Annotated in this window: 46 protein-coding genes (2 of these 46 running past the window's edge); 34 read left to right on the top strand and 12 right to left on the bottom strand. The window is 64.0% G+C overall.

Annotated elements, in window-relative coordinates; all coding sequences use genetic code 11:
• The 5 genes in view from sufC to ACYVNQ_RS14160 are tightly spaced (each overlapping or abutting the next) and all read left to right on the top strand, a layout consistent with a single transcriptional unit that may run on beyond the window.
• Nucleotides 1-44, top strand: partial view of a Fe-S cluster assembly ATPase SufC gene (gene sufC, locus ACYVNQ_RS14180; protein ID WP_460903125.1) — the 3' end only. It extends 739 nt beyond the left edge of the window; the window shows 44 of its 783 coding nt (coding positions 740-783); its start codon lies off the left edge, out of view; the stop codon is at nucleotides 42-44.
• Nucleotides 41-1,363, top strand: a complete 1,323-nt coding sequence (sufD, locus tag ACYVNQ_RS14175) for a Fe-S cluster assembly protein SufD (protein ID WP_460903124.1) — start codon at nucleotides 41-43, stop codon at nucleotides 1,361-1,363. The genes sufC and sufD overlap by 4 nt, the downstream gene beginning before the upstream one ends.
• The gene (locus ACYVNQ_RS14170; RefSeq protein ID WP_460903123.1) at nucleotides 1,360-2,604 is read left to right on the top strand and encodes a SufS family cysteine desulfurase; all 1,245 of its coding nucleotides are present in this window, start codon (nucleotides 1,360-1,362) and stop codon (nucleotides 2,602-2,604) included. The genes sufD and ACYVNQ_RS14170 overlap by 4 nt, the downstream gene beginning before the upstream one ends.
• A complete protein-coding gene (sufU, locus tag ACYVNQ_RS14165) occupies nucleotides 2,601-3,047 on the top strand; it encodes a Fe-S cluster assembly sulfur transfer protein SufU (protein ID WP_460903122.1) in 447 nt (148 codons plus the stop codon). The genes ACYVNQ_RS14170 and sufU overlap by 4 nt, the downstream gene beginning before the upstream one ends.
• Nucleotides 3,044-3,391 (top strand): SUF system Fe-S cluster assembly protein, encoded by a 348-nt coding sequence (locus ACYVNQ_RS14160; protein WP_460903121.1) that lies wholly within the window; start codon nucleotides 3,044-3,046, stop codon nucleotides 3,389-3,391. The genes sufU and ACYVNQ_RS14160 overlap by 4 nt, the downstream gene beginning before the upstream one ends.
• A 42-nt stretch (nucleotides 3,392-3,433) precedes the next feature.
• On the opposite strand, the gene hemH is transcribed toward ACYVNQ_RS14160, so the two are convergent.
• Nucleotides 3,434-4,519, bottom strand: a complete 1,086-nt coding sequence (gene hemH, locus ACYVNQ_RS14155; RefSeq protein ID WP_460903120.1) for a ferrochelatase — start codon at nucleotides 4,517-4,519, stop codon at nucleotides 3,434-3,436.
• Between the two features lie 538 nt (nucleotides 4,520-5,057).
• Here hemH and ACYVNQ_RS14150 point away from each other — a divergent pair.
• On the top strand, nucleotides 5,058-5,744 hold the full coding sequence (locus tag ACYVNQ_RS14150; protein WP_460903119.1) for an HD domain-containing protein: 687 nt from the start codon (nucleotides 5,058-5,060) through the stop codon (nucleotides 5,742-5,744).
• A gap of 68 nt (nucleotides 5,745-5,812) precedes the next feature.
• Here the strand turns inward: ACYVNQ_RS14150 and ACYVNQ_RS14145 are convergent, their stop codons facing one another.
• Complete coding sequence (locus tag ACYVNQ_RS14145; protein WP_460903118.1) at nucleotides 5,813-6,829, bottom strand: 1-aminocyclopropane-1-carboxylate deaminase; 1,017 nt, start codon at nucleotides 6,827-6,829, stop codon at nucleotides 5,813-5,815.
• A gap of 158 nt (nucleotides 6,830-6,987) precedes the next feature.
• On the opposite strand from ACYVNQ_RS14145, the gene ACYVNQ_RS14140 reads away from it, so the two are divergent.
• Both ACYVNQ_RS14140 and ACYVNQ_RS14135 read left to right on the top strand, forming a co-directional pair.
• Nucleotides 6,988-7,497 (top strand): Lrp/AsnC family transcriptional regulator, encoded by a 510-nt coding sequence (locus tag ACYVNQ_RS14140; protein ID WP_460903588.1) that lies wholly within the window; start codon nucleotides 6,988-6,990, stop codon nucleotides 7,495-7,497.
• Nucleotides 7,498-7,502: 5 nt separating this feature from the next.
• Nucleotides 7,503-8,399 (top strand): DMT family transporter, encoded by an 897-nt coding sequence (locus ACYVNQ_RS14135; RefSeq protein WP_460903117.1) that lies wholly within the window; start codon nucleotides 7,503-7,505, stop codon nucleotides 8,397-8,399.
• An 81-nt stretch (nucleotides 8,400-8,480) separates the two neighbouring features.
• Here ACYVNQ_RS14135 and ACYVNQ_RS14130 read toward each other — a convergent pair whose 3' ends face one another.
• Entirely contained in the window at nucleotides 8,481-9,212 is a 732-nt protein-coding gene (locus tag ACYVNQ_RS14130) for a GntR family transcriptional regulator (RefSeq protein WP_460903116.1), read from the bottom strand.
• Between the two features lie 390 nt (nucleotides 9,213-9,602).
• Here ACYVNQ_RS14130 and ACYVNQ_RS14125 point away from each other — a divergent pair, with 390 nt between their 5' ends.
• The 7 genes from ACYVNQ_RS14125 to ACYVNQ_RS14095 all read left to right on the top strand — a co-directional run bounded on the left by ACYVNQ_RS14125 (nucleotide 9,603) and on the right by ACYVNQ_RS14095 (nucleotide 17,601).
• Complete coding sequence (locus tag ACYVNQ_RS14125) at nucleotides 9,603-10,919, top strand: Rieske 2Fe-2S domain-containing protein (protein ID WP_460903115.1); 1,317 nt, start codon at nucleotides 9,603-9,605, stop codon at nucleotides 10,917-10,919.
• A gap of 95 nt (nucleotides 10,920-11,014) precedes the next feature.
• Entirely contained in the window at nucleotides 11,015-12,475 is a 1,461-nt protein-coding gene (locus tag ACYVNQ_RS14120) for a glutamine synthetase family protein (RefSeq protein WP_460903114.1), read from the top strand.
• Nucleotides 12,476-12,521: 46 nt separating this feature from the next.
• Nucleotides 12,522-12,845 (top strand): 2Fe-2S iron-sulfur cluster-binding protein, encoded by a 324-nt coding sequence (locus ACYVNQ_RS14115; protein ID WP_460903113.1) that lies wholly within the window; start codon nucleotides 12,522-12,524, stop codon nucleotides 12,843-12,845.
• A 4-nt stretch (nucleotides 12,846-12,849) separates the two neighbouring features.
• Nucleotides 12,850-14,103 (top strand): NAD(P)/FAD-dependent oxidoreductase, encoded by a 1,254-nt coding sequence (locus ACYVNQ_RS14110; RefSeq protein WP_460903587.1) that lies wholly within the window; start codon nucleotides 12,850-12,852, stop codon nucleotides 14,101-14,103.
• Between the two features lie 15 nt (nucleotides 14,104-14,118).
• On the top strand, nucleotides 14,119-15,093 hold the full coding sequence (locus tag ACYVNQ_RS14105; RefSeq protein WP_460903112.1) for a LysR family transcriptional regulator: 975 nt from the start codon (nucleotides 14,119-14,121) through the stop codon (nucleotides 15,091-15,093).
• A gap of 289 nt (nucleotides 15,094-15,382) precedes the next feature.
• Complete coding sequence (locus ACYVNQ_RS14100) at nucleotides 15,383-16,771, top strand: MFS transporter (RefSeq protein WP_460903111.1); 1,389 nt, start codon at nucleotides 15,383-15,385, stop codon at nucleotides 16,769-16,771.
• Nucleotides 16,772-16,854: 83 nt separating this feature from the next.
• Entirely contained in the window at nucleotides 16,855-17,601 is a 747-nt protein-coding gene (locus ACYVNQ_RS14095) for a nitroreductase (protein ID WP_460903110.1), read from the top strand.
• 176 nt (nucleotides 17,602-17,777) lie between these two features.
• Here the strand turns inward: ACYVNQ_RS14095 and ACYVNQ_RS14090 are convergent, their stop codons facing one another.
• A complete protein-coding gene (locus tag ACYVNQ_RS14090) occupies nucleotides 17,778-18,362 on the bottom strand; it encodes a 4-hydroxylaminobenzoate lyase (RefSeq protein WP_460903109.1) in 585 nt (194 codons plus the stop codon).
• Between the two features lie 533 nt (nucleotides 18,363-18,895).
• On the opposite strand from ACYVNQ_RS14090, the gene ACYVNQ_RS14085 reads away from it, so the two are divergent.
• Nucleotides 18,896-20,020 (top strand): porin, encoded by a 1,125-nt coding sequence (locus tag ACYVNQ_RS14085; RefSeq protein WP_460903108.1) that lies wholly within the window; start codon nucleotides 18,896-18,898, stop codon nucleotides 20,018-20,020.
• 305 nt (nucleotides 20,021-20,325) lie between these two features.
• On the opposite strand, the gene ACYVNQ_RS14080 is transcribed toward ACYVNQ_RS14085, so the two are convergent.
• Complete coding sequence (locus ACYVNQ_RS14080) at nucleotides 20,326-20,907, bottom strand: NADPH-dependent FMN reductase (RefSeq protein WP_460903107.1); 582 nt, start codon at nucleotides 20,905-20,907, stop codon at nucleotides 20,326-20,328.
• 161 nt (nucleotides 20,908-21,068) lie between these two features.
• Between ACYVNQ_RS14080 and ACYVNQ_RS14075 the strand changes: the two genes are divergently transcribed.
• From ACYVNQ_RS14075 to ACYVNQ_RS14060, 4 genes are all read left to right on the top strand, one after another.
• Entirely contained in the window at nucleotides 21,069-21,941 is an 873-nt protein-coding gene (locus ACYVNQ_RS14075) for a MarR family winged helix-turn-helix transcriptional regulator (protein ID WP_460903106.1), read from the top strand.
• Between the two features lie 383 nt (nucleotides 21,942-22,324).
• Entirely contained in the window at nucleotides 22,325-22,585 is a 261-nt protein-coding gene (locus ACYVNQ_RS14070) for a DUF3331 domain-containing protein (RefSeq protein WP_460903105.1), read from the top strand.
• 182 nt (nucleotides 22,586-22,767) lie between these two features.
• Nucleotides 22,768-23,691, top strand: coding sequence for a non-homologous end joining protein Ku (ku, locus tag ACYVNQ_RS14065; RefSeq protein ID WP_460903104.1), 924 nt, complete (start codon nucleotides 22,768-22,770; stop codon nucleotides 23,689-23,691).
• Nucleotides 23,688-24,536 (top strand): tetratricopeptide repeat protein, encoded by an 849-nt coding sequence (locus tag ACYVNQ_RS14060; RefSeq protein ID WP_460903103.1) that lies wholly within the window; start codon nucleotides 23,688-23,690, stop codon nucleotides 24,534-24,536. The genes ku and ACYVNQ_RS14060 overlap by 4 nt, the downstream gene beginning before the upstream one ends.
• 103 nt (nucleotides 24,537-24,639) lie before the next feature.
• On the opposite strand, the gene ACYVNQ_RS14055 is transcribed toward ACYVNQ_RS14060, so the two are convergent.
• Nucleotides 24,640-26,031 (bottom strand): lyase family protein, encoded by a 1,392-nt coding sequence (locus ACYVNQ_RS14055; RefSeq protein WP_460903102.1) that lies wholly within the window; start codon nucleotides 26,029-26,031, stop codon nucleotides 24,640-24,642.
• Nucleotides 26,032-26,058: 27 nt separating this feature from the next.
• Nucleotides 26,059-27,417, bottom strand: coding sequence for an MFS transporter (locus ACYVNQ_RS14050; protein ID WP_460903101.1), 1,359 nt, complete (start codon nucleotides 27,415-27,417; stop codon nucleotides 26,059-26,061).
• Between the two features lie 180 nt (nucleotides 27,418-27,597).
• On the opposite strand from ACYVNQ_RS14050, the gene ACYVNQ_RS14045 reads away from it, so the two are divergent.
• From ACYVNQ_RS14045 to ACYVNQ_RS14030, 4 genes are all read left to right on the top strand, one after another.
• Nucleotides 27,598-28,590: a LysR family transcriptional regulator gene (locus ACYVNQ_RS14045; RefSeq protein WP_460903100.1), complete on the top strand. Its 993-nt coding sequence runs from the start codon at nucleotides 27,598-27,600 to the stop codon at nucleotides 28,588-28,590.
• Nucleotides 28,591-28,723: 133 nt separating this feature from the next.
• Nucleotides 28,724-29,101, top strand: coding sequence for a DUF2946 domain-containing protein (locus ACYVNQ_RS14040; protein ID WP_460903099.1), 378 nt, complete (start codon nucleotides 28,724-28,726; stop codon nucleotides 29,099-29,101).
• A 116-nt stretch (nucleotides 29,102-29,217) separates the two neighbouring features.
• A complete protein-coding gene (locus ACYVNQ_RS14035) occupies nucleotides 29,218-31,686 on the top strand; it encodes a TonB-dependent receptor (RefSeq protein ID WP_460903098.1) in 2,469 nt (822 codons plus the stop codon).
• An 88-nt stretch (nucleotides 31,687-31,774) separates the two neighbouring features.
• Nucleotides 31,775-32,140 carry a copper resistance protein CopC gene (locus tag ACYVNQ_RS14030; RefSeq protein ID WP_460903586.1) on the top strand — a complete coding sequence of 122 codons (366 nt, stop codon included), beginning with the start codon at nucleotides 31,775-31,777 and terminating at the stop codon, nucleotides 32,138-32,140.
• A 115-nt stretch (nucleotides 32,141-32,255) separates the two neighbouring features.
• On the opposite strand, the gene cfa is transcribed toward ACYVNQ_RS14030, so the two are convergent.
• The 3 genes from cfa to ACYVNQ_RS14015 all read right to left on the bottom strand — a co-directional run bounded on the left by cfa (nucleotide 32,256) and on the right by ACYVNQ_RS14015 (nucleotide 36,655).
• Nucleotides 32,256-33,467: a cyclopropane fatty acyl phospholipid synthase gene (gene cfa, locus ACYVNQ_RS14025; RefSeq protein ID WP_460903097.1), complete on the bottom strand. Its 1,212-nt coding sequence runs from the start codon at nucleotides 33,465-33,467 to the stop codon at nucleotides 32,256-32,258.
• Nucleotides 33,468-33,848: 381 nt separating this feature from the next.
• Nucleotides 33,849-35,216: a DUF2252 domain-containing protein gene (locus tag ACYVNQ_RS14020; RefSeq protein WP_460903096.1), complete on the bottom strand. Its 1,368-nt coding sequence runs from the start codon at nucleotides 35,214-35,216 to the stop codon at nucleotides 33,849-33,851.
• A gap of 137 nt (nucleotides 35,217-35,353) precedes the next feature.
• Nucleotides 35,354-36,655 carry an aspartate aminotransferase family protein gene (locus ACYVNQ_RS14015; RefSeq protein WP_460903095.1) on the bottom strand — a complete coding sequence of 434 codons (1,302 nt, stop codon included), beginning with the start codon at nucleotides 36,653-36,655 and terminating at the stop codon, nucleotides 35,354-35,356.
• 76 nt (nucleotides 36,656-36,731) lie between these two features.
• Here ACYVNQ_RS14015 and ACYVNQ_RS14010 point away from each other — a divergent pair, with 76 nt between their 5' ends.
• From ACYVNQ_RS14010 to ACYVNQ_RS13965, 10 genes are all read left to right on the top strand, one after another.
• Complete coding sequence (locus tag ACYVNQ_RS14010; protein WP_460903094.1) at nucleotides 36,732-37,649, top strand: LysR family transcriptional regulator; 918 nt, start codon at nucleotides 36,732-36,734, stop codon at nucleotides 37,647-37,649.
• 369 nt (nucleotides 37,650-38,018) lie between these two features.
• Entirely contained in the window at nucleotides 38,019-40,412 is a 2,394-nt protein-coding gene (locus ACYVNQ_RS14005; protein ID WP_460903093.1) for a phosphoketolase family protein, read from the top strand.
• A 332-nt stretch (nucleotides 40,413-40,744) separates the two neighbouring features.
• Complete coding sequence (locus ACYVNQ_RS14000) at nucleotides 40,745-41,308, top strand: GNAT family N-acetyltransferase (protein WP_460903092.1); 564 nt, start codon at nucleotides 40,745-40,747, stop codon at nucleotides 41,306-41,308.
• Between the two features lie 108 nt (nucleotides 41,309-41,416).
• Nucleotides 41,417-41,758: a DUF6916 family protein gene (locus ACYVNQ_RS13995; protein ID WP_460903091.1), complete on the top strand. Its 342-nt coding sequence runs from the start codon at nucleotides 41,417-41,419 to the stop codon at nucleotides 41,756-41,758.
• Nucleotides 41,759-41,793: 35 nt separating this feature from the next.
• Nucleotides 41,794-42,414 (top strand): phage tail protein, encoded by a 621-nt coding sequence (locus tag ACYVNQ_RS13990; RefSeq protein ID WP_460903090.1) that lies wholly within the window; start codon nucleotides 41,794-41,796, stop codon nucleotides 42,412-42,414.
• 69 nt (nucleotides 42,415-42,483) lie between these two features.
• Entirely contained in the window at nucleotides 42,484-49,911 is a 7,428-nt protein-coding gene (locus ACYVNQ_RS13985) for a DUF4347 domain-containing protein (protein WP_460903089.1), read from the top strand.
• A gap of 53 nt (nucleotides 49,912-49,964) precedes the next feature.
• Complete coding sequence (locus ACYVNQ_RS13980) at nucleotides 49,965-51,719, top strand: TolC family protein (RefSeq protein ID WP_460903088.1); 1,755 nt, start codon at nucleotides 49,965-49,967, stop codon at nucleotides 51,717-51,719.
• A gap of 32 nt (nucleotides 51,720-51,751) precedes the next feature.
• On the top strand, nucleotides 51,752-52,615 hold the full coding sequence (locus tag ACYVNQ_RS13975; protein ID WP_460903087.1) for an efflux RND transporter periplasmic adaptor subunit: 864 nt from the start codon (nucleotides 51,752-51,754) through the stop codon (nucleotides 52,613-52,615).
• 4 nt (nucleotides 52,616-52,619) lie between these two features.
• The gene (locus tag ACYVNQ_RS13970) at nucleotides 52,620-54,263 is read left to right on the top strand and encodes an efflux RND transporter periplasmic adaptor subunit (protein ID WP_460903086.1); all 1,644 of its coding nucleotides are present in this window, start codon (nucleotides 52,620-52,622) and stop codon (nucleotides 54,261-54,263) included.
• Nucleotides 54,264-54,370: 107 nt separating this feature from the next.
• Entirely contained in the window at nucleotides 54,371-56,575 is a 2,205-nt protein-coding gene (locus ACYVNQ_RS13965) for an HlyD family efflux transporter periplasmic adaptor subunit (protein WP_460903085.1), read from the top strand.
• Nucleotides 56,576-56,627: 52 nt separating this feature from the next.
• On the opposite strand, the gene ACYVNQ_RS13960 is transcribed toward ACYVNQ_RS13965, so the two are convergent.
• Both ACYVNQ_RS13960 and ACYVNQ_RS13955 read right to left on the bottom strand, forming a co-directional pair.
• Nucleotides 56,628-57,149 (bottom strand): VOC family protein, encoded by a 522-nt coding sequence (locus ACYVNQ_RS13960; protein ID WP_460903084.1) that lies wholly within the window; start codon nucleotides 57,147-57,149, stop codon nucleotides 56,628-56,630.
• Between the two features lie 408 nt (nucleotides 57,150-57,557).
• Nucleotides 57,558-57,671, bottom strand: the end of a protein-coding gene (locus ACYVNQ_RS13955; protein WP_460903083.1) for an RES family NAD+ phosphorylase. Its footprint extends 399 nt past the window's final position; 114 of the gene's 513 nt are visible here — the last part of the coding sequence; its start codon lies off the right edge, out of view; it ends in the stop codon at nucleotides 57,558-57,560.

The raw sequence follows: 57,671 nt of genomic DNA, 5'->3' as shown, positions 1-57,671 counted from the left end.
CCCCGGGGCGCGCACATTCGGCCGGCGCACAGGTGGCCGTATGAAAAACGAAGCGCTCGACCATTTGACTCAGGTGTTTCGCTCGCTGGCTCCCGCCTTGCCGGGCAGCCAGCTGGCCTGGATGGACGCGCTGCGTTTGCGTGCCTTCGAGCAGTTCCGTGTGATGGGGTTTCCGACCCGCGCGGATGAAGCGTGGAAGTACACGAGCCTCGCTGCGCTGAACCAACGGCTGCTGCGCTTCGTGCCGGCTAGCGACCATCTGGAGGAAGCGCGGCGCACTGTCCGCGCGCAACAGCTCGACGACGTGCATCGGCTCGTGTTCGTGGACGGCGTGTTCGTGCCGGAGCTTTCGGATATCGGTGCGCTTCCATCTGGCGTTTTCGTCGGCAGTCTTGCCGAGGCGCTCGACACGATGCCTGAGCGCGTGCGGGCACAACTCGACGGCGTGGCCTTTGCCGATGGTCTCACGGCTCTCAATACCGCGTTCGCACGCGACGGCTATGTGGTCTTCGTGCCGCCGGGGGTAACAATCGACAAGCCGGTTCATGCACTGTTCGTGGCTGGCGAAGAGGGCCTCGCGGTGCAGCCGCTGAATCTGCTGGTGGCAGCCAACGATGCGCACTGCACGGTAATCGAGCAATTTTCCGGAAGCGACGACGCGTGGTACTACACCAATGCGATGACGCACGTAGCGGCTGACGAGCGCGCCGACGTGCGCCATTACCGTTTGCAGCAGGAAGGTCTGCACGCGCTGCACACCGCGACGCTGGCTGCCACACAGCAGCGCAACAGCCGCTTTGCGTCGTACGCGTTTTCGTTCGGCGCGGCGCTTGCGCGCGCAACCATCGTAACAAGGCTCGCAGGCCCGCAAACGTCGACGACGCTCGATGGCCTGTACGTCGGCAGCGGCAAGCAGCACCTCGATCACTACACGATGATCGACCATGCGCAGCCGCAATGCACCAGCCGCGAAACGTACCGCGGCATTCTCGACGGCGCAGCACATGGCGTGTTCAACGGGCGGGTGATCGTGCGCCAGGATGCGCAGAAAACCGACGCCGACCAGGCCAACCACAACCTGCTGCTGTCGCGCAACGCGGAGATCGACACCAAACCGCAGCTCGAAATTTTCGCGGACGACGTGCGCTGCACGCACGGCACGACGGTCGGCCAGCTTGACGAACAGCAACTTTTCTATCTGCGGGCGCGCGGCATCGACGAGCGTACGGCACGCGCGCTGTTGACCACCGCGTTCGCCCGCGACGTGATCGACCGGGTCGAGATTGCGCCGTTGCGGGCGCGGCTGGAAGCGGCCTTGCTCGGCAAAATGGCCGGCGGTGCCAACACAGGGAGCACGCGATGAAACGCATCGAGCTCGAGCACGAAGACCGGATCCGGCTGTGGCGCGCCGATTTTCCGATTCTCGGCACGCAACCGGGCGGCAAGCCGCTCGTCTATCTGGACAATGCCGCGACCACGCAAAAACCGTGGCACGTAATCGAGGCCGAGGCCGACTATTACCGCACGACCAATGCCAACGTGCACCGCGGCGTCCACTGGCTGGCGGAGCGCGCGACCGATGCGTACGAGCGCTCGCGCGCAACGGTGGCTCGCTTGATCAACGCGGAGCGGGCCTCCGAGATCGTGTTCGTGCGCGGCACGACCGAGGCGATCAATCTCGTCGCGAACAGCTTCGCGCGACCGCGGCTCAGGCAAGGCGACGAAATCGTCGTGACCACGATGGAGCATCACTCGAACATCGTGCCGTGGCAGCTGGTTTGCGAGCAGACGGGGGCGGCGCTGAAAGTGGTGCCGCTCGACGATACCGGTACGCTCGACCTCGACGCTTATGAACAGCTTCTGACGCCGCGCACCAGACTGGTCGCGCTCGCCCATGTTTCGAACGCGTTGGGCACCATCAACCCGGTCGCACAGATGATTCGCACCGCACACGCGCACGGCGTGCCGGTGCTGCTCGATGGCGCGCAGGCCGTCGCGCATACGGCGGTCGACGTACGTGCGCTCGATTGCGACTTCTATGCGTTTTCCGGGCACAAGCTGTACGGGCCCACCGGCATCGGCGCACTGTACGGCAAGGCGGCGCTGCTCGATGCGATGCCGCCGTGGCAGGGCGGCGGCGACATGATTCGCACGGTGTCGTTCGAAAAGTCCGAGTACAACGACGTGCCGTCGCGCTTCGAAGCGGGCACGCCGAATATCGCCGGCGCCATCGCGCTTGCCGCGGCGATCGACTACGTAACGGGCCTCGGCATCGGTGCGATCGAGCAGCATGAACAGCAACTGCTCGAATACGCGACCGCCACATTACAGCAGATCGACGGTGTACGCCTGATCGGCACGGCAGCGCACAAGGCCGGCATTCTGTCGTTTGTCGTCGACGGTATTCATCCACACGATGTCGGCAGCATTCTGGGCGACGCCGGTGTCGCGGTGCGTGCCGGACATCATTGCGCGATGCCGGTCATGACACGCTTCGAGATACCGGCCACGGTGCGTGCGTCGCTCGCGTTGTACAACACGCGGGCGGAAATCGACGCGCTGGTGCACGGCCTTGCCGCCGTGAAGGAGATGTTCGGATCATGAGCGATATTCGCGATCTCTATCAGCAGGTGATCTTCGATCACTATCGCCGCCCTCACAATCGCCACGACGTTGCGCATGCGAGCCACGCGGCACATGGCCACAATCCGCTGTGCGGCGACCGCATCCAGCTCGCGCTGCGGGTCGAAAACGGCGTGGTGACCGAGGTCGGGTTCGAAGGCGAGGGTTGCGCGATTGCCACCGCGTCGGCGTCGATGATGACGGACCTGATCAAGGGCAAGACGCCCGACGAAGCGCAACAACTGATCGACCGCTTCCAGCGTATGGTGACGAGCGGCGACGAGCCGGCGCCGGCCGACACCGAAGGCCTTGGCAAGACGGCGGTGCTGGCGGGCGTGCGCGAGTTTCCGGCGCGCGTCAAATGTGCGACGCTCGCGTGGCATACGTTGTCGGAAGCGCTGCACCACGAAACGGAGCCGCAATGATGGACCCGACCGATGATGGCGCAAGCGTGCCGACTATGCAGACGCTCAGGCAGCGCGTGATCGACGCGTTGCGCACGTTATACGATCCCGAGTTGCCGGTGAATATCTACGATCTCGGCTTGATCTACGGGCTCGATGTCGACGAACCGGAAGGGCGGGTCACGGTACGGATGACGCTGACGGCACCCGCCTGTCCGGTCGCCGAGGAATTTCCGCGGGTGGTGGAGGACGAAGTGTTCTCGCTGGCTGGTGTGCGCGATGTGCGCGTCGAACTGGTGTGGGAGCCGCCGTGGAGTAAAGAGCGGATGACGGAGGCCGCGCGGCTCGAACTAGGCATGTGGTGAGGCTTCGGGCCAAGGCGTCGCACATCGCGACGCCTAACCATCTCACGCAGCCGCGAACGCGCTGTCCTCGTTGCTCGGCGCATGGATCGAGTTCGGCCAGCCGGTCAGATTTTCAAGTGCAATTTCGCCCAGCATGTCGATAAACGCGGGCGCTTCATTCACGCATTCGATGCGGTGAAATTCCTTGCCGCCGTATTCGAGAAAAATATCGCGCACTTCCATGCCGATTTCCTCGATCGTCTCGATGCAATCGGCGGTGAAGCCGGGGCAAAACACATCGACACGTGCCGTACCCATCGCGCCGAGTTGGCCGACCGTTTCCGCGGTGTGCGGTTCGAGCCACTTCTGATAACCGAATTGCGACTGGAACGTCACGCGAAAGTGGCTGGCAGCAAGGCCCAGCGCCTCCGCAAGCAGCATGCCGGTCTGCATGCAATGCTTGTAGTATGGGTCGCCGAGTTCTGCCGAGCGTGACGGCAAGCCGTGAAAACTGAACAGCACCTTGTCGCCGGCGCCGAAGTCGGGCCGTTGATTGACGTCCCAATACTGCTGCACCTGGCGCCGCAGCGCCTCGATGTAGCGTGCGTCCGCATGGTAATGGCTGACAAAGCGGATGGCAGGCTGATTGCGGATCTGCCGCAGCGCCAGCGCGGTCTGGTCGAACGCGGTTGCGGTAGTGGACGCTGCGTATTGCGGATACATCGGCAGCACCAGGATGCGCCGCGCGCCGTTTGCGCGCAGCCGCGTCAGCGCATCGGCGATCGACGGGTTGCCGTAGCGCATGCCGTACTCGACTGCGACGTGCCTGCCGCGCGCATCGAACCACGATTGCAGATCGCGCGCCTGCTTTTCTGTATGCACTCTGAGCGGTGAGCCTTCGGGCAGCCACACCTGTTCGTATTTCTTTGCCGACGCGCGGCTGCGCAGCGGCAGGACCACGCCGTGCAGTACCGGTTGCCACAGCCACGCAGGCAGTTCGACCACACGCGGATCGGACAGAAACTCGGCCAGATAGCGGCGCACATCGCGTGGTGCCGGCGTGTCGGGCGTGCCGAGGTTGATCAGCAGCACGGCGGTGTCGGGCTTCGATGTGTCAATGGCTGGGGCAGATCGATCGGCGTGGCGCATGGGTTGACTCCTGCAAGAAGGCCTGATTCGGCTAGTCGCGTGGTCGACAAAGGATGAACGGACCCGAATTACAAGTCCAACATCGATTTCCAACCAGCACGATTTAGCAAAGCTATGGAGAAAGCAGTCATGCCGCGATCTGGCTGTTTGCGCCGGTTGCGCGCTCGCATGCGTCATCCAATGCGTCGAGTGTTGCACCGCTCGCGGGTGGCTTCAACGGCTACGCGCCGTGCACTGGAGCCAAACGTACTTCGTTTTCTGCCAACGCGTCGATGGCCGTGGCGACCTGCGGCGGCGATTGCGGACGACATGTTGCAAAAGCCCCGATGCTATTGCGATTAGGCAATTTACCGTTCGAATGATAAAAATTAGTGACCCTTGCGAAGACGACAATGCGAGCTGCGGCCATGTCGATTACAAAAAAGCCGCTACGCCATCGAGCCGGCTGCGCGTCGCCAGAATTCTGGACACGTGTGCCTAAAACCGGTTCCTTGGAGTCGCTATCGCACCAACTCATACTCTTCAAAGGAGTGCATCGATGAGCAACGTCATTGCAGGGATCAAGATTCCGGACAGCAAGCTGGCGCGGGAGGCCACCGAACTGGTTCGGGATACGGAGAACGATCTGCTGTTTCATCACTCGACGCGCGTGTTTCTGTTCGGCGCGCTGACCGGCGAGCGCAAGAAGCTCAAGTACGATCCGGAACTGCTCTATATCGGCGGCATGTTCCACGATATGGGGCTGACCGAGCGCTTTCGCACGTCGCAGAACCGCTTCGAAGTGGATAGCGCCAACACGGCGGCCGAGTTTCTGCGCCAGCATGGCATCGACGAGCAGGACGTTGATCTGGTGTGGGATGCAATCGCATTGCACACCACGCCGGGTATTCCGCCGTTCAAGAAGCCGGTCGTGCAACTGGTGACCGCCGGCGTCGAGATGGATGTGCTCGGCTTCGCGTACGACGAATTCAGCGAAGCGCAGCGTGAGCAGGTGGTAGCCGCTCACCCGCGCGCGTCCAATTTCAAGGAGCAGATTATCAGCGCGTTCAACGACGGGATGAAGCATCGGCCCGATTCGACGTTCGGCACCGTCAACGACGATGTGCTGGCGCTGCATGATCCGAAGTTCAAGCGGCTGAACTTCTGTAGCCTCATTCTCGGCAATGCATGGGTGGACGATCGTCACGGTCATAGCTGCAACGATCCTACGCACAAGCACGCGTAACGCGCGTTGCGTTGCTGCGCCGCGTGCTGGTTCTGTTTGGGGTAGTCGGCACGCGGTGCGGCGGCTTGCTAGCCGTTGCGAAAAATAAAGCTATAGGCGCTGAGCGCCGGGACGCCGCCCAGGTGCGCATACAGCACCTTCGAGCCGGGCGGAAATTCACCGCGGCGTACCTTGTCGATCATGCCGTGCATCGATTTTCCTTCGTAGACCGGATCGGTCAGCATGCCTTCCAGACGCGCGCATAAGCGGATCGCTTCGAGCGTGCCTTCGTTCGGCAGGCCGTATTCGGGGCCGCCGTAACGCGTATCGAGCACGACGTCCGCGTCGGCGATCGCGCGTCCGAGATCGATCTTGTCGGCGGTGCTGCGCGCAATGCGCAGAATCTGCTCGCGGGTCTGTTCGGGTTTGGCCGACGCATCGATACCGATCACCTGTGCGGCGCGGCCGTCCGCGGCGAAACCGGCCACCATGCCCGCCTGCGTGCTGCCGGTCACCGAGCACACGACGATATAGTCGAAGCGAAACCCGAGTTCCTGTTCCTGCTGCCTGACCTCCTCCGCAAAGCCGACGAAGCCGAGCCCGCCGAGCGGATGATCGGAACAGCCGGCCGGAATCGCATACGGCTTGCCGCCTCGCTGACGCACGCTTTCGATCGCTTCTTCCCAGCTCTTGCGAAAGCCGATGTCGAAGCCGTCCGGCACGAGCCGCACGTCGGCGCCCAGGATGCGCGACATTTCGATGTTGCCGACCCGGTCATACACCGCATCGTAGTAGTTGACCCAGTTTTCCTGCACCAGCACACACTTCATGCCCAGATGCGCGGCGACCGCCGCCACCTGACGCGTCTGGTTCGACTGGGTGCCGCCGATCGAAACCAGCGTGTCGCAACCTTGTGCGAGCGCTTCGGGAATCAGGTACTCGAGCTTGCGGGTCTTGTTGCCGCCAAATGCGAGGCCGCTATTGCAGTCTTCGCGCTTCGCATAGAGTTCGACCTTGCCGCCCAGATGCGCTGACAGGCGCCGTAACGGTTGGATCGGCGTCGGGCCGAACGTCAGTGGATAGCGCGGAAATCGTTGCAGGTTCATGGTTCGCTCCGGGAGGGATGGTGTGCCGCTTGGCAACGAAGCCATGATAGGGAAGAGCGCACGAAACAGGCTTGCGAAATAAAATACGCTAAGTTGGTTAATCGCCGATAATTACGTTTGCCGCTTAATTTCAAGTCATGTAGCAGGCATCGGAGTTAATAAAATTGCGCAAGCCAGTTTCTTCTGCCACGGCGCAGAGCCCAGCGGCGCCCTTGCCCGATCGCATCGACCGCGCCATCCTCAAGCAATTGCAGCGTGATGCGTCGATTTCGAACGTCAGCCTTGCCGCGAAGATCAAGCTAAGTGCGCCGGCCTGCCTGCGCCGCGTCGAACGCCTGAAAGAGATGGGATTGATCCGCGGCGTAGTGGCGTTGCTCGATCCCGCGGCAGCGGGCGCCGGCATGCTGGTGTTGATCGGCATCGTGCTCGACCGCTCTACGCCGGAGGTATTCGCCGAGTTCGAAAAGGCCGCGCAGAAGGTGTCCGGTTGCATGGAGTGCCATCTGGTGACCGGCGAGTTCGACTACTTCATGCTGGTGCGAACGCGCGACAGCGAAAGCTTCAACCGTCTGCATGCGGAACAGCTGCTGTATTTGCCGGGCGTACGGCAGATCCGCTCATTCATGGGCCTCAAGCAGATCGTTTCGACCACGCAGTTTCCTTTGTGACGCGCATGTCCCTCTCCAACCGATCCCCGCGTCTTTCCGGTCTTCTGTTTCTTCTCACCACCGCAGTCGGCTGGGCTCTCAACTGGCCGGCGATGAAGGTGCTGCTGCGCGAATGGCCACCGCTGTTTTCGCGCGGTGTGGCCGGCCTTGCCGCCGCGCTGCTGCTGTTCGCGCTTGCCGTCGGCCGTGGCGAAGCGATTCGGGTGCCGCGCGCATGGGTGCCGCGGCTGTTGCTTGCGGCTGCCACCAATGTGCTTGCGTGGATGGGCCTGTCGACGATGGCGATGCAATGGCTGCCGGTCAACGAAGCAGCGTTGCTCGTCTATACGATGCCGCTGTGGGCGATGCTGTTCGCATGGCCGATGCTGTCGCGGCGGCCGTCGGCGAGCGGCTTCTGCGCGTTGTTGCTGGGGCTTGCCGGCGTGGCGGTGCTGCTCGGCGGCCACGGCATTTCGTTCGACGCGGGGCGGCGCGCCGGCATTGCCTGCGCGCTCGGCGCAGCGGTGCTGTTTGCGTTCGGCACGGTCGCCAATCGCAAGCCGCTGCCGGTTGCGCCGTTGACGCTGGTCGCATGGCAAGTCGCGATAGGCTGCTTACCGATGGTGGTGTTCGGGCTGGCGGTGGAGGCGCCGCGCCTCGAAGCATTGCACGCGGACGGTTGGGCCGTGCTCGTTTATATGGCGTTGGTGCCGATGGGCGTGTGCTATCTCGCGTGGTTCGAGACGCTGCGCCGCCTACCCGCCGAAGTGGCGTCGATCGGCATGCTGCTGGTGCCGATTCTCGGGATTGCCGCCGCGGCGCTTTCGCTCGGTGAACCGCTGGGTGCGCGCACCGGCATCGCGATGACGCTGACCTTGAGCGGCGTCGCGCTGGCGCTGCGGCAACAGCGCAGCGATAGTTGACGATTGCGTCAAATATGGCCGGCCTGGTGTGTGTCCTGGAGATAGCGCGCGTTAGTCTGAAACCTCAGGCGAGCGCGAGGCCTATAAAACCGCGTCGGCCACCAGCTTGAAGGCCGGCGGCAGCTTCGTCGAAAGCTCGGGCCGCTCCAGCGCATAACTCAGATTCATCTGCGCGATCTGCACATGCTCCGCTGCCAGCGCTTGCGCACGTGCCCCTTCGCCGCGTTCCATCGCCTGCACGAGGCTGTGATGCTGACGGTGCGCGATGCACAGCCACAGACGTCCTTCCTCGAGTGTCGACTGCATCGGCAGCATTGCGCTGGCCGCGGCGAACGGCAGCCGGTTGTTCATTTCGATCGCGCGTATCAGCGCTGCATTGCCCGATCCTTCGACGAACAACTGGTGGAAGCGGTTGTTCATATCCGTGTAGGCGGCGTAGTCGTCGAGCGTCAGTTCGGGCTTGTCGAGTAGCCGGTCGCCGGTGCGCAGGCACTCGTTGAGCGTGTTCGACAGCTGACGCGGCACACCGTGTTCGGCGACGAGGCGCGCCGCCATGCCTTCCAGATGCCCGCGAACCGCAATCGCATCGGCGATTTCCGCGGCGGTGATGCGCCGCATCACGTAGCCGCCACCACTGGACGGTTCGACGAGACCTTCCTGCTCCAGCGTGGCAAGCGCGAGCCGCACGGGCGTGCGCGACGCTTTCAGCCGGTCTGCCAGCGCCACTTCCGCGAGCCGCTCGCCGGGCGCGAATTCCCCTTTGAGCACCATGTCGCGCAACTGCACCAGAACGCGTTCTTGCAGGGATTCCATTGAGTTCTCCGGGGTCGTTGGCAGGTGCTGAGGCACTTCGTATGAGCGATGAATTGTAGCTCACGGTCGACGCGGGGCGAGAGTCCGATTGCATGAGATGCATGTTGTATGTTCTTGAATGTATGCAGAGTCGGCATTGCTTGGTCCAAATCTCGCAAAAAATGTCACTAGGGTAAACACGCTTATATATAAATATTCTCTATAAAAAACAGCAATATAAAAGAGAAATTTAGTGTTTAACATGAGATATTTTTGGCCGTTACTGAATGAACGGTTGCATACAGCGCTTGCGTACATGAATTCCAAAACATAGACTCCGCATTCATCAGCATCGCTTCGGCATGCAATTTCCGCCATCCCGCATTCAGTGCCACGACAGGAGACAAGCCCATGATGAGTTCGCAGCAAAACGACCTGATGACCCGCGTCGGACGAGGCGCGCCAGCCGGCCGGCTGCTGAGAAACTACTGGCAACCGGTCGCGTTGCTCGATGAGTTGCCCGACGAGCGCCCGGTGCGCGCGGTGCGACTGATGGGCCAGGACTTCGTGGTATTCCGTGACGAACAGGGCCGCTACGGCATGCTCGACCGCGATTGCCCGCATCGCGGCGCGGATCTGGCGGCGGGGCGTCTCGAAGCAGGCGGCCTGCGCTGCGCCTTTCACGGCTGGCTGTTCGATGTAAACGGCAAGTGCGTCGCGACGCCCGGCGAGCCCGCCGGCAGCACGTTGTGCAACCGTGTCAAACAAGGCGCGTATCCGGTGGTCGAGAAAAGCGGCATCCTGTTCGCGTACCTCGGCAGCGGCGAGCCGCCGGCGTTCGCGAATTTCGACTGCTTCGCCGCGCCGGGCGCCTACACGTTCGCGTTCAAAGGCCTGTTCGAATGCAACTGGCTGCAGGCGCTCGAAGTGGGCATCGACCCGGCACATGCGTCGTTCCTGCATCGCTTCTTCGAAGACGAAGACACCAGCGCAAGCTACGGCAAGCAGTTCCGCGGCGCGTCGGCCGATTCGGACATGCCGATCACGCAAGTGCTGCGCGAATACGAATCGCCGGAGATCCTGGTGAGCCCAGCCGACTACGGGCTGCGACTGATCGCAAAGCGCCGTTTGAGCGACGTGCATACGCACGTGCGCGTCACCAATGTGGTGTTCCCGCAGGCTTTCGTGATTCCGATGAGTGCGGAAATGACGATCACGCAATGGCACGTGCCGGTCGACGACGAAAACTGCTACTGGTACGCGATATTCACGAGCTTCGGCGAGCCGGTCGACAAGGCGCAGATGCGCGAGCAGCGTCTCGATCTCTATGAGTTGCCGGACTACACGTCGCGCCGCAACAAACGCAACCAGTACGGCTTCGACCTTCAGGAACAGCAGCGCGCCACGTATACCGGCATGGGCTTCGATATCAACGTGCACGACCAGTGGGCGGTGGAGTCGCAAGGCCCGATTCAGGACCGCACGCGCGAGCATCTGGGCACGACCGACAAGGGCATCATCGCGTACCGGCGCTTGCTGCTCGAAGCGATCGAGCGCGCCGCGAGCGGCGAGCGCGCGCTGATGATGCTGGATGAACGGCAGGCCGCTGCGATGACCGGCCCCGTGTCGATCGACGGGATCGGTCCCGCAGACCGTTGGGACGAGTACTGGAAAGAAGCGGACGTGAAGCGCCGAAGTGCCGCGCGCTGGCCCGCACCGAGGGTTTGACCGGCACGGTACGAAAACCCGCGATGACCCCGCGTTAAACCCACGTACGGAGAAACGCGCGACCCGCGCCAGGCGAGGTTCGCGCGAAATCGATCATGTCATTCATAGACACACACGGTTTGTGGAACGCCGCGCAACACGATGCGTTTGCCGCATTGCTCGAGCGCCTGAAGCGCCGCGACGTCGAGGTGGTGCGTTTTTCGTTTCCCGACCAGCACGGGCTATTGCGCGGCAAGACGCTCGTCGTCGACGAAGCCATCAAGGCATTCAGAAACGGCGTCACGCTAACCAGCACGCTGTTCGCCAAGGACACCTCGCATCGCACGGTGTTTCCAGTGTTTTCCGCGGGCGGCGGCTTCGGGCTGCGTGAAATGCAGGGCGCCGGGGATACGCTGCTGATCGCCGATCCCCAGACGTTCCGGGTGTTGCCGTGGGCACCGCACACCGGCTGGGTGCTGTGCGACGTGCATTTCGCAAGCGGCGCGCCGGTGCCGTTCGCTACGCGCCATCTGTTCCGGCGCGCACTCGATACGCTCGCCGCGCGCGGCTATCACTTCATGTCCGGTCTCGAAGTGGAATTTCACGTCTTCAAGGTGACCGACCCGCGCATGAGGCCGGAACACGCAGGCCAGCCGGGCCAGCCGCCCGAGGTCGATCTGCTGACGCACGGCTATCAGTATCTGACCGAGTTGCGCTACGACGCGGTCGACCATGTGATGGAAATACTGCGTCACGGTATCGACGGGCTCGATCTGCCGGTGCGCTCGCTCGAAATCGAATATGGACCCAGCCAGTTCGAATTCACGTTCGCGCCGACGATCGGCATCAAAAGTGCGGACGACATGGTGTTGTTTCGCAGCGCTGTCAAACAGATATGCCAGCGCAACGGCTATCACGCGACCTTCATGTGCAGGCCGCGCATTCCTAACGTCGTATCTAGCGGCTGGCATCTGCATCAGTCGCTGGTCAGCGTGGCCGACGGCAGTAATGCGTTCATGCCGGGAAAAATGCTGGACAACCCGCTGGACAACTCACAAGGGCCGCTGTCGGAACTCGGCCGCCGCTATCTTGCCGGGTTGCTCGCACATGCGCCTGGCGCGACCGCCTTATCGACGCCGACTATCAATGGCTACAAACGCTACCGTCCGTATTCGAATGCGCCGGACCGCGCCAACTGGGGGCGCGACAACCGCGGCGTGATGGCGCGCGTGCTCGGCGGCCCTGGCGACCCGGCCACGCGTGTGGAGAATCGCGTCGGCGAGCCGACCGCCAATCCGTATCTGTATTTCGGCTCACAGGTGTTGTCGGGGCTCGACGGCATCGCGCGCGGCATCGAGTTGCCGCCGTCGGCCGATATGCCGTACGAAACGCAGGCGCCGGCGTTGCCGCGCACGCTGGCCGATGCAATCGACGCGTTGCGAACCGACGAATGTCTGCGCGAGGGCTTCGGCTCAGCGTTCATCGATTACTTCTGCACGCTGAAAGAAGCGGAAATCAACCGGTTCAACCTGGAAGTGACCGAGTGGGAACACCACGAATACTTCGACATGTTCTGACGCAGACGGCCTGACCGTTGCGCGTTCCCACTCGAAAGGAGAAAGCATGCCCATCGTTACCTATCTGATGCGCGACGGCGCCCGGCGCGAGATCGACGTGCCGGCCGGCACGAGCGTGATGCAAGCCGCGATTCACCATAATCTGCGCGGCATCGACGCGGAGTGCGGCGGCTGTCTGTCGTGCGCGACCTGCCACGTGTACATCGATGCGTCGTCGCGCGCCACGCTGCCGGCAGCCGATGCCGACGAACTCGCGCTGCTCGAAGGCGCGGCCGCCGAGCGCCGGCCCGAGAGCCGCCTCGCGTGCCAGATCGTGGTCGGTGCAGCGCACGATGGGCTCGTCGTGCGCATTCCGGACCGTCAGGGCTGACATGATGAAACCGGTTCTGGTGATCGTCGGTGCGTCGTATGCGGGCACCCAGCTTGCCGCATCCGCACGCGAACTCGGCTACGAAGGGCACATCGTGATGCTTGGCGACGAGCTCGATCTGCCGTATCAGCGTCCGCCGTTGTCGAAAGGCTTTCTGACCGGCAGCGTTGCCGAGGCGCGTCTGCCGCTGCGTTCGGCCGCGTTTTTCGACGGCGGCCAGATCGACTGGATGCCGTCGACGCGCGCGGTACGCATCGATCGCGATGCGCGCGAAGTCGAGTTGCACGACGGCCGGCGTATTGCCTATGACAAGCTTGCGCTGACCACCGGCGCGCGAGTACGCAAACTCGATTGCCCGGGTGCGCATGCGCAGGGCGTGCACTACCTGCGCGATCTGCGCGATGCGCGCGCGTTGGCTGCCGCACTGCGCGTCGCGCACCAGGCGGTGGTGATCGGCGGCGGCTATATTGGCCTGGAGGCGGCGGCATCGCTGCGTCAGCGCGGGCTCGACGTGAGTGTGGTCGAAGCCGAAACGCGGCTGCTCGCGCGCGTCGCTTCGCCGCTGATCTCGCAGTTCATGCTCGATACGCATGCGGCGCACGGCGTGCAGTGTCATCTCGGCCGCAAGGTGGTTGCGCTGCACGAAACGGACGGACATGTGTCGGCCGTCGAACTCGACGACGGCACACAGCTGCGTTGCGATCTGGTGCTGGTCGGCATCGGCGTGGTGCCGAACGCGGAACTCGCGCGCGACTGTGGGTTGACGGTGGAGGGTGGCATCGCGGTCGATGAGTGTGCACGTACCGCCGATCCCGATATCGTCGCAGCCGGCGATTGCGCGTCGTTCGTCAGCGCGTGGTTGCCGGCGGGCGCGGCCGCAGGCCGGATCGAGTCGGTGCAAAACGCCAACGACATGGCACGTGCCGCGGCGGCGGCACTGGTCGCAGATCCGCAGCCGTATCGCGCGCTGCCATGGTTCTGGTCGGATCAGTACGACCTGAAGCTGCAGATGGCTGGCCTCCATACCGGCTGGACAGAATACGCGCTGCGTGGTGCGCTCGAAGAGCGTAAATTTTCGCTCTACTACTTCCGCGACAACCACCTCGTGGCGGTCGACAGCATCAATCGCCCGCAGGACCATATGCTCGCGCGCAAGCTGCTCGCCAATCGCATCGCGGTCAGTGCGCAGCAGGTTGCTGACCCGAGCTTCGATCTGAAAACACTGCTCGTGCCGAATGCGCCGCACGTCACCCCGTAACCGCAGGCCGAAATCATGAAGCCGGAACGGATGGATCTGAATCTGCTGCGCGTGTTCGACGCGATCTTCGAAGACCGCAACCTCGCGCTGGCGGGCCGACGGCTCAACCTGAGCCAATCGGCGATCAGTCATGCGCTCGGACGCATGCGCGACGTGCTCGGCGACGATCTGTTCGTGCGCACCGCGCGAGGCATGGAGCCGACTACGCGCGCGATCGCGATGGCTGCGCAGATTCGCGGCGCGCTGCAGCAGATCAACGCGGCACTCGGCATGAACGCTTTCGAGCCGCGCGTCGCCGAGCGCCAGTTCGTGGTTGCGGCCAACGACTACGTGACCTACCTGGTGCTAGGACGGTTGAGCCAACGCCTGAGCGCGGATGCGCCGCTCGTCGACCTCGTGATCCGGCCCGCGACGCGGCTCGATCTGGCCGGGCAGATCGACATCGGCCGCATCGATCTCGCGATCGGCATCTTCGCCGACATCCCGGCGCGCTTTCAGGCCATGCAGCTTTGGGAGCAGACCGAGGCGCTGCTGGTGCATCGCGATCATCCGCTTGCCGGGCGCGACGTGCTGCGCGAAGACCTGACGCGTTATCCGCTCGTTGCGATATCGCAAGGCGGCGAAGAGGAGGGCGCGGTCAGCGGCTTTATCGTCGAGCGGGGACTTGCGCGTCAATCGGAAATGTTCGACCGCAAAGCGCTGGAAGAGGCTTTTGCCGGCAGCGCGGAAGTACCGCGGCTGCGCATTTCGGTTGCGCATTCTCTGGCCATTCCCGCGCTGCTGCGCCATAGCGAGATGATGGCGCTGGTGCCGTCGCCGCTCGGCCGCGAGATCGAGCGGCTCGGTGAATTCCGTATGCGCGCGATGCCGTACGTGGCGCCGCGCGCGACGATGCGCGCGGTCTGGCACAAGCGCAACGATGGCGAGCCGGCGCTGCAATGGTTGCGTCAGCAACTGGCGGACGTTGCGCGACAGGTGCGCTGCGGGTGACGCAGCGGTGTTGCACGGCCTTCACGTTGTGCATGAATACATTTCACCGCGCGGCTGCGATAAGCGATGCGCACAGCAAGCTGCTGCCCGATCACGCGATTTTGGTGGGAACGTCGCGAAATGCGCGGTTTCTTCGCTTAAATTGCCAGCGTTGACCGCGCATGTCTGCTGCCGGACAACACCGCATCGGGACCGGTTGGAGGTTCCCCCGGATTGCCCAGGTCATTCAAACATCCTAACCTTTTGCTCGTTCGACACACTGACTTTCCCACAGACGAGGGTGTATCCGATGAACGATAAAACGGTGGTCGATGTCCAGAGGTTCATCGACGAGCAACGCTTTGGCGGCTTCCAATGGCTGATCTTCGCGATGTGTTTCACGATCGTGCTGCTCGATGGCTTCGATACGGCTGCGATCGGTTTCGTCGCGCCGTCGCTGCTGGTTGAATGGCAACTCGGCAAGGCTGCGCTTGCGCCGGTGCTGAGCGCCGCGCTGTTTGGCCTCGCATGTGGTGCGCTGGTGTCGGGGCCGTTGTCCGACCGTTGGGGGCGACGCAAGGTACTGGTGACGTCGGTGGTGCTGTTCGGCGTGGCGTGCGTCGCCTCCGCCTCGTCGGCGAGCCTTGGCTCGCTGACCGTGTTTCGCTTTGCGACGGGCATCGGTCTCGGTGCCGCGATGCCCAATGCGGTGACGCTGATGAGCGAGTTCTGCCCGCAGCGGCGGCGCGCGACGATCGTCAATCTGATGTTCTGCGGTTTTCCGCTTGGCGCCGCATTGGGTGGATTTCTTGCGGCGTGGATGATTCCGCAATTCGGCTGGCGCAGCGTGCTGCTGTTGGGTGGCGTCGTGCCGTTGCTGCTTGGCGTTGTGTTGCTGTGGCGCTTGCCCGAATCGGTACGGTTTATGGTGGTCAAGCGGCAACCTGCCGACGCGGTACGCGCAGTGCTCGCTCGCATCTCGCGCGGCGCGCACGATGCGCAAGCATTCGTGGTCGGCGAAGCGGCGCCGCAAGGCGCTGCCACCGGCAGCGGTAACAGCAGCGGCGGCAAGAGCGGCGCCCGTCTCGTGCTGTCGCGCCCGTACCGGCTCGGCTCGCTGATGCTGTGGCTCACGTATTTCATGGGCCTCGTGATTTTCTATGGGCTGGTCAACTGGATGCCCGTGCTGCTGAGGGACGCAGGTCTCGCCGCCAGACAGGCCGCGCTGGTCTCGGCGCTGTTCCCGCTCGGCGGTGCGGGTGCGGTGCTGTGCGGCATGTTGATGGACCGCTTCGAAGCGAATCGGGTCGTCGCGCTGTGCTATGGGCTCGGTGCGCTCGGTGTCTACGCGATCGGTCAGGCGCTCGGCAACTTCGGTCTGCTGGTCGTGGCGATCTTTGTCACGGGGGTGTTGATGAATACCGCGCAGGCATCGATGCCCGTGCTCGCGGCTACGTTCTATCCGACCGAAGGACGCGGCACGGGCGTTGCATGGATGCTGGGTGTCGGCCGGTTCGGCGGGATTGCCGGGTCGTTTCTGGTTGCCGAGCTTGCACGGCGTCAGATCAGTTTGACGGGCATTTTTTCGGTGGTGGCCGTGGCGGGTGCCGTCGCGTGCATCGCGTTGCTGATCAAACAGGTGAGCCACGGCAATGCGGCGGCGGTGCGCGTGTCGGGTGGTGAGCCGGTCGGACATTAGCTGCGGTGCTTGGATGCGGGGTGCGTGCGAATTGAGCGCACCCGCTGGCAGATTCCATGTCGCCCTCAATAGAACGTCAGGATATGAATACCGTCTACCAGATCGATCCGGCGGCTGATGCGGCCGTTGATGAAAGCAGGCATGAAACCGCGCATGCGGTCGACACCGCGATTCGTTCGCGCAAGGCTATGCGCGCATTTCTGCCGCGTCCTGTGCGCCGCAGCGACATCGTCGAGATTCTCGACGTCGCGCGTTCGGCGCCGAGCAATTCGAACCTGCAGCCTTGGCAAGTACACGTGCTGAGCGGTGCGCCGAAGCGCGCGTTGAGCACCGCGCTCGGCGCTGCCCATGCAGCGGCGGATCACCCCCCGCTGCAGTATCTGCCGGAGCCGATGCCGGACCACTATCGCGCGCGGCAACAGACGTTCGGTGCACGCTTTTATGGCGTGCAAGGCATCGATCGCAACGATCGTGCGGCGCGTGCCCGCGCAAGCGGGCGCAACTTCGATTTCTTCGGCGCGCCAGTCGGGCTGATCTTTACGATCGACGCGTGCATGACCCGCTATAACTGGCTCGACTATGGGTTGTTCATGCAATCGGTGATGATTGCTGCGCGCTCGCGCGGCCTCGACACCTGTCCGCAAGTGGCGTTTGCGCAATATCAGGCGCTCATCGCGGAACATCTGAACCTTCCGGCGGGGCGCGAAGTGGTGTGCGGGATGTCGCTTGGCTATGCCGACCGCAGCGCAGCGTTGAACAGGCTCGATATGCCGCGCGAGCCGGTCGAGCATTTTGCGCACTTCGCCGGCTTTGACGATTGCGGTGCCTGACTACCGACTACGCATGATTCGGCATTGCGCGTTGCGGAGTGATCGAAGCGCTGCACTCGTAACGCAGACCAGGCGGTCCAGAATGAACATGCCGCAGCCACCATGCGGTGTGCTGCAGCAATTCAGCTGGGCGAGCGCGTTACGCGACGTTTTTACGTCCGACGCCTTTCCCCCCTTTATTTTGTCGCGGACGATGCGGCAGAGGCTTCCACACCCGGCGGCGTGACGTTATACGAAATGCGCCCAGCAGGCAGGAAGAACAACGCAATGACCGCGCCGCCCTTGGTCTCCGGATAGTGGCGGCTACCGGGCCCAGGCGCAGTCCAGCCGCCATAGCACCAGCCGTTCGGCCCGGCGAGCGCGGCGCCCTCGTTCAACGGGATCACCATGTTGAACTCGCCATAAGGATGCGCGTGGAAGTCGCCGCGCATCGCGTCCTCCGGGTTTTGCTGCAGGTTGCCGCTGCTATCCATATAGACCGACGTGATGCTGAAGCCGAAGCTTGCGTCGGTTGGCGCGACCAGCCGCGCGCGGCGATACTGCGGCCCGTTTACTTCGACGTCCGCGGCCCAGCCTTCCTCCACCACGCCGATCGTGATCAGGCGCGCGAGGGTCTGGTACAGCTCGCTGTCGGGTCCGTACTTGCTGTTGAGCCACTGTTCGACTTCGGTCCCCGGAGTCATGTCTTTGACTTCTTCGAGGAACGGCAGGCAGCGTGCGATCAGTGCTTCCTTGTTGCTTGAGACATTGGTGTTGGACATTTCGGCATCTCCATGATTTTCGATCCGGTATTCGCTTGCAATGGATGCTTGCACCTTGATGCAGCCGCGGCGAAAGCATCGCTGCGACCGAGGCAACCGTATTTGGCGACGAAGCCCGGTGAAGTAACGATGCCATAGCGCCGCAGCTGAAAGAAGCGATCTGTCTGCAAGATGGAATTGCACGCCGTTCAAGTTGCGCGCCACGAAAATGAATATTTCGGGGCGGGCCTGTGATCAGTGCCGTTCAAGAACCTCTTGAACAGATTTCCTGTGGCCAAACGGCGTGCCTTGCATCACCGGACCGGTCGCGGATGAGGACAATTGTTCTTCCAGATTGAGTCCGCCTTACTGGCATCTCGCGCTTTCGCTGCGACAACGAGAAAAAATTCCCCGCGTGCGTCGACAGCCGCCTGATTGCGCTCAGGTTCATTCGGTGTTTGCCCGGTTGTTGATCCATTTGGGCGACCCTAAGCTTCGCGACGATGTTGTTTCATTCGCAATCCAAATATTCAATGCATCGTCGAGGAGACTTCATGAAGGCTGGAAAGGTCGCGGTGTTGCTTGCCGGTCTGGCGAGTGCGCCGGCATTCGCGCAAAGCAGTGTCACGTTGTATGGCGTGTTGGACACCGGTGTCGAATACGTATCGCATGCGAGTGCTACCGGTGGCTCGGTGGTGCGTATGCCGGGCGTTACCGGCGAACTGCCGTCGCGTTGGGGCCTGCGCGGCTCGGAGGATCTGGGCGGCGGCCTGAAAGCGGTGTTTGCGCTGGAGAGCGGGTTTAACCTGCGCGGCGGCGATCTCGGGCAAGGCGGCAGGCTGTTCGGACGACAGGCGTGGGTGGGCCTGGAAGGCAACTGGGGCACGCTGAGCTTCGGCCGTCAGTACACGATGATCTACTGGGCATTGTGGGATGCGGATATTCTTGGGCCGGACATTCACGGCATCGGCACGCTCGACAGCTATCTGCCGAATGCGCGCAGCGACAACACGATCGCCTACAAGGGCACCTTCAAGGGCCTCACGGTCGGTGCGACGTATTCGTTCGGGCGCGACGGAGCCGGTACCGGCAATTCGCCGGGACAAGGCACATGCGCCGGACAGGTTGCCGGCGATTCGCAACAGTGCCGCGAATGGAGTGCACTGCTGAAATACGACGCAGCGTCGTTCGGCGTTGCTGCCGCGTACGACGAACAGCGCGGCGGCACCAACGCAGCGGCCAGCTTCTTCGATGGCGTCGCGCCGTTTCCGCTTACATCGAGCGTGAACAAGGATGCGCGCGTCGAAGCGAATGGCTACGTGAAACTCGGTGGCCTGAAGATCGGCGCGGGTTGGGTGGGGCGACGCGTGCAGTCGAACCTGCAAAACGTGCACTCCGATCTGGTTTTCCTCGGCGCGCAATACTTCGTCACGCCGGCGCTGGCTGTCGACGGCGAAGCGTACCGGATCGTCGTCAACGATCAGGATGCGCGCGCGACGCTCGCCAGCGTGCGTGCGACTTACTGGCTGTCGAAAGCGACTGCGGTTTATGCGAAGACCGCTTATCTGTGGAACAGCGCGCATGCGCGGTTCTCGGTCAGTGCCGGCGGCGGAGGTACGACGCCTGGCGCAGGCGTGGGCCAGCTTGGCGCGATGGTCGGGATTCGCCACCTGTTCTGATTGGGTCGCGCAGCAGTTTGTCTGGCCATGCGCAGCGATGAAACACACGCTGCGTATCGTGCCCAAAGCGCGCGAGCCAATGGCCAGGCCGCTTGGCGGCCGAGCCCGATGCAGCTTTCGCATAGACGTTACCATCTGCTTTCAGACAGGTTCGCCGTCGCCGCGATGCCGTCCGGGCAGCCGCGCCGGGCCGATAGCGGAAGCCGGGGCGCCGGTCGAAGCGGGGCCGGGCGCCTCGCCTGCACTGCCGGCGTGCATCGCAGCACGCCTCGCGCACTGCCGGCAGTGTCGTGCGCGAGCGCGGTTCAGGCCGCCGTGAGCTTGCGTGCGGTTTGCACCAGCGCCGCGCCGACCAGGCGTACACCGGCCTGTGCGCCGGCGTCTTTCAATTGATGATCTTCGTTGAATGCCTGATGAGCGACGCCAAGCGCGAACGACTGCGGAATCACGATCATGCCGAGCTTGTTGAGCACGCTGTGAATCGCGAGCTGGCTACGGGTGCCGCCCATCGGCCCAGGCGATGCGCAGACGATCGCGGCGGCCTTGTTCGCGATCAGCGCGAGGCCTGCGCGGCCGGTGCGATCCGGCCGGCTGATCCAGTCGAGGGTGTTCTTCAGCAATGCCGTGTAGCCGCCGTTATACTCCGGCGACGCAATCAGCAGCGCATCGTGTTCCGCGACCAGCTTTTGCAGCGCCTCGGCATTCGCGGGCAGGCCGGACTGGCTTTCGAGGTCGGCATCGTAGATCGGCAGCGGATAGTCGCCGAGGCTGATGTGCGTGATATTGGCGCCTGCTTCGGCGGCACCGTGTGCCGCAATGTTGAGCAGCTTCTGATTAAACGAATTGCGCCGCGTGCTACCTGAAAAGGCAAGAATCCTGATGGTCATAAGTCTCACTCAAAGAGTTCAGACGGTTTTGACAAGGCAATGCTCATCGATGTCTGAAGGTTATTGGCCTGCCATTATTGCGCAGCTTGCCAGTCGATGCAGGCATGGGTGAGTTGGGTAAATCGTCCGAACTGTCGATGGCTTGAATTGAGGCATAGCGCATGATGAGCAGCAGACGCACGGCGCACGACATCGTCGACGCCGCAAGCGAAGATCGCTGGCTGGCCACGCCGGATGCGCGCGCCGCGTTGCCGGTGCGGCGCAAGCCGTATTGGCATCCGCTCGATACGGGCCGCCACCTTGGCTACTACAAGGGCGCGCGTTCGGGCACCTGGCATGCGCGCATTTTCATCGGCGACGGCCGCTACGAGGAGACGCGCCTGGGCAAGGCGGACGACGGCCTTGACGCCGACGGCGTCGCGGTCCTCGACTACGAGCAGGCGGTCGCGCGCTCGCGCGACTGGTGCAATGGCAAGGCCCGTAGTGCGCCGCGCCGTGCCGCGGGCCGGCGCGCGGCGCGCAATCCGGGCCGCCTGCGCCTGCGCTCAGATCAGGTCGACGAAATCACGCGTGCGTGGCAGCGCGAGCGGCCCGATCTCGATTTGAGTCTGGTCGGCTTTTTCATACGCGTGCAACACGTTTTCCATATGCACGAACGCCGGCTTGCGGCGATTGCGGATGCGCTCGACGTCAACGTCGGCGAACTTCATGTGGTGCTCGCGCTCCGCCGCATCGGTGCGCCGTACGCAATGCGTCCGACCGATCTGTTCACGGCACTGCTCGTGAGTTCGGGTGCGATCAGCAAGCGCATCGACCGGCTCGAAGGCATGGGTATCGTGACGCGCATGAGCGGCGACGACGATCTGCGCTCATGGCAGATCGTGCTGACGCGGCGCGGCGTCGCGCTAGCCGATGCCGCCATGACGCGTATCGCAGAAGGGCTCGCCGCGGTGCGCGCCGCGAGCGAGCTGACGGTAGAAGAGTTTGCGGCCGCCGACTCCTGGCTGCGTCTGCTGGTCGGCAAGCTCTCCTAGATTGTTGACGGTCTTGTCATGAATGCACGGGTATCGGATAGGTAGATTTATATAATCGCCTCGTCCTCTTGACTTAACTGTCTTCTCAAGAAGATACTTGTGTGCCAGCACAGTAGCCGCTGCTGGCACGTCTCAAGCCTTACACCTTGCAAGATTATCGTGGACCAATCGGTCCTCAACCTGTTTATGTGAAGGCTGATATTGAGCGGCGTTTGTCCGCATCGGAGACGTAATCCAAAGCATGACGGAGGTTTAACTTGTGCCTGAACGATCCTTGGCTCGGGATACTCTGCGAACTGGACGAATCAGGCACTGCGCTCGAGCAGGCCCGTCGCAACAGTGGCGGGTCCCGGTCGAGCGCTATACGCGACGGACAACCATGCATGTCGTCGGACGGTCTGATCATCAGCCGGATCGAATGGCAGACGAGTTGCACGATACTTGTTTCGTGGAGCGATCCAACCCGCGGCCGGTATGTCGACCAGATCTGGCGGATGGGATTCGCGCGCCGCTCCGGCATATGCCTGCTGACCAGCACGCCGGTGCAGCGCGGCGATCCGGTGTTTCGTCCGCTGTATCGCAAAGGCGCTGAACCGCCGAACGCGCGCGACATGATCCTCGCCGCGACCTTGCCCGTCGCGTAACGCAGCGCCCGATGCCGGGGCGCCGGTGTCCGGTACGTCGCACACCGCTCGATTCGTGGCATGCGCAATGCTATGCTTTGCGAGTCCGCCCCGCACATTGGGGCCGAATCGCGGCCGGCCACCCCAGGCGCCGGCCTTTGCCCAGAGCCGGTGCGCTCGTACCGGCTTGCGAGGAGAAGCACATGCCCGCACGATCGATCGCATCGCTGTCTCTTTCTTTCGGCCTTGTTTCCATCCCGGTCAAGCTCTACTCCGCGACCGAAAGCGCGGCGGATGTGCGCTTCAATCTGCTCGCACCCGACGGTTCGCGGGTTCGGCAGCAGTACGTGTCCGACGCGACCGGCGAGGTAGTCGAGCGCAGCGCGATGCAAAAAGGCTACGAGTTCGAGAAAGACCGCTTTGTCGTTTTTACTGCAGACGAACTGAAGACGCTCGAAGACAGCGCGAGCCATATGGTCGAAATCGTCGCATTTATCCCTGAGAAATCGGTGGATCCGCTGTACTACGACAAAACCTACTTCATCGCGCCTGACAAGCGCGGCGCGAAACCGTACAGTCTGTTGCAGCAGGCGCTGCTCGATAGCCAGCGCGGCGCGCTGGCCAAATGGGCGTCGAAGGGCAGGACCCATATCGTGCTGATCCGTCCGGCGCCGGAAGGCCTGATTTTCCAGCAACTGCTGTATGCCGACGAAGTACGTTCGCTTGCCGATCTGCATATCGAACACGCGCCTGTTTCCGCGGCCGAACTCAAGCTTGCACTACAGATCATCGAGCAGGGTACGGAAGACGCGTACGATCCTTCGGCATACGAGAACGAAGAGAAAAAGCGCATTCTCGCCGCGATCGACCGGAAGATCGAAGGCAAGGAAGTCGTCACGCACGAGCCGCAGGATAGCGAATCCGGCGGCCAGGTGATCGATCTGATGGAAGCGCTGCGCGCCAGCCTGTCGAAGAGCGGCGCAAAACCGAAGAGTGCGGCGCGCAAGCCCAGAGAAGCGGCCGCCGAGGTTGCCGAGATATCGGCGCCGCGCGCGAGAAAGCCCGCACAGCGCGCAGAAAAGGCCGTAGCGCCGGCACCGGCGGCAAAGGTACGCGCGCGCAAGTGAAAGGCGCAAGCGGCCACCGCGACATTCCGGTACGCAAGCTCCAGTCGTTGCTGGGCGTATCGCGGCGCGTGCTGTCCGGTCTGATCGATGCGGGCTTCGTCACGCCTGCGCGCGGGCCGCGCAACGAATTGCGCTTTACGTTTCAGGACGTCGTGCTGCTGCGCACTGCATTCCAGCTGCAGTCGGCACGCATTCCGACGCGCCGGATCCTGCAGGCGTTAGCGCGGCTGCGCAAGCAGTTGCCGGATGAGTTGCCGCTTTCCGGCATTCGCGTGACAGCGCTGGGCAACACGATCGCGGTGCGCACCGGGCCTTCGCAATGGGATGCGAATACCGGGCAGCTGTTCCTCGATTTCGAAGTGGCCGATATCAAGGGCGACGTGGTGTTTCTGGACAACGCGCCGGCGCAGAAAGACGCACTCAAAGAGGCGCAAGAGTGGGACGCGTTAGGCGACCAGCTGGCCGCATCCGACGCGCGCGGCGCGGAGCTCGCGTATCGCAAGGCAATCGAACTGTCGCCGCAACCGTTCTATCACGCGTACGTGAACCTCGGCGCATTGTTGTGCGACGACGAGGCGCGCGCAGCCGACGCGTTGGCAATATTCGACGCGGCGCTCGAACATTTTCCGCGCGACCCGGTATTGCACTTCAATCGTGCGGTGGCATTCGAACTGGGCGGCCGGCTGGCCGAGGCTATCCAGAGCTACCTGCGCTGTCTGGAACTCGATCCGGACTACGCCGACGCACATCACAATCTTGCGCTGATCAAAGAGCAGCTAGGCGACCGGCAAGGGCTTGTGCGGCATCTGAACGCGTATCGCCGGCTTGGCGGCAGCGATACGTGAGCGCAGTTGCATTGATGCCGCACTTCTTCTGACGGGAGGATGGCGTATCTGCCGGCGGCTGCCTGCTGTGTGCCGCTTGCCATCGCCGGTCGGACGCCATGCATCAATCGGGTTGAGCGGCACTTTGCCGTAGCAGTTCGAGCACACGCTCGCGTGACATTGCACCGCTTTCGACCACGACATCGAGCAGGCTGCGCTGCGTATCGACCGCAGTCTTCACCAGTGCCGCCGCGCTTTCATACCCGACCTGTGCCTTCAGCGCCGGCGCAATCGCGGTCGATTCCAGCAGATTGCGCTCGTTTGCCGCGCGGTCGGCCGCGAGCGGCTGAATGCAGTGTTCGTCGAATGCCGAAATCGCGCGCGTCGCGCTCGAGATCGCATTGAATAGCGACATGGCGATCAGCGGCATGTAGTTGTTGGTTTCGAGCTGCCCGCCGGCGGCCGCCAGCATCACGCTCTGATCCGTGCCGGCCACGAAGTACGCGATTTGCGTGAGCCCCATCGCATGCACCGGATTGACCTTGCCGGGCATCATCGACGAACCGGCCTGACGCGGCGCCAGTTGCAGTTCGCCGATGCCGCCGCGCGGCCCTGAACTGAGCAGCACCAGATCGTTCGCCACTTTCGCGAGCGCCAGCAGCGACTGTTTGACGGTTGCTGAAAGCGCGGCGAATTCATCCATATTCTGCACAGCGTCGAACAGATCGGCACTTTGCGTAAGCGGCCGCCCGGCAAGCTCCGATACCGCCGCGGTGACCGCTTCGCGATAGCCGGCGTACGTGCCGAGCCCGGTGCCCACCGCGGTGGCGCCGAGCGAAATCGCGCACAGCGCCGGGTGGTGCGCGCGTAGCGCGGCTGCCATGCGCTCGGCCAGCGAGGCGTAGCCGCCGAACGCCTGGCCAAGCCGCATCGGCAACGCGTCCTGCAAACAGGTGCGGCCGATGCGCAGCACGTCGTCGAACTCGCGCTGCTTCGCACGCAGCGAAGCGGCAAGACTATCGACGGCTGAGGCCAGCTCGTTCACATCGTCGAAGAGTGCGAGCTTGACTGCGGTAAGCAGCACGTCGCTAGTCGATTGCGCATGGTTGACGTCGTCGAGCGGGTGCAGGAATTCGTATTGCCCCGGCGCATGTCCCATCAATTGCAGTGCGCGGTTGGTCAGCACCTCGTTGATGTTCATGTTGATCGACGTGCCGCACGAGCCTTCGAGCGGATCGACGATCAGCGCGTGCGCATGCTGCCCCGCAGCCAGTTCGACGCAGGCCGTCAGCAAGGCCTGACGCTGCGGTTCGGTGAGCTTGCCGTGGCTCGCATTGACATGCGCGATAGCCATCTTGATACGTGCCAGCCACGCCACGAAGCGCGGGTAGTGCGCGAGGGTTTGCCCGGAGTACGAAAAATTTCGCTTGCCGCGCAGCGAATGAATGCCGTACAGCGCGTGCACGGGCAGCGCGCATTCGCCCAGCGCATCCGTTTCGATTCGATCAGAGCTCATGGTTGCTGCATTCATGGAAGTCAAGGGTCATGCCTCAAGCGACGCATAGCGGGTTTCGGGTGCCCACAGCGCGCAGCACACGCCACCCACCAGCAGCACCACGACGCACAGGTACACCGCACTTTGCCCGCCGTACAGCGCGACGATGCTGGGGAACAGGAAGGTCGTCAGCGCCGAGCCGATGCGGCTTGCCGCGACCGCGAGGCCAAGGCCGGTGGCGCGCAACTCAGTCGAAAACAGTTCCTGCGGATACAGGAAGCACAGGTTGTTGGTGCCGCTCAGCACGCATGCGAACAGCGCGAACAATGCAACGATCAAGGTGCTGGGTAGCTGCGTGCCCAACGACAGACACGCGAGCGTCGCCGCCGAAAGGAAAAAGCCCGACAGCAGAAAGGTGCGCCGGCCGATCCGGTCGACCACCAGCGCGCCCGCTATCGTGCCAAGCAGCAGGAACACGTTGTAGATCAGGCCGGCCAGAAACTTGTCGTGGATATGCAGCGAATCGAACACCATCGGTGAAAACGTCCCTAGCGAAAAATAGGGGATCACGAGGCACATATAGAAGAAACACGCGATGAAAAGCCGCATGCGCCACTGCTTCGAAAACAGGCTTGCGCGCGCGGTGCCGGCTGGCGCGGCGTTGCCGCCGCGCGTTCCGTCGCCGCGGGTGTTCAGCACCACGTGCGGACCGAGGTGCTCGCGGATCACGGCCAGTGCTTCGGCCGTGCGGCCTTTGCGTTGCAGCCACAACGGCGATTCGGGAATCCGCACGCGAAACAGGAACACCACGGCAGCAGGAATCGCGCTCGACAGCAGCATCGTGCGCCATATGTCCGGGCCACGGTCTTTCAGCAGATAGCCCACCACATAGGCGCTCGCATAGCCGAGTGCCCACGCGATCGCGAGCCAGCTGAGCAGCCGGCCACGCAGCCGGCGCGGCGAGTACTCGACCACCAGTGCCTTGCTCACCACATAGTCGAAGCCGAGCGTGATGCCGAGCAGCAGGCGTAGTACCAGCAGTTGGGTCGGGCTGCTGACCCAGAACTGCAGCAGCGAAATGACCGCGAACAGCGCCATGTCATAGTTGAACAGCGCGCGGCGCCCGAAACGATCGACGAACGGCCCCGCAATCAGGCTGCCTGCGAACAGGCCGGCCAGCGAAGCGGCGCCCAGAATGCCGAGCCACACCGCATTGAGGTGCAATTGCGGCGTGGCGATAGCCAGCGCGATCCCGACGATGCCGAGCACGAAGCCGTCGCTGAACTGGCCACCGGTGCCGGCGAAGGTCACGCGCAGATGGAACGGCGTGAGCGGTGCGTCTTCGAGTGCGACCGTAGCTGAGTCGAGCGTGGCGGCGCCGAAGGCTGCGTCGCGAGATGCGTTCATGGTTGTCGGTCTCCTGACGAATGCACGTTTAAAATTGTCTGTGGGGATTTTATGGGCGATGGGGTGCCGCGTCGCCGGCCGGCGGTCCGAATAAGGAATTCTTATGCTGAGTTTTCGAAATGCCGATGCGGTGGCCGACGCGGTGGCCGATGTAGCAACCCTGCTTGCTGCGAGGCCGCAATGAACCGCCAGAGCGAGCGTCCCGTCGATCTCTACCAGCTCGATGTATTCATGACCGTCGCGGCGACGCGCAGCATGTCGGCTGCCGCTGGTGTGCTCGGCATCAGCCAGTCCGCGGTGTCGCAGGCGCTGGCGCAGCTCGAGCAGTCGCTCGGACTGACGCTGATCGACCGTTCGCGCCGCCCGCTCGCGCTGACCTCGGGCGGCCTGTATGTGTCGCAAAACGCCGAGCCGCTGATCGGGCTTGCGCGGCAATTGAAGGCGCAGGCGCTCGAAGCGTCGCAAAGCGAGGGCGCGTATCTGCGCATCGGTATGATCGATTCGGTGGCCAACACCATCGGCCCGTCGCTGATCAAGCAGCTGATGGTGCGAACCAGCGGGTTGTCCGTGCAGATCGGCATGGCTACCGCACAGGAACAGGCGCTGCTCGGCCGCGAACTCGATCTGGTCATTTCGACGAACCCGTTCGTCGACAGCCCGGAATTCGAACACCGCTTGTTGTATCGCGAGAACTTCGTCGCCATTGCGAGTCGCGAACTGATGCACGCGGGTGCCAACGTGGATTTGCGCGTGCTCGCGCAGTCGCAGCCGTTTATTCGCTACAGCCGTACCTCGACGCTGGGTATCCGGGTCGAGCGCATCTTGCGCTACAACGATCTGAACCCGCTGCGCAAGCTCGAAGTGGATCACGCGGACACGCTGACCTTGCTGGTCTCGCAAGGCCTCGGCTGGGCGATCACCACGCCGACCTGTCTGTTGCAGACAGGCCCGCGTTTTACCGATTCGATCGATCTGATTCCTATCGACAAAGGCAACTCGATGCGCGCGATCTTTCTGGTGAGCCGCCGCGGCGAATTTTCGGAGCTGTCGCGCGCACTGGTGGACGACGCGCGGCAGGCACTGCTGGCGCTGCTGGATTCGCATGCGGCATTGCGTCGCTATGTGCCCGCAGGCGGCATCGATTTCGCGGAAGAAGCGCGCGGCGAAGATTAGCCGATACCTTACGTTTCGTGTTCGCGCCGCGCGATACAAAAATTGTGAACAAACCCGGGAATAAGCGCATTGCTTCACTGGTTCGGCACGTTACGAGGTGATAAACTTCGCACGATTTCCTCATCTTCACACCATGATCTTTCACGCACACAAACGGCTCACCGCATGGCTTGGCATGTTCGCCATGTGCCTGATCGTGTGCGTGCCGCTGGTGAGCCAACTGGTCATGGCCGCTCATGCGGACGAGCCCAACGCCGTGTTCTGTTCGGCGCTGCAAACCGACGCACAGGGTGCTCATCACATGAGCGCCGATCCGCTGGCCGCTTGCGGCTACTGCGATCTGCTGTCGGATCATGTCGCCGTGCCTGCGGTTCCGCCGTTGCTGCCGGTGCTGATCGTCCTGCTGGTGGCCGTCGCGGCCGCCGTGCTGTCCACGCGCTTCACGCCGCTCGGCGCATTCCCGTCAGGGCGCCCGCGCGCGCCTCCATTCCTCTCGCTGTCGAGTCTGTAAAGCTTCGCCGCTACGCGTTGCCGTCCGACACGCCGGTGCCGGTGCCCGTGTAGCGCGATCCTGCCGCGTCTTCTTGCGAAGCCGCGCGGCCAGTCTTGCTTCGAGGAAAATTTCACATGTCCATCCCGCGCCCCGCAGGCACGGAATGCGCAGTGTCGCGTGCGTTTGCCGCTGCGCTGCTGCTGTTCGCTACCGTCGGCCTGACGCATGGCGTCGCATTCGCGGCCGGTAGTACTGCGTCTGATCCGGCCGCTGCTGCAGGCAATGACGCTGCGCCGGCCGACGGCAGCAGTGCTTCAACAACTACAACCCCATCCGCCACGAACGCGGACAACACCAAAGATCTGCCCGCGCTGCAGATCAGCGGTTCGCGCTCGTTTGCGGAGAAGAACCAGCTGCCGCAAACCACGGAAAGCATCACCGCCAAACAGATTCGCGAGACGATCAACGCAACCGATTCATCCGACGCGCTGAAGTATCTGCCGGATGTGCTGGTGCGCAAACGCTTTATCGGCGACACCCAGGCGCCGATGTCGACGCGCACTACCGGCATCAATGCCAGCGCACGCAGCCTGATCTACGCCGATGGCGTGCTGCTCAGCACGCTGATCAACAACAACAACCAGAACGGCTCGCCGCAATGGTTCATGGTGACGCCGCAGCAGATCGAACGCGTCGACGTGCTGTACGGCCCGTTTGCCGCGCAGTTTCCGGGCAATTCATACGGCGCGGTGACCGAGATCACCACGCGTATGCCAACGAAGTTCGAAGCGAGCGTCGACGTCACCGGGGCGCTGCAGCACTTCGGCCTGTATGGCACGCACGAGAACGAGCCTTCGCAACAGTACAGCGCGACGCTCGGCGATAAGGTCGGCAAGCTTGCGTGGTTTCTGTCCGCGAGCCATCTGGACAGCTTCAGCCAGCCGATCACGATAGGCGAAGTCGTGCAGTCGACCACGCCAGCGGCCGCCAACCTGCCGGTGGTCGGCGGTGCATTCGCCGATCGCAACCGCACCGGTCAACCGGTTCAGGTGATCGGTGCGGGCAATTTCATTCATACGATTCAGGACAATGCGGCGCTGAAGCTTGCGTACGATTTCACGCCGACCTTGAGCGCGACCTACGCGCTCGGCTATTGGCAGAACAGCCAGAAAGCGCGCGCGCAGACCTATCTGCAAACCGCAGACGGCACGCCGTATTACGGCGCGGCAAGCGGCAACGTGAATATCGGCGGCTTTGCGTACAGCGCAGCGACGATCGCGGGGCAGTTCACCGCGAACAACGTCGAGCAGGAGCATCTGATGCAGAGCCTGACCGTCGATAGCCATACGAAGGGGGCATTCGACTGGCAGCTGATCGTCAGCAATTTCTACTATCTGCAGGACCTCAGTGGGTTGTCGACCGGCGTCTATCCCACCGCGCTGGCCGGCGGCCCGGGCCGTACCACCGATATGGGCGGCACCGGCTGGAGCACCTTCGACTGGAAGGGCACATGGCGGCCGCAAGGCATCGACGGCGCGAATATCGTCAGCTTCGGTGCGCATTACGACCAGTTCAAGCTGGTCAGCCCGACCTTCAATGCAGCGGACTGGGCATCGGAAGGCGAGGGTTCGCTGTTCAGCAATTCGCTCGGCAAGACGCAAACCTCCGCGCTGTGGGCGCAGGACGTGTGGCGTATCGCGCCAACGCTGCAGGCTACGCTAGGCGGGCGCTATGAGATGTGGCGCGCCTATGACGGCTTCAACTTCGCGACCGGCAGCAATGGCGTGGGCGTGGCGGTGAATCAGCCCAGTTTGAGCCGCAATGGCTTTTCGCCGAAAGCGTCGCTGCGCTGGGACCTGAGCGATATCTGGTCGGTGACCGGTTCGTTCGGCAAGGCGTTGCGCTTTCCGACGGTCGGCGAGCTGTATCAGACGGTCCAGACCGGTACCACCTTCGTGCAGTCCAATCCGTTTCTGAAGCCCGAAAGCGTGCTGTCCGGCGAACTTGCTCTGGAGCGCGACGTGCGCGACGGCAAGCTGCGGCTGTCGGCGTTCGACGAGTACGTGTCGGATGCGCTGATCTCGCAGACGTCGACGGTGCCGGGCTTTGCGACGCCTGTTTCATTTACGCAGAACGTCGGCAAGACGCGTGAGCTCGGCGTGGAACTGGCCGGCTCGCAGGACAACGTGCTGATCAAGGGGCTTTCGCTGTCCGGCAACGTGACTTACGTGAACGCACGCATCCTGTCGGACGACAGCTTCGTCTCTACCACGGGCACGACGGCAGTCGGCAAGCAGGTGCCGAACGTGCCGCGCTGGCGCGCGACGCTCGCGGCGACTTATCGGCCCGATAACCGCTGGGCTTATACGGTCGCTGCGCGCTATAGCTCGCGGATGTATTCGACGGTCGACAACAGCGATATCAATGCCGCGACATATCAGGGCTTTCAAAGCTACTTCGTGATGGATGCGCGTGTGCATCTGCAAGTAGACAAGCACTGGGGCGCCGCGCTCGGCGTCGACAACCTGAACAACCGCCAGTACTACCTGTTTCATCCGTTCCCGCAGCGGACCTTCTATGCGGAATTGAAATACGACCTTTGAACGCTTCAGGCAATCGAGCCACAGAAACTGCGAGTATCTGATGATGAACACGAATACGCATGGGAATACGCGATTGAAACTGCTGTGCATGCCGCTGCGGCATGCACTGGTTGCGGCTGCAACCTTGTGTGCGATGCACGATGCGTTTGCGCATGCGCATCCCCAGCATCTGACGCCGGCGGCTAACGCTTCAGTGCCGGTCACAACGCATGAAGTAGCGATCGATTTCGACGAAGGGCTCGAGCCCGCGTTCAGTTCGATCACGGTCACCGGTGCCGACGGCAAGCCGGCTACGCGAGACAAATCCGCCGTATCTGCTTCGAACGACAAACACATGTCGGTCGATCTCGCGCCGCTCACGCCGGGCGCTTACACCGTGAGCTGGGTGGCGATCGCGCGCGACGGGCATCGGACGGAGGGGCGGTATAGCTTCGATGCGGTAGCGAAGCCGTGAAAGCCCATCGCGCTCGCATATTCGCATAGCGCGTTACAGCATGCCTGGAGTCTCGCCGCGCACTGTTGCGACGGCGCGCCGCGTCAGCCGTGCCAGGCTAGTCGCGTCAGTCGCACTAGTCGCGCGCCGCCCCAACGGGCGACGCCGGCCGCACCGACCGATAAGTCTGCGCTCGCTCCGGATGCGTCAGCACCACCTGCCAAAGCTGCCCCTGACGCGAGCGGAAAAAGCCCGCACAGCACAGCAGATAATATTTCCACATCAGATAGAAGCGCCGGTCGTAATGCGCGGCGAGCTTTGGCCATGCCGCGTCGAAGCGCTGCCACCACGCCATCAGCGTGCGGTCGTAATCCGCGCCGAAGTTGTGCCAGTCTTCGACAATGAAGTGACCTTCGACCGCGTTCGCTATCTCCACAGCCGAAGGCAGCTTGCCGTTCGGAAAGATATAGCGGTCGATCCACGGGTCGGTGCCGGCGCTGGTTTCCGCAATGCCAATGGAGTGCAGCAGGAAGATGCCGTCGCGTGCGAGCAGGCGGCGCGCCGTGCGGAAATAGATGTCGTAATTTTTCGGGCCCACGTGCTCGAACATGCCCACCGACACGATCTTGTCGAAGCTGCCCTGTAGCTCCCGATAGTCTTGCAGCAGCAACTCGACCGGCAACCCTTTGCAGCGCTCGCGGGCAAGTTCGAGCTGCTCTTTCGAAACGGTAATGCCGGTCACCCGAACGCCGTAGTGCTCCGCCGCAAAGCGGGCGAGGCCGCCCCAGCCGCAGCCGATGTCGAGCAGCGTCTCGCCGGGCCGCAGGTCGAGCTTGCGGCAGATCATGTCGAGCTTGTCGTGTTGCGCCTGTTCGAGGTTGCTTGCATGCTGCCAGTAGCCGCACGAATAAATCATGCGGCTATCCAGCATCGCTTCGAAGACGTCGTTGCCGGCGTCGTAATGTTGCTCGCCAACCTGAAATGCGCGGCGCGACGACTGCAGATTGAACAGCCGGTGCCGCAGATGCTCGCCGATCAACCGCATCTTTGCGATGCCGGTGGCCGCCGAATCGAGGCCCGAACGCAACACCCGCGTGAACAGTTCGTCCAGCTGATCGCATTCCCACAGGCCATCCATATACGCTTCGCCAAGCCCTAGCGACCAGCTGCCCAGCACACGCCGGTAGACGTCGCTATCGAATACGCGGAGATCCCACGGGCGCTCGCCATTGAACGATACATCGGCACGCGCGAGCAGTTCGTTGAGGACGGCCGGCGGCGCAACGGTCTTCACCTGGTTCACTCGAAGCCGGTCCTGTTCGTCGAGAAAGTGTGAGTCGTTGTGCATGCGCATTCCGGTTTCCTCTTATCTATTGGTTGTCGTATAGGCGCGGGCCAATATAACGACAAAGCTCCATTCAGTGAAATTCATTGGATAAATACCGGCGATAGCCATAAACGGAATGCCGATGCTGCACCACGACACGTGGCGATCTCTATGCTCGCGTATCTGGAAAGACGACGCAAGTCATCCGTCCAGACGTGAATTTGCATCAATTGATTGCTATCCGGCAAGCGCCTGGACAGAAATGGATAATTTCGAATTAGCCGGTGTGGGCTTGCACAGATTGAGTGGATAACGCAAGGAATTGCGCCCGCAGCTTGCTATCGGCAAGACGGCGGGCGCGTAATACATGGCGAAAGAGCGGGCGCTTCAATGCGCCGCCGTTCAGTACAGCGGTGTACCGGCCTGATACGCACCGACGAACGATTGCCAGTCGAGATTGACCTGCGCCGCATAGCTGAACGCAAAGTTCGAAATTTCCGTTTGCAGTCCGCTGGTGCTGGTAATCGCGTCCGTCACCTGCTTGTCGATGCTGTACGTCACGATCGAGCCGTCGTTATAGTCCTGATCGGCGACGGCATGCGCCGAGGCCAACGCCTGCCCCAGGTAGGTGGCGGCAGTATTCAGCTTGCCGGCGCTGGTCAGCTGCGTGTAGTCGAAGTCTTCCGCGAACGGCGACTTTTCGTGGAAGTAGTACGGCAGCCCGTTGATCGTTGCGTAGCCGACCAGGACATCGGCGTTGAGCGTCTGCGCCTTGCTGGTCAGCGCGACCCGCGCGCCGTCGTTGCCGTTGGCCGCCGTTGCCAGCGCGCTGCCGTTGCTGCTTGCCTCTGCAACGACACTTGCGACTTCCTGCTTGAGTTCGAGAATCACGTCATCCGAGGTGGACGTCGATGGGCCGTCGATCAGCACGTAGTAGCGCAGCTTGCCCAGACTGCCGACTCCCGAGCCCAGTTTCTGGCGAATGTCCTTCACCCGGTAATAGCTGGCCGCGAACTGCTTCGACGAAGCGATGCTGCTGATGTAGCTGCTCATCGAACCGGAAATCGCGCTATACGTCGCGCTGTCCACCGGCACCAGCGTATTCGCGATGTTCTGGAAAGTTCGCGTACCGTTACTCACCTGCGTGTACTTGCTGAGCAGATTCGAGCGGCTGTCGTCTTTCGAGTCGCCGATGGTCGACTGCACCGCACCGGACGTATTGCCGTTTTTCAGCTGAAAGCTCAACTCGTCGCTGCTGCCCTTGAAGTCGCTCATTTCGCTGACGTACGCGCCAACCATCGTCTTGATCGCGGTGCTGATGTCGCTGTCCGCAATGCCGTTGGCGCGGCCTGCCAGCACCATGCTGGCCGCCAGCCGGCGCAAGTCCCACACGTATTGGCCGAGATAGCCCTCGTCGAAGTCGTCGACGGAAAACACCGTGTTGCCGGCGCTATCCTGCCATGCGCCGAAATTGCCGAGATGCGCATCGCCGCCAAGCCATGTGAAGCCGGTCTGCGTGCTGGTGTATTTCGATGCGGGCAGCGTCAGCATGTCCCGATAGAAAATATGGTCGGTGCCGCGATAAAACGAGAACGCATCGGCGGCCATCGTCGACATCTTGGTGGCGAGGTCGGTGCTGTCCTGCGCCGCGAATGGGTGGTTGTAGTCGTAGATTTGCGTGACGACCCAGCTGGTGCGGGACGTCTGCGCATGCGCGGAAAACGCGCCCAGCAGGCAGACGGCAGACAAGACGATCCACGATTTCTTCATTGTTTTCCCTTGGGATAAAGAAAAAGGGGCGATCATTGTCGCCCCTTGTCGGTGCCGGGCCATTCAAGCAGCGCTGAATGACAAAGGCGTGACGTGGATGTCGCGCAAGCCGCGCTCGTGCGTGGCCCCAGCAGCGCTTACAACGCGCGCTGCAGCGCCTCGTCGAGCAGTGAAAGACCGAGATCGATTTCTTCTTCGCTGACGGTCAGCGGTGGCGCGATCCGGAACACGCCGCCCATGCCCGGCAACTGCACGATGTTCATGCTGAGGCCGAGGTTCATGCATTCGCGCGTGATCTTCGCGCCGAGGCCATCCGCGGGCTCTTTGGTGCGCCGGTCCTTGACGATCTCCATGCCGAGCAGCAGCCCGCGTCCGCGCACGTCGCCGATGCAGTCATAGCGCTCCATCAGATCGAGCAGGCCGCGCCTGAGCCGTGCTCCCGCGATATTGGCGCGCTCCACGAGGCCGTCGCGCTGCACGACGTCGAGCACGCGCAGGCCGACCGCGGCAGGCAGCGGATCGGACACGTGGGTCGTATAGAACAGGTACCCCAGTTCGTGCGCGCGTTCTTCGATGGCTGCTGACGTGACCACCGCGGCGAGCGGCAAGCCGGCGCCGAGTGTTTTCGATAGCGTCAGAATGTCCGGCGTGACGCCGTCGTGCTGGCACGCGAACATCGTGCCGGTGCGGCCGACGCCGGTTTGCGCCTCGTCGAGAATCAGCAGCATGCCGCGCTGTTCGCATTTGCGCTTGAGCGCCGCCAGATAGCCTGCGGGCAGTTCGATGATGCCGCCCGAACTCAGGATCGGCTCCGCGATAAAGGCCGCGAGGCTGCCGCTCGACTGTCGATCGATCAGATCGAATGCGTAGTCCAGCTCCGCCAGATAGTCGTACGCGCCGTCGCGCGTAAAGCGCGGCCGGTACGTGAACGGCGCCGGTATCGCGAACGACCCGACCGCCGCGGGGCCGACGCCTTTGCGGCCGGCGCTATAGGTAGCGGACGCCGCTGCCCCGGTCATGCCGTGCCACGACTGCGCAAAGCCGACGATCTCATAGCGGCCGGTGACGAGCTTCGCCATCCGGATTGCCGCTTCGTTCGATTCCGCGCCGGTGCTCAGCAACAGCGCGCGGTCGAGTCCGTCCGGCGTGATGTCGGCAAGACGCGTGGCGAGTTCGACCACCGGCCGCGACAGCATGCCGCTGAACAGATGGTCCAGTTTGCCCGCATATTCGTTGATCACCGACACGATGTCCGGGTGGCTGTGCCCGAGCACCGCGCTCATCTGCCCGGAGGTGAAATCCAGAATCGGACGGTCGTCCGCGTCATAGACGAAGCTGCCTTGGGCGCGCTCGATGATGATCGGCTCGAACGTGCCGCCATAGCGGATCAGATGCTGTCTGGCGTTGTGCCAGAACGTGGCGTCGTGGTTTCGGGACACGCTGCTTCTCCTTGGGCGGACGGGTTTAACTTGCAGTCTAGCCGCCACTCTGGTTTTATAGAATCGAATAGTTCTGATGCAAGGTAGACGGGAGGCTAATATCTTGGCGCTGTCGCTCGAAATCGATCTGTTGCGCTCGTTTGCCGTGATTGCCGAGGTCAGGGCGCTCAGCCGTGCGGCCGCGCGGGTCGGCCGCACGCAGTCCGCGCTGAGCCAGCAGATGAAGCGGCTCGAAGAAATCGTCGATCAGCCGCTGTTTCAGCGCACCGGCCGCGGTGTGGTGCTGACCAATCCCGGCGAGCGGCTGCTGGTTCACGCACAGCGCATCTTGCGGCTGCACGACGAGGCGATGGCGGATCTGTGCGGCAAGGGGCTGTCGGGCAGCATCCGCTTCGGCTGTCCGGACGACTATGCGGCGGTGTTCCTGCCGGCGCTGTTACGTCAGTTTTCGCGGCAGCACCCGCATGCGCTGGTGGAGGTGGTGTGCGGGCCCACGCCGCGCCTGATCGAACAGCTGGACAAGCGCGCGGTCGATCTCGCACTGATCTCGTTGCCTGAAGCGAGCACGGGGAGCAAAGCGAACAGCAAGGCCGACAGCGCAAACGACGACATCATTCGCCGCGAGCCCCTGGTGTGGATCGGCTATCCCGGCCTCGATGCCGCGCAATTCGACCCATTGCCGCTTGCGCTATCGGACCCGGACACCCTCGATCACATCGCGGCCTGCGATGCGCTGCAACGCGCGGGCCGGGCTTATCGCGTTGCCTATGCGAGCAGCAGCCTGGCAGGGCTCATCGCGCTGGTGCGTTCAGGGCAAGCTTTCGCCGTGATGACGCAGACAGCGGTGCCGCCCGATCTGGCAATTCTGAACGGCGCTCCGACGCTGCCCGCGTTACCTGCGGTCGGCATCACGCTGAGATTCGAGCGCAAGCGCCCATCGCTGCTTACAACGGCCTTTGCCGAACACATCCGGCTCACATTGCCGCTGCTGTAAGCGCAGCGACACATTCGCCGGTGGTCATGGCGGGCTCATCGACCCGGGCGCACGGTTTGCTTGCCACGAGTTGCCGCAATAGCCACATGGCAGGGCACAGCAGCGGTGGCCGTACGCCGTGTCGCGCTCCGCTGTACGCAGCATCGTCCTGCTTTCCCGTATCGCCTTTTGATCCATCAACAGTCACGCGGCCCCTTTTTTCGCAAGCCGGTACGCATGGCAATTACGCACGCGCGTTGATATCGATCAAATGAATTCATGCGCACTGGCTCCTATGATAGGAAGGGCCTGCGCGCCCGCCCGCCGTGCCGCGGGCCACGCCGGCGTGCGTTCGCGCGCCGTCAGACATCGCCTATGGAGATCCCCCAAATGGCCGACGTTTCTTTCGACACCGGTTCGTCCACACCGCTTGGCGCGGACGAGCTACGCAACATGAACCGCTACTGGCACGCCTGCAATTACCTGGCGGCCGGCATGATCTACCTGCGCGACAACCCGCTGTTGCGGCAGCCGCTCACGGCGCAGCACATCAAGCGCCGTCTGCTGGGACACTGGGGCTCGGACCCGGGCCAAAGCTTTCTGCTGGTGCACCTGAACCGCGCGATCCGCCAACGCGACCTCGACGTCATCTACATCTCGGGACCGGGCCACGGCGCGCCGGCCGTGATTTCCAACAGTTATCTCGAAGGGCGTTACACCGAGATCTATCCGGACCGCACCGAGACCGAAGAAGGCATGGCGCGGCTATTCCGCCTGTTCTCGTTTCCGGGCGGCATCGGTTCGCATTGCACGCCTGAAACGCCGGGCTCGATCCACGAAGGCGGCGAACTCGGCTACAGCCTGTCGCATGGGTACGGCGCGGCGTTCGACAATCCCGATCTGCTGGTCACGGTGATGATCGGCGACGGCGAGGCCGAGACCGGGCCGCTTGCCACCTCATGGCATTCGAACAAGTTCCTGAATCCGGCGCGCGATGGCGCGGTGCTGCCGGTGCTGCATCTGAACGGCTACAAGATCGCCAATCCGACGTTGCTCGCGCGCATTCCGCATGAAGAACTCGAAGCCTTGCTGACCGGCTACGGGCACAAACCGTATTTCGTCGAAGGCGACGATCCGCACACGATGCATCAGAAGATGGCGGCGACGCTCGATCGATGTCTGGACGAAATCCGCGCGATCCAGACGCGCGCGCGCTCGCAGGGCGACACGACCCGGCCGCGCTGGCCGATGATCGTGCTGCGCTCGCCCAAAGGCTGGACCGGACCGCGCGAAGTGGACGGGCATCAGGTAGAAGGCTCGTGGCGCGCGCACCAGGTGCCGATTGCCGATCCGGCCACCAACGAAGCGAGCCTGAAGCAGGTCGAAGCATGGATGCGCAGCTATCGGCCGGACGAATTGTTCGATGCGTCCGGCCGGCTCGTCGAAGAACTGCGTGCACTCGCGCCGCAGGGCGCGCGCCGCATCAGCGCGAATCCGCATACGAACGGCGGGGCATTGTGCAAGGCGCTCGACCTGCCGCCATTCGAGCGCTATGCGGTGGAGGTCGGGCAACCCGGTGCATCCCGTGTATCGCCGACTGGCGTGCTCGGCACCTGGCTGCGCGACGTAATGCGCCAGAACATGACCAGCTTCCGCGTGTTCGGTCCGGACGAAACCGCCAGCAACAAGCTGACCGCGATCTACGAAGCCTCGCCGAAAACCTGGCTCGCGCTGAGCGAAGCCAGCGACAGCGACGGCGGCGAACTGTCGCCCGATGGCCGCGTAATGGAAATGCTCAGCGAACACACGCTCGAGGGCTGGCTCGAAGGCTATACGCTGACCGGCCGTCACGGTCTGTTCGCGACCTACGAGGCGTTCGTCCACGTGATCGACTCGATGTTCAACCAGCATGCGAAATGGCTCGAAAAAGCCAAGCGCGAATTGCGTTGGCGTCAACCGGTGCCGTCGGTGAACCTGCTGATCACGTCGCTGGTCTGGCGTCAGGATCACAACGGCTTTACTCACCAGGACCCGGGTTTTCTGGACGTCGTGACCAACAAGAGCCCCGATGTCGTGCGCATCTATCTGCCGCCCGACGCGAACTGCCTGCTGAGCGTCGCGGATCACTGCCTGCGCTCGCGCGACTACATCAACGTGATCGTCGCCGACAAGCAGCCGCATTTACAGTATCTGGACATGAAGGCTGCCGTCACGCATTGCACCAAGGGCATCGGCATCTGGGAATGGGCATCGACCGACCAGGGCCATGAACCGGACGTCGTGATCGCCAGCGCCGGCGACATCGCGACGATGGAAGCGCTTGCCGCAGTGGAAATCCTGAAGGGCTTGTTCGCCGACCTGAAGATACGCTTCGTCAACGTGGTCGACCTGTTCCGGCTGATGCCCGCGTCGGATCATCCGCATGGCTTGTCCGAGCGCGATTTCGACTCGCTGTTCACCACCAGCAAGCCGGTGATCTTCAACTTTCACTCGTACGCGTCGCTGGTTCACAAGCTCACCTACCGGCGCACGAATCACGAGAACATCCACGTGCACGGCTATGCGGAGAAGGGCAACATCAATACGCCGCTCGAGCTGGCGATTATCAACGGTATCGACCGCTTCACGCTGGCGATCGACGTGATCGACCGCGTGCACCAGCTGCGTGGCGTGGGCGATCACGCCAAAGAGCGGCTGCGCGATCAGCGCCTCGAGCAACTGGCTTATGCGCATCAGGAGGGCATCGATCGCGACGAAATCCGCGACTGGCAATGGCAGCCATAAAGCGAGCAATACCGATAATTCGCTTTGCATAACAGAACGCCGCTCGCGCATTCGCGCCAGCGGCGCTTTTATATCCAGAGCGCATTGCGTTGTTCGTGACAATTAAATGTCAGCACCTCGATACTTTCAATTTACTTTCGAATCGGGAATCAATACCGCATGATGCGAATTGCCGCGTGCGGGTTTGCAAATGAGCATAAGTTTCCATTGCACAAATCCCATTGCCTGGAATAACATCGCTTCGCTAACGACGAACGAATAAACTTTCCCGGCGAACGGAAGCACCGTTTGAAATGAAAAAGTGCGAGGTCGATCCGCTCGAAACATCCTGTATGCCGGCGTTTCCGGCTGGTCGCGACGTTATACGGCGCAGCATTTCGGTGTGCGCATCGGTGCCGTCCGACCGGGATTTTCTGCTGCGGGTTTTTGAAAGCACGCGTACTGCCGAATTCGTTGCGGCCGGTTTCGATACGGACACGATTCGCGGTTTGCTTGCAAAGCAGTTCACGATGCAAGACGAGTATTACCGGCGTCACTACCCGCAAGGGCGCTTCGATATCGTGCTGGATGGGGAGCGTCAAATCGGCCGGCTATATCACGATTGGCATGGCAACAGTGAAGTACGTGTAATCGATATTGCATTGCTGCCCGAATATCGCGGCGCAGGTATCGGAGCGCGGCTGATGAAGACTGTAGTGGCTGAAGCGGCGCATCGAACGCTGGCCGTCAGTCTTTATGTAGAACGGGATAATCCGGTGCGCGGCTTTTATCGCAGGCTCGGATTCGCGGCAATAGGTGAAAACGGTGTTTACGAACAGATGCGCCGCGAGGCCATACCGTTCGATGACAGGGAGTTCGAGCCAGTAGCAGGGCTGACGGATCGGGTCGCGGCATAACGTAACGCGCCGCACCGGTTCCGGCACCAGACGCTGCCAGGCACGAAGCGAGACAGAAGATATCGACAGGCGCGGAGCGGCATACGCCAGATCCTGCCGGGGGGCAACGTGCAGTCCATACCGACACACGCCGAACTGATCGCCGCGATCGGACGGCCGTTTTCGTTTGGCACCGCCGGCGGGCAAACCGTCGACGCAATTCTCGTGGCCGCACCGGCCGGCATTCCAATGGATGAAAGCTACACCTGCTTTAGCGCGACGTTCACGTTGCCAGCGGGTGTCTATCTACCACAAGACAATTACCGCATCACGTCGCCCGACGGGCAGGTCTGGGATCTGCTCGCCACGCCGACGCGCCCAGAGCCGGACGGCCGGGCCGCGCTCACCTTTGTAGTGCACTGCCGTTTGACCGATCCGACCGATACGGCCAACGCAGACGCTGTTTCGTAGTTCATCTTTTTTGACTTCGACAGAGGGGGCGTTCGATGAGTGATCCATATCTTGGTGAAATCCGCATGGTCGGTTTCACCTTTGCACCTTATGGCTGGGCGTTGTGCGCCGGCCAGCAGGTTCCCATTTCCCAAAACCAGGCGCTGTTCTCGCTGCTGGGCACGACTTACGGCGGCAACGGCACGACTACCTTTCAACTGCCGGATCTGCAGGGCCGCAGCCCGGTCGGTGTGGGCAACGGCGCAGGTCTGACGCCGATCGTGGCAGGCCAGATTTCCGGCACTGAAAACGTATCGGTGTTGGTGTCCAATATGCCGTCGCACACGCACGTTGCGACCGTAGCGGGCGGCGGTGCCGGCAGCCCGTTGAGCATTCCGGTGGCGATTCCGGCCACCATCACTAGCACCGGCGAGGGTGCCGTGCCCGGCACGGGGACCACGCTCGGTCCGATCGCCGCCGGCGGCCGTCCGGGATCGCTTTACTCGACCAACCCGCCGGACACTACGCTCAAGCCGTTCAACGTAACGGCGACGATCGCGGCGACGACGGTCACGAACGCATCGATCGGCAACGGCCTGCCGCTCGCGATTCGCAATCCGTATCTGGGCCTGACCTGCATCATCGCGCTGCAAGGCGTTTTCCCGACGCGCGGCTAACAAGAACGATCTGAAGCACCGGCTGTGCGAAGCGCTCGAGCGGCCGCACAGCCCACAGGACATACTGCGATGCATACTGCCCGGAAGCTTGCCGTCGACCTGACCCGTTCGTTGCGGCGCTGGCGCGCGCGGCGCGTGAGTGCGGCACCGGCCGCCGCGGCATCGGCCGGCGCGGCATCGGCCGGCGGGCCGGCGGCGCTTGCTTCACCGCTGATGCTCGCGCTCGAGCCGCGCATCGTGTATGACGCATCGGCTGCGGCGATCGGCGCCGGTGCCGGCGCCCATGCTTCTGGCGGCGCAGCGCACCATCATCATCACGAGGCGGATGCGCATCCGGCCGATGCGGGGGCGGCGGCAAAGCCCGCGGCATCGAAAAGCACGACCGACTCATCCAGCGCACCGCGCAACAATACCGCGCAGCCGGTGCAGCGTCAGACTACTCAGGACACCGCGCAGGACACCGCGCAAAACACCGCGCAGGACCCTGCCAGGGACACCGCACAAACCGCCGCCGCCCCCGAAAGGCAGGTGGTGTTCATCGACCCGAGCGTCGCGAACTACCAGCAGCTGATCGCCGGTTTGCCGGCCGGCACCGATTACGTGATCCTGAGTTCGACCAGCGATGGCCTGGCGCAGATCGCCCAGTATCTGCAGCAGCATCCGGGCGTGGATGCGATCCATCTGGTGTCGCACGGCACCAACGGCGCGATCCAGGTGGGCGCCGTATGGCTCACGCAGTCCGACATTGCCGCGTACAACGGTGAGCTCGCGCAGATCGGCGCGGCGATGAAGCCCGGCGGCGACTTCCTGATCTACGGCTGCGACGTGGCCGAAAACAGCAGCGGCCAGGCGCTCGTGCAGCAGATCGCGACCGCCACGCACCTGAACGTCGCGGCGTCGACCGACGCGACCGGCGCGGCCGCGCTAGGCGGCGACTGGACGCTCGAATACGACGTCGGCGCAGTGCATACGTCAACCATTTTCTCGGCCGCGTCGGAGCAGCAATTCGGCGAGTTGCTCGGCGTCACCGTCGATACCTACGACAGCGACGGGGGCTTCGACACGACCGGCACGACGTTCACGCTGGACGGCATTACGTACACGACCAATCAGCCGGCTGAGTTCGAGGTCGTAAGCAGCGCCGACACCCCGGGTGTGCCGTTGAGCAGCGGGCCGAGCGACGAAGTGCTGTTAGGCAACGTAGGCTCAACTGGTATGACGTCGTTGACGATGACGCTGCAAAACGGCCACTCGATGTCCGTGCAGAGCTTCGACATCGACATCTTTGCTCCGGCGATAGTCGCCGTGCAGGCACTCGACGCATCCGGCAACGTGATCGGCACGATAACGCTCGACACCGACAGCAATGGCGGAAGCTCGACGTTTCACGTCGACCTGTCGGGCAATTCGGCGTTTGCGAATGTCAAGAGCCTCAGGTTTCTCGAGACTGACGGCAATCTGCTGACTCCGACCCTCAACAATTTCACCTACACCGACGTGCCGCCGGCGCCGCCGCACCTTGCCGCCACCGGTGGCAGCTCGTCGTTCGTGTCGGGCGACGGCACGCAGGGGCCGGCGGTCGCGATCGACCCCGGCATGACGCTGACGGACGGCTCGGCGACTGCGTCGTCGGCGGTCGTGTCGATTACCACCGGTCTGCATTCCGGCGAAGACGTGCTCGCCTTCACCAACAACAATGCCGCGCAATTCGGCGACATCACCGGCACCTACAACGCGCTCACCGGCGTCCTGTCGCTGACTTCGGCCAGCGGCACCGCGACCATCGCGCAGTGGCAGAACGCGTTCGACAACGTCACTTACAAGGACACGGCGGCGGTGCCGCTCACCAACACGCGCACCATCAGCTTCTCGCTGACGTCCGATGGTTCGTCCCAGAGCAGCAACACCGTGCAGAAGACGGTGACGGTCACGGCCACCGACCAGACGCCGAAGGTGACCGGTTCGGGCAGCACGGCGAGCTACGGGTCCGGCGCCGCGGCGACGACGGTCGACACGCATATCGGCGTGACCGACACCGACAACGCCACGCAGTCCACCGGGACGGTCTCGGTCAGCTCGGGTTTCCATACCGGCGACACGCTGAGCTTCACCAACACCAGCAACGCGACGTTCGGCAATATCACCGCGACCTACGACGGCGCCGGCACCCTGACGCTGTTCTCGGCGGGCGCGACGGCCACCGATGCGCAATGGGCCGCCGCGTTATCGGCAGTGACGTTCTCGAGCAACAGCCATACATACGGCAACCGCACGCTGTCCTTTTCCGTCAACGACGGCGTGAAAAACAGCGTGGCCGTCACCGATACGATCAACGTCGTCAATCCAGTGCTGGTGACGACCGATAGCGGTTCGACGTCATTCGTCGCGGGCGACAACACCACCTCCAATCCGGTCTCGGTCGATCCCGGCATCACGCTCACCGATTCGGCGATTACGTCGGCCAGTTCGGCGACCGTATCGATCACCGGCAACTTTCACGTTGGCGAGGACGTGCTCGGTTTCACCAACACCAGTTCGTCGACCTTCGGCGACATCTCGGCGACGTATGTCTCCGGCACCGGCGTGCTGACGCTGACTTCGGCGAGCGGCACCGCCAGCATCGCGCAATGGCAGAACGCACTGCGCGCGGTGAGCTATACGGATTCGGCGATCACGCCGAACAACGCGACGCGTACGATCAGCTTCACGGTGACCGACAGCGGCGGCAATGTCAGCAATACGGGAATCCGCGGGGTGACGGTGACCGACGTCGACCAGACGCCGACCGTCGCGACCAGCGGCACCATCACGAGCTACGTCGGCGGCCACCCCGCGACGCCGATCGACGGCGGTATTGCGGTGAACGACCGGGATAACACGACGCTCGCAAGCGGCATCGTGTCGATCACCGGAAACCTGCAAACCGGCGATACGCTGGCGTTCACCAATAACAACACGACGCTGTTCGGCAATATCACCGCTACCTACAGCGGCGGCGTGCTGACGCTGAACTCGGCGGGGGCCACGGCCACCGACGCGCAGTGGGCCAATGCGCTGTCGGCGGTGACGTTCTCGAGCAGCAGCAACGTGGGCGGCAATCGCACGATCTCGTTTTCGGTCAGCGACGGCGTGAAAACCAGCGTGGCGAAAACCGATACGGTGAGCGTGCTCGCGCCGCCGGTCGTCACGACCGATAGCGGCTCGGCCGCCTTCATATCGGCCGACAACGCCCCGTCGACGCCGGTGGTGGTCGATTCCGGCGTGACGGTCACCGACGGCGCCAGCACGACGCTGGGCACCGCCACCGTGTCGATCACCGGCAACTTCCACTCGACCGAGGACGTGCTCAGCTTCAACAACGACGGCGTGACGATGGGCAATATCACCGCGTCATACGATCCGGGCACCGGCGTGCTGACACTGACGTCGGTGGGCCATTCGGCGACGCTCGCGCAATGGCAGAGCGCGCTGCGCTCGGTTACCTACACCGACACCGCAGTCTCGCCGGACACCGCTACCCGCACGATCAGCTTCACGCTGGTCGACGGCGCCAACAACACCAGCGCCGCCAGCACCCGCACCATCACGGTCACCGCGGTCGACCAGACGCCGATCGTCAGCGATACCGGCGGCACCACGGCGAGCTATGTCGGCGGCCACCCGGCGGTGACGATCGACGGCGGCATCACGGTCAGCGATCTGGACAATACGACGCTGGCGAGCGGCACGGTGTCGATTACCGGCGGCCTGCAGAGCGGCGACACGCTGTCGTTCACCAACACCAGTTCGACGCTGTACGGCAACATCACCGCAACCTACAGCGCCGGCGTGCTGACGCTGAACTCGGTGGGCGCCACGGCCACCGACGCGCAATGGGCCAATGCGCTGTCGGCGGTGCAGTTCTCGAGCACCAGCGTGATCGGCGGCGCTCGCACCATTTCGTTCAAGGTCAGCGACGGCACGAAGACCAGCACGCCCGTCACCGACACGGTCAACGTGATCGCGCCGCCGGTCGTGACGACCGACGGCGGCTCGGCCACATTCATGGCCGGCGACAACACCACCTCGACGCCGGTTACCGTCGATGCCGGCCTGACGCTGACCGACGGCGCCAGCACGACGTTCGTGTCGGCGACCGTAGCGATCACCGGCAACTTCCACGCCGGCGAAGACGTGCTCGGCTTCACCAACGACGGCGCGACGATGGGCAACATCACCGCGACGTACGATGCGGGCACCGGCGTGCTGACGCTGTCGTCGCTGGGCGGGACCGCCACGATTGCGCAATGGGAGGCTGCGCTCCAGGCCGTGCAGTACACCGATACGGCGATCACGCCGGACAACCCGACGCGCACGATCAGCTTCACGGCAACCGACGGCGCCGGCGTCACCAGCAACACGGCCACGCGCACGGTCACGGTGACGGACACCGACCAGACGCCGATCGTCACGACCACCGGCGGCACCACGAACTATGTCGGCGGCACCGGGGCGACCACGATCGACAGTTCGATCGCGGTGAGCGACCTCGACAACACGACACTCACCACGGCGAAGGTGACGATCAGCAGCGGCTTCCACATCGGCGACGTGCTGCAGTTCATCAACACCGGTTCGATTACCGGTTCGTACAACGCGTCGACCGGCGAGCTGACGCTAACCGGCTCCGGCAGCGTGACGCTTGCACAATGGCAAAGCGCGCTGTCGAGCATCCAGTTTTTCAGTTCGAGCACGACCTTCGGCACGCGCACGCTGTCGTACACCGTCAACGACGGCCTGAAGACCAGCGTCGCGGCCACCGATACCGTGGCGGTGCTCGGCCCGCCGCAGATCACCACCGACAGCGGCTCGGCTGCGTTCACCGCAGGCGACAACACGAGTTCGACGCCGGTCGCGATCGATGGCGGCCTGACGCTCACCGACGGCAGCAGCCTGACGTTCGCGTCGGCCACCGTGGCGATTACCGGTAACTTCCATGCGGGCGAAGACGTGCTGTCGTTCGCCAACGATGGCGCGTCGATGGGCAACATCAGCGCGACGTACGATGCCGCGACTGGCATCTTGACGCTGACCTCGTCGGGTGCGACGGCCACCATCGCGCAATGGCAGGCGGCGCTCGAAGCGGTCAGGTACACCGACACGGCGATCACGCCGAATACGGCAACGCGCACCGTGAGCTTCACCGCGATCGATGGCGGCGGCGTGGCCAGCAATACGGCCGTGCGCACGGTCACGGTGACCGACACCGACCAGACGCCGATCGTCACGACCACCGGCGGCACGACTACGCAGGCGAGCGGTGCAGCCGCCACGGCGATCGACAGCGGCATCTCGGTCACCGACCTCGACAACAGCACGCTGGCGTCCGCCAAGGTGTCGATCAGCGCGGGCTTCCAGAACGGCGATACGCTCGCCTTCAACAATACCGGCACGGCGCAGTTCGGCAATATCACGGCTTCGTACGACGCCAGCACCGGCGAGCTGACGCTTAACTCGGCCGGCGCGACGGCCACCGACGCGCAATGGGCCAACGCGTTGTCGGCGGTGAGCTTCGCGAGCACCAGCACGGCCTTCGGCAACCGCACGATTTCGTTCTCGGTCAACGACGGCAGCAAGACCAGCCTGGTGTCGACCGATACGGTGAACCTCGCCGCGCCGCCGCAGGTGACGACCGATGCCGGTTCGGCAAACTTTGTCGAGGGCGACAACACCGCGTCGACGCCGGTAGCGGTGGACAGCGGCCTCGCGTTGAGCGACGGCGCCAGCACCACGCTTGCGTCGGCCACCGTCGCGATCACCGGCGGCTTCCATGCGGGCGAAGACGTGCTGTCGTTCGCCAACGACGGCGCCACGATGGGCAACATCACGGCCTCGTACGATGCCGGCACCGGCGTGATGACGCTGAACTCCGCGGGTGGTACCGCGACGCTCGCGCAATGGCAGGCTGCGCTCGAAGCGGTGAAGTACACCGACACCGCGATCAAGCCGGACACCACCACGCGCACCGTCAGCTTCTCGGTGATCGACGGCGCCGGCAACGCGAGCAATGCCGCCACGCGTGCCGTCAACGTGCAGGCCACCGACCAGTCCACGCTGGTCACGCCGCCGGACGGCGGCACCTACAAGGACGGCACGGCACCGACGGTGATCGGCAGCGGCATCACCATCACCGATCTCGACAACCCGACGCAGAGCTTCGCGACCGTGTCGATCGGCAACGGTTTCCATCGCGGCGACCTGCTCGCGTTCGTCAACAGCAATGCGGCGGCGTTCGGCAACATCCAGGCGTCGTACGACGCCGATACCGGCGTGCTGACGCTGACCTCATCCGGTGCGACCGCCACCAATGCGCAGTGGTCGCGGGCCTTGTCGGAGATCACCTTCGCGAGTACCAGCGATACGCTCGGCGCGCGCACGGTGCAATTTGTCGTCAACGACGGCACCAAGACCAGCGCAACGGTCTCGGCGACCGTCCAGGTGCTGGCGGTGGCGAGCCCGGTGCAACCGGCCGCCAACACATCGAATCTGCCGCCGCCGAACGACCTGCCGCACTATCCGGCGGCCGCTGCGGGTGCGACGTCTGCACCGATGCCGGCCGCACCGATCCTGCTGACGTCGCGCACGACGGAGCGGCTCGGCGGCATCGTCGTCAACAACACGCCGGACGTGCTGGCCGAGTTCGAGCCTGAGCGTCCGGTCGGCGAAATTCCGCCGCTCTACACCTATACCTTCACCACCGACGACCGGCCATTCGTGGTCGGCCGCACCAGCGTGCCGCCATTGCCGCCGCTGGTGCCAGACAGCCTGCGTAGCACCGGGGTGGGCGTCGATACGCTGCCGCCGCTGACGCTGGATGTCGCCGCGACCGGAGGCCGCTTCACGATCGATCTCGCACAGGTCGATGGCGTGTCGCTCGCCAACGCGGCCAACGTCGACGTCACGCTGGCCAACGGGCGGCCGCTGCCGGCGTGGCTGCATTTCGATGCGGCTAAGGGCAGGCTGTCGGGCGCGATTCCGCGCGGCGCGCACGACGTGCGCGTGATGGTGCAGGTGCGCGACGCGAACGGCCATCTGGTGCGACGCGAGATCATCGTGGCGCCGGGCCATCATCGCGCGCGCCACGCGCCGGCCGTGCACGCGCCGCGGGGCGCGCATGGATCGCACGGAGTGCACAAAGCGCATGCCGCGCTCGAACCTCGCACCATAGTCGAGTCGCACGTCGCAGTCGAAGCGCGTGCCGCATTTGAACCGCATGGCGCGCTGGTACCGAACGATGCGCATGCCGTGATGCAACCGCGCCCGTGGCTGCCCGCCGGCAAGCCGTCGCTCGCCGACCAGTTCGCGCAGGCGAGCGCCGCGCTGCATATCGCGCGGCCGGCCAGCGCCACCGTCGCGCTGGAAGCGCCGGCCGTAGCGGCCGCCGATGTGGGACCCGACACAGCAGCCTTTGCCGCGCAAAGCGCGGCCGGCACCGACCCATCCGTCACGCACCTATAAGCACAACGGCCAACGAGATCCTCGCCAACATCAACCATGAGAGAGTCGTCGAAGTGACCACCACCACGATCGCGCAACCGCGCATGCTGCGTATGCCGCGCCCCTCGCTGGTCGCGCTTGCCGTCGCGGCACTTTGGCTGTCGGGCTGCGCCGTGCACCCGACTCCGTTTACCGACGCCGAGCGCGTCGACGCCGTGAAGACCGACCGCACGCAGATGTTCGCGCAAACCGAACCGCTCGCCGGGCCCGTCACGCTCGAAGAGGCGATGGCGCGCTCGATCCGCTTCAATCTCGATCACCGCCTGAAGATGATGGAAGCGGCGCTCGGCCAGAAGCAGCTCGACGTTGCCAACTTCAACATGCTGCCGCAGCTCACCGCGGCGGCCGGTTACACGAATCGCAACCATCCGCTCGCGTCGTCGTCGGAGGGGTTGTTTACGGACACCGAGGTGGTGCCGGCGTCGTTCTCGACCGACCAGAACATGCGTACGGCCGACCTGACGTTCTCGTGGAACCTGCTCGACTTCGGCGTCAGCTACTTCGAGGCGAAAGAGCAGGCCGACCGCGTGCTGGTGCTCGAGCAGCGCCGCCGCAAGGTCGTGCAGCTCTTGATGCAGCAGGTGCGCGAGTCGTATTGGGAAGCGGCCGGCGCGCAGCGGCTGGACGGCCGCATCACGCCGCTGCTCGACGAAGCGAAGAAGGCGCTCGACGAATCGCGCCGCACGCAGCAGGAAGGCCTGCGCTCGCCGCTCGATACGCTCGCGTACCAGCATGCGCTGCTCGATATCATCCGCCAGCTCGAGACCGTGCGCGATCAGCTCGAAGAGGCGAAGCCGCGTCTCGCTTCGCTGATGAACGTCGCACCCGGTACCGAGTTCCAGCTTGCGCCGCCGGCCGGCTTCGGCGTGCCGAGCTTCGACATGCCGATGGAACGCCGCGAAGAAACCGCGCTGGAGCGCCGGCCGGAACTGGTCGAAGCGAGCTACAACGAGCGCATCAGCATCAACGAAACGCACAAGGCGATCGCCAAGCTGCTGCCGGGTATCGAGCTGCAGCTCGGTGGCCATTACGACAGCAACAGCTTCCTCGTTTATCACGCGTGGCGGGCGGCGGGGATCAACATCAGCTGGAACCTGCTGAATATCCTGAACGCGAAGAATATTCGCGGCCTCGCCGATGCGCAGCACGACGTTGCCTATGCGCAGCGTCTCGCGCTTTCGATGGCTGTGTTGACGCAGGTGCACGTGGCGAGTGCGGAGCTGTCCGCCAAGCAGCGGCAGTTTGGCTTGAGCCAGCAGATCAGCGACATCGATGCGCAGATCCTGCAGCATACGCACAACGCGACGGTCGCCACCGCACAGGGCAAGCTCGAAGAAATCCGCGCGGCAATGAACGCGATGATGTCGGAGCTGCGGTTGTATCAGAGCTACGGTGAACTGGAAAGCGCGTACGGGCAGCTGCTTGCCACGCTTGGGCTCGATCCGGTGCCGGACAAGCTCGCCGGCGACGATCTGAAGTCGATCGAACAGTCGATCGTTGCGGCGCAAAAGCGTTGGGACGATATCGGCCGTCCGGCGGCCGAGGCGAGCGCGGTGGCGGATAGTGCGGCGGGCGAGACGAAGGCAGCGGATAGCGGCGCAGGCGGCGCGAATCGCGCAGGCGATACGGGCGGCCCGATCGGCACCGGCAGCGCGCCGGGCATGGCGAAGCCGGCGACCCAAACCAGCCCGGCGGCCAGTACCAGCGCCGTCGTGCAGACCAGTGCAGTAGCGGCAACCGCAGCGGTAGCTGAGGCAAAGGCGCAATGAAACAAGGCAGTCGGGTTTGGGTTGGGAAGGGCATGACAGCAATCGCGGCGCTTGCATGGGTCGCGTGGGTCGCGCCGCAGTGCGCGATCGCGGCGGCTGGCGTGGCGCCGGGTACGCCTGCTACGTCGTTGCCAGCGCCGCAAAACGCGGTGACCGCGGCGGCGTTGCATGCGCCGGCATCGGCTTTGCCTTCGCCTGCGGCGGGCGCGGCGCAGGGCCAGGCAAACACGGACGGCGACGGCCGCATCCGCATTCAGCTGGTGCCGCGCGATCAGGTCGACGTGGCCAGCGAAGTCGCCGCGAAAATCGCCACGCTGCCGTTTCGCGACGGCGATGCGTTCCGCGCGGGCCAGACGCTCGTGTCGCTCGACTGCTCGCTGTATGCGGCGCAACTGCACAAGGCGCAAGCCGAGGCCGAAGCGGCCACGCAAATGAAGAACGTCAACGAGCGCCTCGCGCAGCTGCACTCGATCGGCGAACTCGACGTCCAGCAGGCGGTAGGCCGCGCCAGGGCGGGCGCGGCCGAAGTCGCCTACATGCAGGCGACGGTGCACAAGTGCGCGATCGCCGCGCCGTTCGACGGGCGCGTGGTGAAGCGCAGCGCGTCGGCGCAGCAGTTCGCGGAAGTCGGCAAGCCGCTGTTGACCATCGTGGATACCAGCCACCTCGAACTGAAAATGATCGTGCCGTCGAAGTGGCTGGTGTGGCTCAAGCCCGGCCATCCGTTGACGGTGAAGGTCGACGAAGTCGGCAAGAGCTATCCGGCGAGCGTGGCGCGCATCGGCGCGCGCGTCGACCCGGTCACGCAGACGGTGGACGTGACCGCGTCGCTGAATGGGCGGCCGTCCGAACTGCTGCCCGGCATGAGCGGCTGGGCCAGCTTCAACCCGCAGTGAAGCGATGAACGGCCCGATTCGCATCGAAGCCAACGACCTCGCGCTGCTGTGGCAGCTGTCGGCGCGCGCCCGCGATGCGCGCAGCGAGGCGACGCTCGGTTTCACGATCGTCAATGAGACGCTGGCGCTGCTGCCGTACCGGCAAGCCGCATGGTGGCGCGCCGGCGCGCATGGCTTCGGTGCGGTGGCCGCGCTGTCGGGGGTGCCGCAAAGCGATCCGGGCGCGCCGTATGTGCAGTGGCTTGGCGAAGTGTTTCGCACGCTCGCGCGGCAGCGGCAGCAGGCGCAGGCCGATGCGGCGGCGTTCGCGGCGCAGGCCGGTGCGGCGCAGCGTGAAGCCGGCGGTACAGCGCGCAAAGGCGATCCGCGTGGTGCAGCGCGTGCAGCGCATGGCGGCGCGGTACATGACGACGCACACGCTGCCTACGCCGACAACGCCGACAACGCCGACAACGCGCAGGCCGCTTATGCTGGCGCGGCGCAGGGCGCTTACGCCGACGAAGCACATCGCGCAGCCCAGCCGTCGCAGGCCGGCGCGCCGCGCGATGCACGCACTGCTTCGCTCGTGCTGGCGCGGCCGCATCCGTTCACCGCCGACGATCTGCCGCCGGAGGTCGCCGCCGACTGGCCCGCATGGTGGCCCGCGCACGCGTTCTGCGTGCCGCTGGTCGACGTCACTGGGCACATCAGCGGCGCGGTCGCATTCGCACGCGAACAGCCGTTCACGCCGATCGAAGCGGCGATGCTGGCCGAACTCGGCGCTGTCTGGGCGCACGCGTTGCGCACCTTCGCGCCGCGCGCGTCGCTGCTCGAGCGTGCCCGCGGCTGGCTGCGGCCGGGCCGGCGGCGTTGGCGCGTGCTGGCGCTGTGCGCGGCCGTCATCGTGTTCCCGGTGCGGCTCACGGTGCTCGCGCCGGGCGAAGTGACCGCGAAAGATCCGTTCGTCGTGCGTGCGCCGCTCGACGGCGTGATCGATCACGTCGATGCGCAGCCGAACCAGCGTGTCGCGGCCGGCACGCCGCTGTTCGAGCTGGATTCGACCACGCTCGCGTCGCGCTACGCGGTGGCCAACAAGAACTACGACGCCGCGCAGGAAGAGTACCGGCAGACCGCGCAGCTCGCCGTCACCGAGGATAAGGACCGCCTCGACATGGCGCTGCGCAAGGGCAAGGTCGACGAAACTGCGGTCGAGCGCGACTACACCGCGCGCGAACTGGCGCGCGTGCGGGTTGCCGCCACGCGCGCCGGCGTCGCGGTGTTCGCCGATGCGAACGACTGGAACGGCAAGGCGGTGTCGGTCGGCGAAAAGGTGATGCTGCTCGCCGATCCCGACCACGTCGAATTGACCGCGTATGTGCCGGTCGCCGACAACATGAACATCAAGCCCGGCTCGACGCTGACGCTGTATCCGAAAAGTTCGCCGCTGGCGTCATACGACGCGCGTGTCGATACCGTCGCGTGGCGTGCGGAGCCGACGCCCGACGGCGTGCTCGCGTATCGCGTGAAGGCCAGCTTCGACGGCGGCACGCACGCGCTGCCCGCGCTAGGCGCGATGGGTACCGCGCGGATTCACGGCGCGTGGGTGCCGCTCGTGTATTACCTGTTGCGCCGGCCGCTGACGGTTGCGCGCCAGTGGCTAGGCTGGTGACGCAGCGTGATGGCGAAGCGCCGGCGCCGAGTCCCTGGCCGAACCGAAAGAAAACCCAGTTGAACCGAACGCCCAAGCCGAACCGTTAGCGACGCGAAATCGACATCATGCAAGCCCGAGCCTCGCTGCCCCATCTGCCACCGCTGCGCCAGGAGTTGAGCCTGATGCCGGGCGCCGCGACGCCCGAGGGCGCGCCGACCTGGATGCTGCACGACCCGGCCGTGAACCGCTTCTTTCAGCTCGGCTGGCCGGCCTTCGAGATGCTGTCGCGCTGGGCGCTCGACGACCCGCAGGCGATCGCCGCCGCAGTGAATCGCGACACCACGCTGAACCTGTGCGCCGACGACGTCGACGCGCTCGCGCGCATGCTGCGTCAGCAGAACCTGACGGTGGCAGTGAACGCCGAAGACTCCGCGCGGATCGCCGCCACCGCGGCGGCCGGCAAGCTGTCGAACGCGATGTGGCTGCTCAAGCACTACCTGATGGTGCGCATACCGCTGTGGCGGCCGATGCCGTTCCTGCAGCGTGCCGCGCGTCATGTCGCGTTCGCGTTCCTGCCGGCGTTCTGGGTCGGTGTCGTGCTGTGCGCGCTGGTCGGTCTCGCGCTGGTGTCGCAGCGCTGGGATCAGTTTCTGCACACCTTCCACGGCTACGCGGACTGGAGCGGACTCGCCGCGATCGGCGCGGCGCTGATCTTCGGCAAGGTGTTGCACGAGTTCGGTCATGCGTTCACCGCATACCGCTACGGTTGCCGCGTGCCGACTATGGGCGTCGCGCTGCTGGTGATGGTGCCGGTGCTCTACACCGATACCACCGAGGCGTGGAAGGTGCCGTCGCGTGCGGACCGGCTGCGTATCGGTGCCGCGGGCATGCTGAGCGAGCTGGCGCTTGCCGCGTTCGCGACGCTTGCATGGTGTCTGTTGCCGGATGGCCCGCTGCGCGCCGGCGTGTTTCTGCTCGCCACCACCAGCTGGGTCGGCACGCTGACCATCAACGCGAGCCCGTTCATGCGCTTTGACGGCTACTTTCTGCTGTCCGACTGGCTTGACATGCCGAACCTGCATGACCGTGCGTTCGCGGTCGGCCGCTGGTGGCTGCGCGAGTGGCTGTTCGGCTTCGGCGACCCGCAGCCGGAACCGTGCTCGATCAAACGGCGCCGCTTCCTGATCGGCTTTTCGTTCGCGACCTGGCTGTACCGGCTCGCGGTGTTCGCGTCGATCGCGCTGGTGGTCTATCACGCGTTCTTCAAGGTATTGGGCGTGATGCTGTTCGCGGTCGAATTCGGCTGGTTTATCGCGCGGCCGGTGGTGCGTGAGCTGTTGGTGTGCTGGCAGCGTCGCGGCGCGCTGCGCTGGCGCAAACAGACGGTGCGCAGCGCGCTGCTGGCCGGGCTGGTGTTCGCGTTGCTGGTGCTGCCCTGGCATGGCGGCGTCGACGCGCCGGCCGTGTTCGGGCCGCTGCGCGCGCAAGGGCTCTATACGCCGGAGGCCGCCTATGTGCTGGCCGGTCAGCCGCTCGCCCGCGACGGCCAGACCGTGCGCGCCGGCGACGTGCTGGCCGTGCTCGCTTCCCCCGATCTGGAGCGGCGCCTGAAGACCGCGCAGGTCGAGGCCGCGCTGCTCGACTGGCAGGTCAGCCAGCAATCGTTCGACCCGCGCCTGCTGGAGGCCGGTACCGCGCTTACGCGTCGTGCGGACGCGGCGCGCGCGGCGGTCGCGGGGCTCTCCGCGCAGCTCGCGCGCCTGACGCTGCGTGCACCGTTCGACGGCACGGCGCAGGCGCATGAAGAGCTCGCGGCCGGCACGTGGCTTCCGCGCGGTGCGCATCTGTTCGATGTGATCGGGCCGGACGGCGTGAAGGGCGATGCGTTCGTCAACGAAGACCAGCTCGCGCACATCCGCACCGGCGACGCGGCGCGCTTCGTCGCGTCGCTGCCGGAAAGCCCTATGCTGCGTTGCCGGGTGACGGGCATCGATCATGTGAACCTCGCGACGCTCGACGAGCCGGCGCTCGCTAGTGTTTACGGCGGACCGCTGCCGGTCGACAGGCAGCCGGGCACCGAGCGGCTGGTGCCGGTGGCGGCGACTTATCGCGTGCGCATCGGCGACTGCGCGGTGGGGCGGGCCGAGGGGGGCGAGGGCGGCGACATTGCAATGCATGCGGTCAATGCGCCGGCAACGCGTGCGCCGCCTCTGCCCGCGCTGTCGCGCGAGACGGTCGGCACGGTGCTGGTTGGCCGCGAGCGCGAAAGTCTCGCGTGGCGCGGGCTGAAGTGGATGATCTCGGTGGTGCAGCGTGAGGGCGGCGCATAACCTGGCGTAGCGGCAAGCGGCGCTGTGCCTCTATCGCGCTGTCGTCGATGCGCTAGTCGGGCGTCGTGTCATGGATCGCCTGCACGACTTCACGGGTAAATCTGGGGTCGCCCGGTTCGAGATCCGCAGCCAGTCGCGTGGTGATTTCCTGCAGCAGCCAGCCGTTGCCATCCGGGTCGTTGAACGACGCGTACGACGCGTAGCTCTGCCGCCGCGGATTAAAGCCATCGACGACGCGTTGCCGGTCGGCATGATGAAACACACCGCCTGTGTCGTGAAACGGTTCGCTGATCTGAATGCCGCGGCGGAGCAGTTCGCTGCGCGCGGCCGCGAGATCGGACACGATCAGATGAAGCCCCGCTACGGAACCGGGCACGGCCTTCGTGATGTTGCTGCCGAACATCACCGAGCATCCGGAGCCGGGCGGCGTGAACTGGATCACGCGATAGCCATCGTCGCCCTTGAAGTCGAGATCGAGCCGCCAGCCCAGGTCGCGATAAAAACGCTTGGCGCGCGCGACATCCGACACCGGGATAATGACGATCTCGAGCTTCATGTCGAAGGTGGTGCTCATGCTGACTCCTCAGATGGATCGACTGCCGCTTGCCGGCTGACTGAGTTGGAACGCGCTCAAGCCCGATGGTTAATACGACGTTGTTTTTCGTTGGCGCGCGATGTTGAGATGACAATAGTGGCCCGCGCGCGAAAGTGCCGCTAATACATTGGTATTAGCAGGTGTCGGCTTGTGGCCTCGCCGGGCCGGAGCTTGCACGGCATCGCCCGCGCCAGACGAAGGCGTTCGATGAAGCGCAAAGCGCGTGGGGTGGAGTGTCGAGGAGGGCAGAGCGGGATGGGGAAGTCGCGCAGTGATGTGTCTGATGCGGTAATTCCAACATAGGGAGCGGCGCTGGTCAAATCAGCGTTTCCGGCTACGACAATATGGATCGCGAATGATCGGCCTGGTATTGGCCAACGCGATGCGTTACCGATGGCCGCTTTTCCTGGCAGGCTGGCTCGGCATGAGGCGCGTGTCATAGGTCCATTTGCTGATCTTGCGGAACGTCAGTCTGGCGATAACGGCGTGGCGTGGATTGAT

This window comes from Paraburkholderia jirisanensis (assembly GCF_054782355.1).
Note: the sequence above shows the minus strand (reverse complement) of the source record. Positions and strands in the feature narration are given on the sequence as shown.

What these genes read in the sequence shown, in the direction of transcription:
- sufD (WP_460903124.1), top strand. Translation starts at nt 41, where the DNA reads ATGAAAAACGAAGCGCTCGACCATTTGACTCAGGTGTTTCGCTCGCTG.
- ACYVNQ_RS14170 (WP_460903123.1), top strand. Translation starts at nt 1,360, where the DNA reads ATGAAACGCATCGAGCTCGAGCACGAAGACCGGATCCGGCTGTGGCGC.
- sufU (WP_460903122.1), top strand. Translation starts at nt 2,601, where the DNA reads ATGAGCGATATTCGCGATCTCTATCAGCAGGTGATCTTCGATCACTAT.
- ACYVNQ_RS14160 (WP_460903121.1), top strand. Translation starts at nt 3,044, where the DNA reads ATGATGGACCCGACCGATGATGGCGCAAGCGTGCCGACTATGCAGACG.
- hemH (WP_460903120.1), bottom strand. Translation starts at nt 4,519, where the DNA reads ATGCGCCACGCCGATCGATCTGCCCCAGCCATTGACACATCGAAGCCC.
- ACYVNQ_RS14150 (WP_460903119.1), top strand. Translation starts at nt 5,058, where the DNA reads ATGAGCAACGTCATTGCAGGGATCAAGATTCCGGACAGCAAGCTGGCG.
- ACYVNQ_RS14145 (WP_460903118.1), bottom strand. Translation starts at nt 6,829, where the DNA reads ATGAACCTGCAACGATTTCCGCGCTATCCACTGACGTTCGGCCCGACG.
- ACYVNQ_RS14135 (WP_460903117.1), top strand. Translation starts at nt 7,503, where the DNA reads ATGTCCCTCTCCAACCGATCCCCGCGTCTTTCCGGTCTTCTGTTTCTT.
- ACYVNQ_RS14130 (WP_460903116.1), bottom strand. Translation starts at nt 9,212, where the DNA reads ATGGAATCCCTGCAAGAACGCGTTCTGGTGCAGTTGCGCGACATGGTG.
- ACYVNQ_RS14125 (WP_460903115.1), top strand. Translation starts at nt 9,603, where the DNA reads ATGATGAGTTCGCAGCAAAACGACCTGATGACCCGCGTCGGACGAGGC.
- ACYVNQ_RS14120 (WP_460903114.1), top strand. Translation starts at nt 11,015, where the DNA reads ATGTCATTCATAGACACACACGGTTTGTGGAACGCCGCGCAACACGAT.
- ACYVNQ_RS14115 (WP_460903113.1), top strand. Translation starts at nt 12,522, where the DNA reads ATGCCCATCGTTACCTATCTGATGCGCGACGGCGCCCGGCGCGAGATC.
- ACYVNQ_RS14110 (WP_460903587.1), top strand. Translation starts at nt 12,850, where the DNA reads ATGAAACCGGTTCTGGTGATCGTCGGTGCGTCGTATGCGGGCACCCAG.
- ACYVNQ_RS14105 (WP_460903112.1), top strand. Translation starts at nt 14,119, where the DNA reads ATGAAGCCGGAACGGATGGATCTGAATCTGCTGCGCGTGTTCGACGCG.
- ACYVNQ_RS14100 (WP_460903111.1), top strand. Translation starts at nt 15,383, where the DNA reads ATGAACGATAAAACGGTGGTCGATGTCCAGAGGTTCATCGACGAGCAA.
- ACYVNQ_RS14095 (WP_460903110.1), top strand. Translation starts at nt 16,855, where the DNA reads ATGAATACCGTCTACCAGATCGATCCGGCGGCTGATGCGGCCGTTGAT.
- ACYVNQ_RS14090 (WP_460903109.1), bottom strand. Translation starts at nt 18,362, where the DNA reads ATGTCCAACACCAATGTCTCAAGCAACAAGGAAGCACTGATCGCACGC.
- ACYVNQ_RS14085 (WP_460903108.1), top strand. Translation starts at nt 18,896, where the DNA reads ATGAAGGCTGGAAAGGTCGCGGTGTTGCTTGCCGGTCTGGCGAGTGCG.
- ACYVNQ_RS14080 (WP_460903107.1), bottom strand. Translation starts at nt 20,907, where the DNA reads ATGACCATCAGGATTCTTGCCTTTTCAGGTAGCACGCGGCGCAATTCG.
- ACYVNQ_RS14075 (WP_460903106.1), top strand. Translation starts at nt 21,069, where the DNA reads ATGATGAGCAGCAGACGCACGGCGCACGACATCGTCGACGCCGCAAGC.
- ACYVNQ_RS14070 (WP_460903105.1), top strand. Translation starts at nt 22,325, where the DNA reads ATGTCGTCGGACGGTCTGATCATCAGCCGGATCGAATGGCAGACGAGT.
- ku (WP_460903104.1), top strand. Translation starts at nt 22,768, where the DNA reads ATGCCCGCACGATCGATCGCATCGCTGTCTCTTTCTTTCGGCCTTGTT.
- ACYVNQ_RS14055 (WP_460903102.1), bottom strand. Translation starts at nt 26,031, where the DNA reads ATGAGCTCTGATCGAATCGAAACGGATGCGCTGGGCGAATGCGCGCTG.
- ACYVNQ_RS14050 (WP_460903101.1), bottom strand. Translation starts at nt 27,417, where the DNA reads ATGAACGCATCTCGCGACGCAGCCTTCGGCGCCGCCACGCTCGACTCA.
- ACYVNQ_RS14045 (WP_460903100.1), top strand. Translation starts at nt 27,598, where the DNA reads ATGAACCGCCAGAGCGAGCGTCCCGTCGATCTCTACCAGCTCGATGTA.
- ACYVNQ_RS14040 (WP_460903099.1), top strand. Translation starts at nt 28,724, where the DNA reads ATGATCTTTCACGCACACAAACGGCTCACCGCATGGCTTGGCATGTTC.
- ACYVNQ_RS14035 (WP_460903098.1), top strand. Translation starts at nt 29,218, where the DNA reads ATGTCCATCCCGCGCCCCGCAGGCACGGAATGCGCAGTGTCGCGTGCG.
- ACYVNQ_RS14030 (WP_460903586.1), top strand. Translation starts at nt 31,775, where the DNA reads ATGCCGCTGCGGCATGCACTGGTTGCGGCTGCAACCTTGTGTGCGATG.
- cfa (WP_460903097.1), bottom strand. Translation starts at nt 33,467, where the DNA reads ATGCACAACGACTCACACTTTCTCGACGAACAGGACCGGCTTCGAGTG.
- ACYVNQ_RS14020 (WP_460903096.1), bottom strand. Translation starts at nt 35,216, where the DNA reads ATGAAGAAATCGTGGATCGTCTTGTCTGCCGTCTGCCTGCTGGGCGCG.
- ACYVNQ_RS14010 (WP_460903094.1), top strand. Translation starts at nt 36,732, where the DNA reads ATGCAAGGTAGACGGGAGGCTAATATCTTGGCGCTGTCGCTCGAAATC.
- ACYVNQ_RS14005 (WP_460903093.1), top strand. Translation starts at nt 38,019, where the DNA reads ATGGCCGACGTTTCTTTCGACACCGGTTCGTCCACACCGCTTGGCGCG.
- ACYVNQ_RS14000 (WP_460903092.1), top strand. Translation starts at nt 40,745, where the DNA reads ATGCCGGCGTTTCCGGCTGGTCGCGACGTTATACGGCGCAGCATTTCG.
- ACYVNQ_RS13990 (WP_460903090.1), top strand. Translation starts at nt 41,794, where the DNA reads ATGAGTGATCCATATCTTGGTGAAATCCGCATGGTCGGTTTCACCTTT.
- ACYVNQ_RS13985 (WP_460903089.1), top strand. Translation starts at nt 42,484, where the DNA reads ATGCATACTGCCCGGAAGCTTGCCGTCGACCTGACCCGTTCGTTGCGG.
- ACYVNQ_RS13975 (WP_460903087.1), top strand. Translation starts at nt 51,752, where the DNA reads ATGACAGCAATCGCGGCGCTTGCATGGGTCGCGTGGGTCGCGCCGCAG.
- ACYVNQ_RS13970 (WP_460903086.1), top strand. Translation starts at nt 52,620, where the DNA reads ATGAACGGCCCGATTCGCATCGAAGCCAACGACCTCGCGCTGCTGTGG.
- ACYVNQ_RS13965 (WP_460903085.1), top strand. Translation starts at nt 54,371, where the DNA reads ATGCAAGCCCGAGCCTCGCTGCCCCATCTGCCACCGCTGCGCCAGGAG.
- ACYVNQ_RS13960 (WP_460903084.1), bottom strand. Translation starts at nt 57,149, where the DNA reads ATGAGCACCACCTTCGACATGAAGCTCGAGATCGTCATTATCCCGGTG.